At 64.0% G+C, this 48,980-nt stretch carries 34 protein-coding genes; 13 read left to right on the top strand and 21 right to left on the bottom strand.

The window, feature by feature from the left end:
* Both rho and trxA read right to left on the bottom strand, forming a co-directional pair.
* The coding region (rho, locus tag V7D81_RS13370; RefSeq protein ID WP_324317035.1) for a transcription termination factor Rho at nt 1-757 on the bottom strand (757 nt) is incomplete at its 3' end.
* A gap of 203 nt (nt 758-960) precedes the next feature.
* Nucleotides 961-1,290, bottom strand: a complete 330-nt coding sequence (gene trxA, locus V7D81_RS13365; RefSeq protein WP_324317034.1) for a thioredoxin TrxA — start codon at nt 1,288-1,290, stop codon at nt 961-963.
* A 400-nt stretch (nt 1,291-1,690) separates the two neighbouring features.
* Between trxA and V7D81_RS13360 the strand changes: the two genes are divergently transcribed.
* The gene (locus V7D81_RS13360; protein ID WP_324317033.1) at nt 1,691-3,145 is read left to right on the top strand and encodes a DEAD/DEAH box helicase; all 1,455 of its coding nucleotides are present in this window, start codon (nt 1,691-1,693) and stop codon (nt 3,143-3,145) included.
* Nucleotides 3,146-3,150: 5 nt separating this feature from the next.
* Here V7D81_RS13360 and yrfG read toward each other — a convergent pair whose 3' ends face one another.
* Nucleotides 3,151-3,822 carry a GMP/IMP nucleotidase gene (gene yrfG / locus V7D81_RS13355; RefSeq protein WP_442958351.1) on the bottom strand — a complete coding sequence of 224 codons (672 nt, stop codon included), beginning with the start codon at nt 3,820-3,822 and terminating at the stop codon, nt 3,151-3,153.
* A 98-nt stretch (nt 3,823-3,920) separates the two neighbouring features.
* Here yrfG and V7D81_RS13350 point away from each other — a divergent pair, with 98 nt between their 5' ends.
* From V7D81_RS13350 to arfB, 4 genes are read left to right on the top strand one after another with little or no spacing between them, the layout of a single operon-like run.
* Entirely contained in the window at nt 3,921-4,397 is a 477-nt protein-coding gene (locus V7D81_RS13350) for a DUF3301 domain-containing protein (RefSeq protein ID WP_324317031.1), read from the top strand.
* Nucleotides 4,398-4,445: 48 nt separating this feature from the next.
* Nucleotides 4,446-4,670 (top strand): DUF465 domain-containing protein, encoded by a 225-nt coding sequence (locus V7D81_RS13345; RefSeq protein WP_324317030.1) that lies wholly within the window; start codon nt 4,446-4,448, stop codon nt 4,668-4,670.
* Between the two features lie 14 nt (nt 4,671-4,684).
* The gene (locus tag V7D81_RS13340) at nt 4,685-5,998 is read left to right on the top strand and encodes a mechanosensitive ion channel family protein (RefSeq protein ID WP_324317029.1); all 1,314 of its coding nucleotides are present in this window, start codon (nt 4,685-4,687) and stop codon (nt 5,996-5,998) included.
* Nucleotides 5,995-6,414: an alternative ribosome rescue aminoacyl-tRNA hydrolase ArfB gene (gene arfB / locus V7D81_RS13335; RefSeq protein ID WP_324317028.1), complete on the top strand. Its 420-nt coding sequence runs from the start codon at nt 5,995-5,997 to the stop codon at nt 6,412-6,414. Before V7D81_RS13340 ends, arfB begins: the two co-directional genes overlap by 4 nt.
* Before the next feature lie 56 nt (nt 6,415-6,470).
* On the opposite strand, the gene V7D81_RS13330 is transcribed toward arfB, so the two are convergent.
* The 11 genes from V7D81_RS13330 to V7D81_RS13280 form a co-directional block, all read right to left on the bottom strand.
* Nucleotides 6,471-7,646, bottom strand: a complete 1,176-nt coding sequence (locus V7D81_RS13330) for a phospholipase A (RefSeq protein ID WP_324317027.1) — start codon at nt 7,644-7,646, stop codon at nt 6,471-6,473.
* Nucleotides 7,647-7,704: 58 nt separating this feature from the next.
* Nucleotides 7,705-10,161, bottom strand: a complete 2,457-nt coding sequence (gene plsB, locus V7D81_RS13325; protein WP_324317026.1) for a glycerol-3-phosphate 1-O-acyltransferase PlsB — start codon at nt 10,159-10,161, stop codon at nt 7,705-7,707.
* Between the two features lie 21 nt (nt 10,162-10,182).
* Nucleotides 10,183-10,440, bottom strand: coding sequence for a hypothetical protein (locus V7D81_RS13320; protein WP_324317025.1), 258 nt, complete (start codon nt 10,438-10,440; stop codon nt 10,183-10,185).
* Between the two features lie 11 nt (nt 10,441-10,451).
* Complete coding sequence (locus tag V7D81_RS13315) at nt 10,452-10,982, bottom strand: alpha/beta hydrolase (RefSeq protein WP_324317024.1); 531 nt, start codon at nt 10,980-10,982, stop codon at nt 10,452-10,454.
* A complete protein-coding gene (gene ttcA, locus V7D81_RS13310; RefSeq protein WP_324317023.1) occupies nt 10,975-11,799 on the bottom strand; it encodes a tRNA 2-thiocytidine(32) synthetase TtcA in 825 nt (274 codons plus the stop codon). Before ttcA ends, V7D81_RS13315 begins: the two co-directional genes overlap by 8 nt.
* Before the next feature lie 112 nt (nt 11,800-11,911).
* Nucleotides 11,912-13,408 carry a carboxypeptidase M32 gene (locus V7D81_RS13305; protein ID WP_324317022.1) on the bottom strand — a complete coding sequence of 499 codons (1,497 nt, stop codon included), beginning with the start codon at nt 13,406-13,408 and terminating at the stop codon, nt 11,912-11,914.
* A gap of 332 nt (nt 13,409-13,740) precedes the next feature.
* Nucleotides 13,741-16,878 (bottom strand): efflux RND transporter permease subunit, encoded by a 3,138-nt coding sequence (locus V7D81_RS13300; RefSeq protein WP_324317021.1) that lies wholly within the window; start codon nt 16,876-16,878, stop codon nt 13,741-13,743.
* Complete coding sequence (locus tag V7D81_RS13295; RefSeq protein ID WP_324317020.1) at nt 16,875-17,984, bottom strand: efflux RND transporter periplasmic adaptor subunit; 1,110 nt, start codon at nt 17,982-17,984, stop codon at nt 16,875-16,877. The genes V7D81_RS13300 and V7D81_RS13295 overlap by 4 nt, the downstream gene beginning before the upstream one ends.
* A 343-nt stretch (nt 17,985-18,327) precedes the next feature.
* The gene (gene cysK / locus V7D81_RS13290; protein WP_324317019.1) at nt 18,328-19,269 is read right to left on the bottom strand and encodes a cysteine synthase A; all 942 of its coding nucleotides are present in this window, start codon (nt 19,267-19,269) and stop codon (nt 18,328-18,330) included.
* 189 nt (nt 19,270-19,458) lie between these two features.
* Complete coding sequence (gene phaC, locus V7D81_RS13285) at nt 19,459-20,541, bottom strand: class III poly(R)-hydroxyalkanoic acid synthase subunit PhaC (protein ID WP_324317018.1); 1,083 nt, start codon at nt 20,539-20,541, stop codon at nt 19,459-19,461.
* Entirely contained in the window at nt 20,538-21,356 is an 819-nt protein-coding gene (locus V7D81_RS13280; RefSeq protein WP_442958350.1) for a poly(R)-hydroxyalkanoic acid synthase subunit PhaE, read from the bottom strand. Before V7D81_RS13280 ends, phaC begins: the two co-directional genes overlap by 4 nt.
* A gap of 230 nt (nt 21,357-21,586) precedes the next feature.
* On the opposite strand from V7D81_RS13280, the gene phaR reads away from it, so the two are divergent.
* Together phaR and V7D81_RS13270 are read left to right on the top strand one after the other, a co-directional pair.
* Nucleotides 21,587-22,108: a polyhydroxyalkanoate synthesis repressor PhaR gene (gene phaR / locus V7D81_RS13275; RefSeq protein ID WP_324317016.1), complete on the top strand. Its 522-nt coding sequence runs from the start codon at nt 21,587-21,589 to the stop codon at nt 22,106-22,108.
* Nucleotides 22,109-22,175: 67 nt separating this feature from the next.
* Nucleotides 22,176-23,627, top strand: coding sequence for a glycogen synthase (locus V7D81_RS13270; RefSeq protein ID WP_324317015.1), 1,452 nt, complete (start codon nt 22,176-22,178; stop codon nt 23,625-23,627).
* 22 nt (nt 23,628-23,649) lie between these two features.
* Here V7D81_RS13270 and V7D81_RS13265 read toward each other — a convergent pair whose 3' ends face one another.
* Entirely contained in the window at nt 23,650-24,114 is a 465-nt protein-coding gene (locus V7D81_RS13265) for an LEA type 2 family protein (protein ID WP_324317014.1), read from the bottom strand.
* A gap of 279 nt (nt 24,115-24,393) precedes the next feature.
* Here V7D81_RS13265 and V7D81_RS13260 point away from each other — a divergent pair, with 279 nt between their 5' ends.
* Nucleotides 24,394-27,309, top strand: coding sequence for a TonB-dependent receptor plug domain-containing protein (locus V7D81_RS13260; RefSeq protein WP_324317013.1), 2,916 nt, complete (start codon nt 24,394-24,396; stop codon nt 27,307-27,309).
* A 39-nt stretch (nt 27,310-27,348) separates the two neighbouring features.
* Here the strand turns inward: V7D81_RS13260 and glgC are convergent, their stop codons facing one another.
* Nucleotides 27,349-28,662, bottom strand: coding sequence for a glucose-1-phosphate adenylyltransferase (gene glgC / locus V7D81_RS13255; protein WP_324317012.1), 1,314 nt, complete (start codon nt 28,660-28,662; stop codon nt 27,349-27,351).
* 177 nt (nt 28,663-28,839) lie between these two features.
* Between glgC and V7D81_RS13250 the strand changes: the two genes are divergently transcribed.
* The 3 genes from V7D81_RS13250 (at nt 28,840) to V7D81_RS13240 (ending at nt 31,353) form a co-directional block, all read left to right on the top strand.
* A complete protein-coding gene (locus V7D81_RS13250; RefSeq protein ID WP_324317011.1) occupies nt 28,840-29,559 on the top strand; it encodes a hypothetical protein in 720 nt (239 codons plus the stop codon).
* The gene (locus V7D81_RS13245; RefSeq protein WP_324317010.1) at nt 29,556-30,053 is read left to right on the top strand and encodes a DUF192 domain-containing protein; all 498 of its coding nucleotides are present in this window, start codon (nt 29,556-29,558) and stop codon (nt 30,051-30,053) included. Before V7D81_RS13250 ends, V7D81_RS13245 begins: the two co-directional genes overlap by 4 nt.
* Nucleotides 30,054-30,264: 211 nt before the next feature.
* A complete protein-coding gene (locus V7D81_RS13240; RefSeq protein ID WP_324317009.1) occupies nt 30,265-31,353 on the top strand; it encodes an OmpA family protein in 1,089 nt (362 codons plus the stop codon).
* 70 nt (nt 31,354-31,423) lie between these two features.
* Here the strand turns inward: V7D81_RS13240 and V7D81_RS13235 are convergent, their stop codons facing one another.
* Together V7D81_RS13235 and V7D81_RS13230 are read right to left on the bottom strand one after the other, a co-directional pair.
* Nucleotides 31,424-34,180 carry a TonB-dependent receptor plug domain-containing protein gene (locus V7D81_RS13235; protein WP_324317008.1) on the bottom strand — a complete coding sequence of 919 codons (2,757 nt, stop codon included), beginning with the start codon at nt 34,178-34,180 and terminating at the stop codon, nt 31,424-31,426.
* Nucleotides 34,181-34,710: 530 nt separating this feature from the next.
* Nucleotides 34,711-37,455 carry a TonB-dependent receptor domain-containing protein gene (locus V7D81_RS13230; protein ID WP_324317007.1) on the bottom strand — a complete coding sequence of 915 codons (2,745 nt, stop codon included), beginning with the start codon at nt 37,453-37,455 and terminating at the stop codon, nt 34,711-34,713.
* A gap of 442 nt (nt 37,456-37,897) precedes the next feature.
* On the opposite strand from V7D81_RS13230, the gene V7D81_RS13225 reads away from it, so the two are divergent.
* A complete protein-coding gene (locus V7D81_RS13225; RefSeq protein ID WP_324317006.1) occupies nt 37,898-38,779 on the top strand; it encodes an aspartyl protease family protein in 882 nt (293 codons plus the stop codon).
* A 122-nt stretch (nt 38,780-38,901) separates the two neighbouring features.
* Nucleotides 38,902-39,810 (top strand): NmrA/HSCARG family protein, encoded by a 909-nt coding sequence (locus V7D81_RS13220; RefSeq protein ID WP_324317005.1) that lies wholly within the window; start codon nt 38,902-38,904, stop codon nt 39,808-39,810.
* Nucleotides 39,811-39,913: 103 nt separating this feature from the next.
* On the opposite strand, the gene uvrA is transcribed toward V7D81_RS13220, so the two are convergent.
* From uvrA to V7D81_RS13205, 3 genes are all read right to left on the bottom strand, one after another.
* On the bottom strand, nt 39,914-45,685 hold the full coding sequence (gene uvrA / locus V7D81_RS13215; protein WP_324317004.1) for an excinuclease ABC subunit UvrA: 5,772 nt from the start codon (nt 45,683-45,685) through the stop codon (nt 39,914-39,916).
* 384 nt (nt 45,686-46,069) lie between these two features.
* Complete coding sequence (locus tag V7D81_RS13210; RefSeq protein WP_324317003.1) at nt 46,070-47,995, bottom strand: M48 family metallopeptidase; 1,926 nt, start codon at nt 47,993-47,995, stop codon at nt 46,070-46,072.
* 196 nt (nt 47,996-48,191) lie between these two features.
* The gene (locus V7D81_RS13205; protein WP_324317002.1) at nt 48,192-48,776 is read right to left on the bottom strand and encodes a LemA family protein; all 585 of its coding nucleotides are present in this window, start codon (nt 48,774-48,776) and stop codon (nt 48,192-48,194) included.
* Nucleotides 48,777-48,980 lie beyond the last annotated feature (204 nt).

The raw sequence follows: 48,980 nt of genomic DNA, 5'->3' as shown, positions 1-48,980 counted from the left end.
GGCGCTTGGCCTTCTCGATCACCATTTCCGCGACCTGCACGTGGCGCGTCGCCGGTTCATCGAAGGTCGACGACACGACTTCGCCGCGCACCGTGCGCGTCATTTCCGTCACTTCTTCCGGACGCTCGTCGATCAGCAGAACGATCAGATAGACATCGGGATGGTTCGAGGTGATCGAACTCGCGATGTTCTGCAGCAGCATCGTCTTGCCGGCCTTCGGCGGCGAAATGATCAGGCCGCGCTGGCCTTTGCCGATCGGGGCGACGAGATCGATGATGCGGGCCGTCAGGTCTTCGCTGGAACCGTTGCCGCGCTCCAGCTTGAAGCGCTTGGTCGGATGCAGCGGCGTCAGGTTCTCGAACAGGACCTTGTGCTTGGCGCCTTCGGGCGAATCGAAATTGATTTCGCCGACCTTCAGCAGCGCGAAGTAGCGCTCGCCATCCTTCGGCGGACGGATCAGGCCGGAGATCGAGTCGCCGGTGCGCAGATTGAAGCGGCGGATCTGGCTCGGGCTGACGTAAATGTCGTCCGGACCGGCGAGATAGGAGCTGTCGGCGGAACGCAGGAAGCCGAAGCCGTCCTGCAGGATTTCCAGCACGCCGTCGCCGTAGATGTCTTCGCCGCTGCGCGCATGCGCCTTGAGAATGGAGAAGATGATGTCCTGCTTGCGCGAACGGGCAAGATTCTCCAGCCCCATCTTCTGCGCGACTTCGACGAGTTCCGACACCGGCTTCAGCTTCAGCTGGGTCAGGTTCATCGACTGGCGCGAGGCCGCCAGTTCCGATGGCGAAATGATGCCTACGTCATCGGCGTCGAAATCATCGATCGGCAGATCGTCATGCTGCTGACGATGATTGCCGCGATTGCCGTCGTTGTTGCCGCCGCGGTTCTGACGACCGCCGCCCTTGTTGCCGCCACCACCGCCCTGACGGTTGCGGGCCTGATTGCCGAGATAGCCTCTCACAGTTTGCTTTCCAGGAATGCGGCCAGATCGGCTTTGCGCAGGGCTCCGACTTTCTGCCCCTCGACCTGACCGTTTTTGAAGAGAATGAGTGTCGGAATACCGCGGACGTTGAAGCGCTGTGGAGTCCGCGGGTTGTCGTCGATGTTGATCTTCGCGATCGTGACCTTGGATTTGTACTCGTCGGCGATCTCATCGAGCATCGGCGCAATCATCTTGCAGGGGCCGCACCATTCGGCCCAGAAATCCAGCAGCACGGGCTGGCCGGACTTGAGTACATCGTCTTCGAAGCTCGCGTCGGTGATGTGCTTGATCGTGTCGCTGCTCACCAGGAGGTCTCCTCAAATCGTTCGATCGATGGAAGATTCGTATGGGACTAAAGGAACGGAAAAAATCGTAAGTCGGCGGGATGGACCGTATTTAGTGACTTGCGCGTGCTCGGTCGGGCACAATGCTGGCGGTTAGGGTTCCGTGGACTGTTACGTAGCTGCGCGGTGCTCGTGCTCGAAAGCCAAGGTGTTGAGCGAGCCAACCCCGACGGGGGTCTTGTTCAACGAAGGAGTCGCTTGGTGCCGGTATTCCGGTCGGGGCGGGCGCGGATGAGTCCGCTGCGTTGGGCTTATTAGAACCGGGCCCATTTCAATTTGCAAGCCTCCGCTTGCCGCAATTCATGGCCGTAGCAACCGAGATTTTTCTTTCATTCACACACCCGGGACTACATCGAAATCAATGGCTGATTCACATCTCACCGAACTGTCCTTCTCCAGCCTGCATCTTCCCGAGACGCTGCAGAAAGGCCTCGCGGATGCGTCGTTCGAACGCTGTACGCCGATCCAGGCCCAGACATTGCCCCAGGCCCTCGCGGGCATGGATGTCGCCGGTCAGGCACAGACCGGCACGGGCAAGACCGCCGCGTTCCTGGTGGCGCTGTATGCGCGATTGATCCGCGAACCCATTCCGGCATCGCGCAGCCTGAATGCGCCACGCGCGCTGGTGGTCGCTCCGACCCGCGAACTCGCCGTGCAGATTCATGGCGATGCCGAAACACTGGGCTCGCATACGGGCCTGCGCCTGGGACTCGCCTTCGGCGGCGTCGATTACGAAAAGCAGAAGCATCACCTGGAACAGGGCGTCGACATTCTCATCGGCACGCCCGGCCGCATCATCGATTTCTTCAAACAGCGGGTGATCGACCTGCGCTGCGTGCAGGTGCTGGTGCTGGACGAAGCCGATCGCATGTTCGATCTCGGTTTCATCGCCGACATCCGCTACATCCTGCGCCGCCTCCCTGCCCCGGATCAGCGCCTGAACATGCTGTTCTCCGCGACGTTGTCGCAGCGCGTGCTCGAACTCGCCTATGAGCACATGAACGATCCGACGCTCGTACGCATCGAGCCGGACAAGATGACCGTGGATCGCATCCGTCAGGTGATCTACTACCCGTCGAACGACGAGAAGCCGCGGCTGCTGGTCGGGCTGCTCAAACACATGGATCCGCGGCGCAGCATGGTGTTCGTCAATACCCGTCGCGCCGCGGAAGACATCGAGGGACTGTTGCAAAGCAACGGCATCAATGCCGAAGCGATCTCCGGCGACGTGCCGCAACGCAAACGCCTGCGCATGCTGCGCGACTTCCACGAAGGCACGCTCGCCGTGCTCATCGGCACCGACGTCGCCTCGCGCGGCCTGCACATTCCCGATGTCAGCCACGTTTTCAACTACGACCTGCCGCAGGATCCCGAAGACTATGTGCACCGCATCGGCCGCACGGCACGCGCCGGCACCGATGGCGATGCCATCAGCTTCGGCTGCGAGGACTACGTGATCTCGCTGCCGGACATCGAGGCCTACATCGATCGCAAGATTCCGGTGGCTGCGGTGCCGCTGGAACTGTTGCCCGAGATTTCGATTCCCGCGCGCCGGCCGCGTCATTCCGGCCCGCACCGCGGCGGCGGCCGCCACGGTTCGAATGGCGGTCGATCGCACGGATCACGGCCGCCGCCGCGCCGTTCGCAGCCACGACCAGCGCAGGGCTCTTCCGATCAGCCGGCGACTGCCGCGCCGCAGGAAACAGGCCCGGCGGGTGATGCGCAAGGGAATGGCGCGAAACGCCGACGGCGTCGCCGACGCGGCAATCGCCCGGCCGGCGGTCAGCCCGACACGCCGACACCGACCAGCGAATGACGGACTCAGTCGAGTAAGTCGGCAACCCGCGGCACGGCCGGAAATTCAGTGACCTCGCGCCGGCCGCCGCCTGAGTCCGGATGAGTGATCGCATACACCTGGGCAATGCCATGCGCCCGCGCGGCGCGCAGCACGGCAAGACTGTCATCGACGAACAGGCTGCGCGACGGATCGAATCCCACTTCCGCCTGCGCCCGGCGCCAGAACTCGGCGGATTCCTTGGGCGCGCCGTAGTCGTGCGAACTGACGACGACATCGAAGTAGCGCGTCAGGCCGCTCTGTACATCCTTCACGCGCAAAGCGTCGCGATGGGCATTGGTCAATAGCGCCGTGCGCAATCGGCGACGACGCATCTCCGCCAGGAATCCTTCGGCGCCTGGCAGATACTCCACCCGCTCGCGGACCTCGTGCTTGAGCGCCGCGATGTCGAGGCCGAGATCGCGGCTCCAGAAATCCGTGCAGTACCAGTCGAGCGTGCCCTGCCGTGCGGCGAATCGCGGCGTCAGTGCCTGGCGCGCCGCCTCCAGCGTCAGCGCATGACGCTGCGCAAAACGTTCGGGCACGAGCTGCAGCCAGAAATAATTGTCAAATTGCAGATCCAGCAACGTGCCGTCCATGTCGAGCAGCACCGTATCGATCTGCGACCATCGCGGTCGTTGCGCAGGCTGAACGGGCAAAGAGGTCGGTACCGTGCTCATGGAAGCCGTATCATAGCGACGGCCTCTTCGTCCGGCGCTGCGGCGCCTTCTCCTTACGGAATCATCCCGAGCCTGCAATGTTTCTCAGCTGGACTGCGCTGGTTTTCGTCATTGCCGCCGCGGCGATCGCGTGGTTCTGGCAAGACAGCCTCGCTGCACGCGAACGCGCGAATGCGGCCGCCATCGACGCCTGCGAACGGCTGGGGCTGCAGTTCCTCGACGGCACCGTCGCATTCGCCCGCATCGGCTGGACCCGCAGCGACCGCGGCTGGCTCACCCTGCGCCGCACCTACGTATTCGACTACACGGCAACGAGCATCGAACGCCTGCAGGGATTCGTCGTCCTCAGCGGACAGCGGGTCGACACGGTCGGCTATGCGCCGGGCGAGTCCGCCCGTCGGGCAGTACTGCAAAGCGCAGCACCGCCGCCGGCCGCGGAGCCGAAGGAACTGCCCGGCAATGTGCTGCAGCTGGATCAGTGGCGCGCACAGCGCCGCCCGACTGCCCCGCCGAGTCGTGAGGATCGGGAAGATCGTGGCGACCAGCGCCATTGAGCTGCGCTGGTGGCTGTAATCTGCCGGGTTATATAAAGTACCGCCGCGATGAGCGAATCGGAAAACAACGTTGAAACCGAGACTTTCCGGCGTCTCGAACGACTGCGCGATCTGCGGATCGAGCATCGCGATCTCGACGATGTGATCAATCGCCTGCAGATGGATCTGTACGTGAACGAAGTGCAGCTGCGCCGCCTCAAGAAGCGCAAGCTCCTGCTGAAAGACCAGATCGCGCGGCTCGAAAGCCAGCTCATCCCCGATCTCAACGCCTGAATCCCTGAAGGCAAATGCAGGAACTGCTGCGCAACATCGGTGAGAGCCTCGAAGCCCTCCTGACTCCCAACTCGCTCCTGCAACTCGGCGCCATCGCCATCGCCGCATTGCTGGCATGGTGGTTCGGGCGGCAGGTCGTCAGCACCGACCGGGCCCGCGCCGCACTGACCCAGAGCGGTTTCCGCGCACGCGTCACCGAGATGTTCCTGATTGCCAGCCCGCATCTGGCAGCGCTGGTTCTCGTTGCTGCCTTCGGCGGCGTACTGCATGCATTGAAAGTCCGCAGCCACATCGTCGATCTCGCGATCACGCTGGCGGGCCTCTTGCTGCTGATCCGCGTCGCGGTGTACCTGGTGCGGCTGTCGCTGGGCAATCGCACCAAGGGCTGGGGCAACACGATCACGCTGGTGGTGTGGCTCGTACTCGCCCTGCATGTGCTCGGCTGGTTCGAGCCGCTGGTGCAGGCGCTCGACAGCGTCGGCATCAAGACCGACAAGTCGCGCATCACGCTCTGGTCGGTGATGAAGCTGCTGTTCACGGTCGGCATCTTCATCCTGGTCGCGGTGTGGATCGCGCGCTGGTTCGAACAGCGGCTGATGGCGATGCAGGGTCTCGCGCTCAGCATGCGCATCGGCATTGCAAAATTTTCGCAGGCGTTCCTGATCGGCCTGTCGATCCTGCTGGGCCTCAATGCAGCGGGACTGGATCTCACGACGCTGAACGTGCTCACCGGCGCGATCGGCGTCGGCCTCGGCTTCGGCCTGCAGGCCATCGTCGCCAACTTCATCAGCGGCTTCGTGCTGTTGATGGATCGTTCGATCAAGCCCGGCGACGTCATCAGCTTCACCGGCACGACGGGCACGAGCACCGAAGGCTTCGGCTGGGTGCAGGAACTGCGCGGCCGCTACGTCGTGGTCCGCGATCGCGACGGCGTCGAGACGCTGGTGCCGAATCAGCACCTGATCATCAATCCGGTCATCAACTGGAGCTACACCGATCCGCGCGTGCGCCTGAAGCTGCCGGTGCGCGTCAGCTACAAGGACGATCCCGAACTGGCGCTGTCGGTGCTGCTGCAGGCGGCGGACGGGCATTCGCGCATCCTGCGCGATCCGGGGCCGGTGGCGCGCATGATGGGGTTCAACGACTACGGCTTCGATCTCGAACTGCGCTTCTGGATTTCCGATCCGCAGGAAGGCGTGAACAATGTGCGCTCCGATGTGAACCGCGCGATCTGGCGCCTGTTCCGCTCGCATGGCATCACCATCCCCGTCGCGCAGCGCCAGGTCCTTCTGGAAATGCGCAAGCCGGAAGACCTGGATCCGATGTGAGCCCGGCTCCCTCGCTGCAACCGCCCGACGCGGCACTGGACATACGTTTCATCCGCGCTGGCGGACCGGGCGGCCAGAACGTCAACAAGGTCGCCAGCGCCGTGCAGCTGCGTTGCGATCTCAAGGCCTGGCCGCAATTGCCCGATCGCATCCGCGCACGACTGCGAACACTTGCCGGACGACGTCTGACGGACGAAGACGTCATCGTCATTTCCGCACAGCGTTTTCGTACTCAGGAACACAATCGTCGCGACGCCTTCGAGCGTCTCGACGAGTTGATCGCACGGGCGTCGATCGAGCCGAAGGTGCGACGGGCGACGAAGCCGACGCGCGCCTCGAAGGAACGACGGCTGGAAGGAAAGCAGCAGCGCAGCCAGGTGAAGAGCGCGCGCGGCAAAGTCAGGCAGTTCGATTGAGAAGAAGCGATGAGCTATGAGCTGCGAGCAGTGAGCCGGAAGGGCTCTGCTCTGGCTCACAGCGCAATCGCAATCCCCAGCCGCAGCTGCGAATCCAGCTTGTCGCGATAGTTCAGCAGGCTTTCGCCGTAGCCGCCGAAGTACTGCAGCATGAGCCATCCCTGCAGATCGCCGCGGCTCAGCTTCGACAGCGGATACGACAGGTTCAGTTCCGCGCTGCCGTAGTCGCTGCGGGTACCACGGCGCAGCGTGGCCCAGAAATCCAGGCCGCCGCGACTGCCGATGCCGATCAGCCAGTCGACGTAGCCGCGATAGTCCTTGAGGTCGGGATTCTCGTCTTCCGCGATGTAGTTGTGGATCAGCGGCGCGACGTACGCACGCAGGCCGTCGGGATCGCCGAAGCTCAGCGTGGGACGCGCATAGAACATGTTGTAGCTGCGCGAGTCGTCGCCCTCCTTGCCGTTCGACTCGTGACCGAATCCCGTCTCGACGCCGAAGCGCAGTTGGCCGTCCATGGCGCGCGCGAGATCGTAGTTCGCATAGAACAGGCGCGGCCGGTAGCTCGAATCGGTGAAGGGCTTCGACAGTTCGCCGAGATCCCACAGCGACGTCGTCGAGAACGACAGATACAGATCGTCGAGCCAGGGCAGGCGGCTCGCCAGCGGCCCATCGCCATCGAACAGCTGGTAGCGGAAGCTGATCTGGAACTTCGCATTCACCCCGCCATCGCCGCCGACGATGAAGAACACCGGTTCGTAGGTCGATACCGCAAGGGGCGGCGGCTTGTCGATCAGCCGGCTTGCCGTGGGCGTCGGTCGCTTCGAGTCTGCGACAGGCGCGGCGGCAGTTTGCGCGGCAGGCGCAGACTGGACCTGCAACAGCACGGGATTCGCCTCGATGCCGGTCGAGGTCAGCGTGACGAGACCTTCCGCCCCGGCAGGCAGCGATCCCTGCAATCGGACTTTCTGGAATCCGCGGGGAGCAATCGTCAGCGGTCCGGCGCGATCGGGGGTGAATTCGAGCGTCGTCACGGCGGCCGGCGTTTCGAGCCGGACGTGCAGGAGATCGGGCAGCGCCATCGTCAGCGTCGAGTCATCGTCGTTGGTGATGGTCATCACCAGTTCGAACGGCATGCCGGCCGTGGCGGTCGGGCTGCCGGCCGAGAGAACGGTTTCGGCGTGCGCTGCGGACGCAATCAGGGCCAGCAGGGCGAAAGTGAGGAAGGGACGCATGAAGTCGGCTCCGTGCTTCACGTCGACAGAAAATGGACCCCGCTGACGCGGGGACGACTCACGCGTGAGTCACCTGCAGAATACTGTTGCGGATCTGTTCGTGCAGCACCAGCTGCGCATCCAGGGCAACCACGTCGAGCACTTCGCTGAAGGTCAGCCGCCCTTCGCCATTCACGTCGATGACCTTGCGCGAACGCAGCAGGTCGATGAAGTTCTTGAACAGCACCTTGTCGAAGAACTCGGGCGAGTTCAGTTCATGCAGCAGCGACATGCGCTGCGCCATGAGCTGGCACTGCGACTCCAGCGCCTCCTGCGTGATGCGGCCGCTGCCGGACTTCAGCAGGATGGCGATGGCGAGGTAGTAGCGCTCGATGATCTGCACGGTGATCTGCGCCAGCACGGACAGCTGCACGGCTTCCGACGATCCGGTCGGCGGACGACGCCACTGAGTATTGTCTTCAAGCGCCTCGATCAGGCCGTGATTGGCGAGATCGTCCAGTACTTCGAGCACCGCAGCGTCGACTTCGGCCTCGGTCCAGCGCAGCGAGAGTTCGTCGCACACGTAAGGATAGATACGGCGCATCAGGCGCTGGATGTCCACGCTGCTCATGGTGCGGTTGTTCAGGAAGCAGCAGGCGATCAGCGACGGTAGCGCGATCAGGTGCAGCACGTTGTTGCGGAAGTAGGTCATGAGCACCGACGTCTCTTCCGTCATCTTCAGCACGTCGCCGAGCGGATGCTTGAGACGCTGCAGCACTTCCATGCGTTCGCCGTGCCGGATCATCGACGCGCCATCCATGTCCGTCACCCAGACGTGCGCCGAATACGGCGCCTGCCGCAACAGCGACGCATACATTTCAACCTGCCGCGCCAGGTCCGCTTCGAGCATCGACTGCTTCGGTGTCGCCAGCAGCGCCAGCGCGAGCAGATTGATCGGCGTCGCACAGGCCGCGCTGTTGATGTTCATCATGATGCTCGTCGCGAGATCGTCGACGGCCGCAGGCAGCCATGCAGGCCGATCGGTCTTTTCCGCCTGTCCCGCGACACGATCGGGCGCATGCTTCTGCAGGATGTCGTTGAGATGCACCGGCTCGCCGAAACTCACGTGGACCTTGCCGAAGCGCTTCCGCAAGGCCGGCAGGGTGCGCAGCATGCCGACCACCGATTCCTTCTGCTTCGGCTGCCCGGACAGTTCGCCGATGTAGGTCTTGCCCTCGACCAGCCGCTCGTAACCGAAATACACCGGCAGGAACACGATCGGCCGTTTCGGTTCGCGCAGATAACTGCGCAGGGTCATCGATAGCATGCCGGTCTTGGGCGGCAGCAGCCGGCCGGTGCGGCTGCGTCCGCCTTCGACGAAGTATTCGATGGAATGTCCGCGCGCCATCATGAGACCGAGGTATTTCATGAACACCATCGTGTAGAGCGTGTTGCCCTTGAAGCTGCGGCGCATGAAGAACGCGCCGCCGCGTCGCAGGAAGCGTCCCACCACCGGCATGTTGAGATTGATGCCCGCCGCGATGTGCGGCACCGCGTAGCCCTTGTAGTAGATGACGTAGGACAGCAGCAGGTAGTCGATGTGGCTGCGATGACACGGCACGTAGACGACTTCGTTGCCGTCGGCGATCTGCTGCAGCTGATTGAAGTTGTGCAGCTCGACGCCGTCGTAGAGACGGGTCCAGAACCAGGTCAGTCCGCGCGCCATGATGGCGACGAAGACGTGGGAATAGTTGGCCGCGATCTCCCCGGCGTAGTCGGTGGCCAGCTTCAGCGCCTCGCGCCGCGAAATCTTTTTCGAGCGCATTTCGTCGCTCATGGCGCGACGCACGGCGCCCGCTTTCAGCACCTGCGTGAGAATCGTGCGCTGATGCGAAAGATCAGGACCGATCGCTGCTGCGCGCTGGCGACTCAGCGCCGTGCGCAGGATGCGCGCGGCGCGGCGCACGGCACGCTGCGGTTCGACGCCGGCTTCGAGCAGCCCGCGCAGCGACACCGGCTCGCCGAACTGCACGAACAGATTCCGTCCGTTCACCACCACCGACAGCATGCGGCGAAAGCGACCGACGCGTCCCCAGGTTTCCGACAGCAGCAGGCGGAACCAGGAAGCCTCTTTGTCAGGCGCGCGGCCCCACAGGATGTTGACCGGCACCAGATCGACATCGAGCGACGCGTCGGCCGCGACGGCGGCGACGAGTTCGCGCAGCGTCTCGGGAATGCGCCGATCGATGCGGTTGCCCCAGAAACCGGCCGGACGTTCGAGAAAGAAGGCGGATTGCGACGGCAGCGGCGGCTTCAGCGACTGCATCGGATCGGGCAGGCCCTGCGCCTGCGCGACCTTTTCCAGCACCACCATGTCGGCGACGCTGCGCCGTTCGAGCGCATAGCAGAGCGGACGCGGATGATTCGCGTAGCGCTTGCGCAGATCCTCGGGCAACACATGCGGTCGCGCCCAGATGGAAATCGGCGTGCGCAGCAGCGCCAGGAAGAAGCGGTCCCAGCCAGACTGATCGGCCATCGGCGTCGCGGACGTGCGGAGTTACTGCCCTTCGGCAGCGTTGATCTGCTGGTCCGTCTGCTGCTTCTGCGCGTCGACCGTGTCCTGCACGCCGCGGGCCTTGTCCATGGTGCCGACCATGTCGCCGAACGCCGTGTCCTCCACCTTCGGCGGTTCCGGCGGCTCAGAACTGCTGCCGCAGCCCGCGAAGGAGCACGCGCAGAAGGCGATGAGAGCAAGCCGGTGCAGGTGAGTCATGACGCTGCCTTGCATGTCGTTGGTGCGGCGATAGTAGCGCATCGCCGGCCCGGCTAGCCGGACGCGAGCCGGCGCAGGAACAGATCGAACAGCTCGCAGACTTCGCCGAGATTCGCGGTGAGCCGGTGATCGGAATCGATCAGATGCAGCGTCGCGCGATATTGCTGCGCGAAGCGGATGCTGTTCTGTGCGGGAACGACGTCGTCGTTCCAGCCGTGCACGATGTCGATGGGACAGCGCCCCGGCACCGGTGTGTATTGCTCGAATCCGGGCATGAAGAACGCCGGCGCCATCAGGAACAGGCCGCGCGTCGGCACCTGCGAGGACACGGACGCCGCCACGTGACCGCCGAGACTGGAGCCGACGAGAATCAGCGGCCGCGCCCGTTCCTTCGCAAACTTCAGCAATTTTTCGACTCGTGCGGGCGCCTCCATGCCGCGATAGTCGAGCGACTCGACGTGCAGGCCGCGCGCTTCGGCCACCTTGGCCAGCGCCACGACTTTCGTCCCCCAGGGTTCGCCGTCGAGACCGTGCGAGAAGACGACGGTCTGCTTCGCTTCCTCATTCATCGAGACATTACTCATCCAGAATGCCTGCATCTCCGCGCTCGGAAGTCCCGGGCAGGCTGAAATCGTGGAGGCGTGGATCGGCGAGATGCGACGGCACGACGTTGCGCAGGCTGGAGAAGATCGACTCGGTGCGCCCCGGATAGCGCGCCTCCCATTCGTGCAGCATTTTCCTGATCTCGACCCGCTGCATGTTTTCCTGCGAGCCGCACAGCGAGCACGGAATCAGCGGGAACTGGCGCGCCTTCGCATAGCGTTCGATATCGGACTCCGCCACGTAGGCGAGCGGCCGGATGACGATGTGCCGGCCGTCTTCCGAACGCAGCTTCGGCGGCATGGTCTTGAGCTTGCCGCCGAAGAACATGTTCAGGAACAGCGTCTGCACGATGTCGTCGCGATGATGTCCGAGCGCGATCTTCGTGATGCCGTTCTCGGCGGCATAGCGATACAGCGCGCCGCGACGCAGGCGCGAACACAGCCCGCACATGGTCTTGCCTTCGGGAATGACGCGCTTGACGACGGAATACGTGTCCTGCTCGATGATGTGGAATGGCACGCCGAGCGCGGTGAGGTAGTCGGGCAGCACATGCGCCGGGAATCCCGGCTGTTTCTGATCGAGATTCACCGCCACCAGCTCGAACCGCACCGGCGCGCTGCGCTTCAACGACAGCAGGATGTCGAGCAGCGTGTACGAATCCTTGCCGCCGGACAGGCAGACCATCACCCGATCGCCGTCCTCGATCATCGCGAAATCTTCGATCGCGCGACCGACCTCGCCCCGCAGGCGGGCCTGCAGGCGGCGGAAGTTGTTGGAGGGTTCGGGGAGGGCGGACATGGTTTCAGGCTACAGGCGACGGGCTACAGGTCTTGGAGTTTCAGGGACAAGCACATCCGTTTGCAAAGCCCGCATCGCTCTGGCTGTAGCCTGTTACCTGTCGCCTGATATCTCACTCCTCCAGATACTTCCCCTCCGCATACCGCACCCACGCCGCCGCCGACAGCGGTTTGCCCGTGGCTCTCTGAATCAGCTCCGGCATGCTCACGCTGGCGCCGAGCCCGTGCACGTTCTGCTTGAGCCAGTCGAACAGGCCGGTGAACTGGCCCGCGGCAATTTCCTGGTCGAGTTCGGGACGCTCGGATCGCAGGCTCTCGTAGAGCTGGGCCGCAATCACGGCGCCGATGGCATAGGAAGGAAAGTAGCCGAAGGAACCGACGGCCCAGTGCACGTCCTGCAGGCAGCCTTCGGCATCGTTCGAGGGCCGCACGCCGAGACGATCTTCCATGCGGCTGTTCCAGGCGTCGGGCACGTCCTTCACGCGCAGTTCGCCCTTCAGGATCTCGGTTTCCAGTTCGTAGCGCAGCAGGATGTGGACCGGGTAGGTCACTTCGTCGGCATCGACCCGGATCAGGCTGCGTCGCACGCGGGTCAGCAGGCGATACAGGTTTTCGACTTCCCATTCGGGGCCGGAAACGCCGAACGACTTTTCCAGCAGCGGCTTCAGGTACTGCAGGAAGGGGCGGTTGCGGCAGATGAGCATTTCCAGCAGCAGCGACTGGCTTTCCTGCATCGCCATGCCGCGATCACGCCCCACCGGCTGGCCGCGCCACGCCTCCGGCAGACCCACGTCGTACATGGCGTGCCCGGTCTCGTGCAGCACACCCATCAGGCCCGTCAGCGGGTCGGTGGCGCTGAAGCGGGTCGTGATGCGGATGTCGCCCGGCACACCGCCGGTGAAGGGATGCTCGCTTTCGTCGAGGCGACCGCGATCGAACGGGAATCCCAGGGCCTTCATCAGTTCCGTGGCCAGGGCGCGCTGTTTCGAGGCGCCGAAGCGGCCAGTGATGTCCAGCGCCGGTCGACGTTCCTGGTGTTCGATGACTTCGTGAATGAGGCCAGGCAGGCGCCGCCCCAGCGCGGTGAAGATCGTGTCGATTTCTTCGCTGCGCAGCCCGGGACTGAATTCATCGGCGAGCGCATCGTAGGGATCCAGGTTCAGTGCCTTGCCGAGCAACGCGGCCTTGTCGCGCAGCAGGCCCACGACTTCCTCCAGATGCGGCGCGAAGATCGAGAAATCGCTTTTCTGCTTGGCTTCGAGCCATTTCACCTCGGCCCGGGAGGTCGCCTTGGCCAGGCGCGACACCAGCGTGCGCGGCGTGGCGATGGAGTGATCGCGTTCGCGGCGCATCTCCTGCAGGTTGGCGATCTGCCAGTCCTCCAGCATCTGGGCATTGGCATCGGCCCGCTCGATCAGGCGCGACACGCGCGGCGACACCAGCAGCGCATGGCTTTCGGTTTCGAGCGCCGCGAGCTGTTCGCCCCGCAGGTCCGAACTGCCGCGCGGCATCATGACGGCGGAATCCCAGCGCAGGATGCCGGCGGCACTGCGGAAGGCATGCAGGCGACGGAATTCCTGCTCGAGCTGCTGGTAGGGAGTCAGGGCCATGGGTCGGTCACTCGCAACGGGCCGCTGCCGCATCGACGAACGGAAGGTCCGGACGCATTCGGGCAATCGGCGGGAACGCGGCGATTCTAGCAAGCCGCATCGGCCTGGCCTGCTGCGGGATTTCTCCCGTATTCATTCAGTTATTTCTAATGATGGCGACCGTGCGCGGGCAATTTGCCTACCGCACATTTCAGAGAATTAATGTAACGAGGTGCGGAACCAGTCGCAGGCGAGTCAGTCTCAAGTGACGTCCTCCTGCGAGCGCCTTCGGGCGCTTTGGACACCCCCTGAGGCCGGCGACGTTGTCACCGGCCTTTTTTTATTCGGGCGTCTCAGGAGCCGGTGGGCGCCGGCTTGTCCTTGGACGGAGATGGCAACGCCTTGCCCCGCAGATGCTCGATCAGGCGGCTGACGTGTTCCGGCGACTGCGTACGCCGCGCGATCAGGGCGTAGACCGTCGGCACCACATACAACGTCAGCAGCAGCGAGAAGGCGACCCCGTAAACCACGACCGCGCCGATCGCCTGGCGACTTTCCGCCCCGGCACCGGTCGCGATCATCAGCGGCACCGCCCCGAACAGCGTACACAGGCTGGTCATCAGCACCGGCCGCAGACGGATGGCGGACGCCTCGATGATGGACTCGACGAACTCCATGCCCCGGTCCCGCAGCTGATTGGCGAACTCCACGATCAGGATGCCGTTCTTCGCCGCAAGGCCGATCAGCATGATGCAGCCGATCTGGCTGAACACGTTGATCGTGCCGTTCTGCACCCACAGGCCGATCAGCGCGCCGGTGATCGCCAGCGGCACGGTCACCATGATGATCAGGGGATGGCGGAAGCTCTCGAACTGCGCCGCCAGCACCAGGAACACGATGGTCAGCGACAGCAGGAACGTCACGTACAGCGCCGAACCGGACCGCTGGAACTCGCGCGACTCGCCGTCCCAGTTGACCTGTGCCTCCGGCGGCAGATCCTCGCGGACGATCTTTTCCATGTACTCCACGGCCTCGCCCAGCGAATAGCCCGGCGAGAGACTCGCCGAGATCGTCACCGCGCGCAGGCGGTCGAAGCGCTTGTAGTCGATCGGCCCGGCGGTCTCGGTCAGCTTCACCAGGTTCGACAACGGGATCATGGCGCCCGTGGTGAGCGAACGGACGTAGATGTTCTCCAGATCGCCCGGCGTGGCGCGATCGCTCTCGCGCGCCTGCAGGATGACGCGATATTCCTCGCCGCGCTCCAGGTAGGTCGTGACGATGCGCGAGCCCATCATGGTTTCGAGCGAACGGCCGACGGTTTCCAGCGAAACGCCCAGGTCGGCGGCGCGATTGCGATCGATGGCGACGTCGAGCTGCGGCTTGCGTTCGTAGTAGTCCGAGTCCAGGTTCACCAGGCCAGGATTCTCGGCGGCGCGCGCCAGGACGATGTCGCGCCATTTCGCCAGTTCTTCGTAGTTGGAGCCGCCCAGCACCAGTCGCACCGGCGAGCCGCCGCGCACGCCGAGACCGCCGGGCTGGGTAACGATCACGCGCGCGCCGGGAAAATCCGACACCTTGGCGCGCAGGCGCTGCACGATCTGTGTCGCGGACTCCGTACGCTCTTCCCACGGCGTCAGCGGCAGCACGACACGGCCGAGGTTCACGTCGCCGCCGCCGCCCCAGTTGCCGGAGCGCGTCAGGATGCGACGCGCATTGCCGCGGGTCACTTCATCCGCAACAACGGCCTCGACCTGCTTCAGATAGCGATCCAGATACGCGAGGCTCGATCCTTCCGGCGCCGTGATGATGATCTGGAGATTGGCGCGATCTTCCGTCGGCGCGTATTCCGTCGGCAGCACCTTGTAGAGCAGCACGCCGAGCACGATCGCACCCGCCGCCATGCCGAGACCGACCGCCGGCCGGCCGATCGTGGCGCGCAGCGACTGCTCGTATTTCGACGACAGCCAGTGGAAGAAGCGCTCGACCACCAGCGTAGTGCGGCTGCGCACCGCGCCCCGGGCGAAGAACTTCGAGGTCATCATCGGCACCAGCGTCAGCGAAATCAGCGCCGAGAAGGCAATCGCCGCCGCGATGGTGATGCCGAACTCGCCGAACAGGCGGCCGAGATTGCCGGGCAGATACGAGATCGGCAGGAACACGGCGATCAGCACCAGCGTGGTGGCGACGACGGCGAAGCCGATTTCGCGACTGCCGTCGACGGCGGCGAGCAAGGCGGGCTCGCCTTCCTCGATGCGTCGCATGATGTTTTCCAGCACGACGATCGCATCGTCGACGACCAGGCCGATGGCGAGCACCGCGCCGAGCAAGGTCAGCACGTTGATCGAGAAGCCCGCCATCACCATGACGATGGCCGCCGCGATGATCGACACCGGAATCGTGATGGCCGGAATCAGCGTCGCGCGCCAGGTGCCGAGGAATGCATAGATCACGACCAGCACGAGAATCAGCGCGACCACCAGCGCATGGATCACTTCGTTGATCGACGCATGCACGAACAGCGAATTGTCGACGTTGATCTCCATGCGGATGTCTTCGGGCAGCGTCGCGCGGATGCGGGCCATTTCCTCCTGCACGCCGCGCGTGACGTCGAGCACGTTCGCCGTCGAGGTCGGCACGATGGCGAAGCTGATGCCGGTGACGCCGTCGGAGCGCGAGATCGAGCGCAGGTCCTCGGCGTCGCGCTTCACTTCCGCGACCTCGCCCAGCCGCACGAACGAACCGTCGACGCCGCGCCCGATCACGAGCTGGCGGAAGTCTTCCTCGGTGTTGAAGCCGGTATCGGTGCGCAGCGAAAACTCGCGATTGACCGATTCGATGCGACCCGCCGGCAGCTGCAGGTTTTCGCGACGCAGCGCCGTTTCGACGTCCTGAACCGTCAGCGCGCGCCCCGCGAGCGCCTGGCGATTCAGCCAGATGCGCATCGCATAGCGCCGTTCGCCATTGATGCGTGCCATGGCCACGCCGTCGACGATCGAGAAGCGGTCGAGCAGGTAGCGATCGGCGTAGTCGTTGAGTTCGAGCACCGAACGCTTGTCGCTCGACAGGTCGATGTGCATGACCGGATCGGAGTTGGCGTCGACCTTGGTGATCTCGGGCGGATCGGCCTCGTCCGGCAGATTGCCCTGCACGCGCGAGACGCGATCACGCACGTCGTTGGCCGCGGATTCGATGTCGCGGCCCAGCCCGAACTCGATGGTGATGCGCGAGCGCTCTTCCGAACTCGACGACGTGATCTTCTCCACGCCTTCGAGTCCCGCGACCTGCGATTCGATGATCTGGGTGATCTTGGATTCGACGACTTCGGCGGTGGCGCCGCGATAGCTCGTCGCGACGCTGACGATCGGCGCGCTGATGTCGGGGTACTCGCGCACCGACAGGCGATTCGCCGCCATCAGGCCGATGATCGTGAGCAGCAGGCTCACGACCATCGCGAAGACGGGTCGGCGGACCGACAGTTCCGACAGGATCATGCGCGTTCCCGGCGCAGCACCGGCTCCAGCGCCGCGCCCTGCACGGCGGCGTCGGCGACCGGATTCACCGGAATGCCATCACGGACTTTCTGCGTGCCTTCGACGATCACGACGTCGCCGTCGCCGAGTCCGTCGATGATCTCCACCTCGCCCGGGCGACGGCGGCCCGTCTGCACCTGCGTGCGCACCGCCTTGCCGTCGCGCACGGCGAAGACGTACTTCTCGTTGCCTTCCGGAACCAGCGCCTGCTCGGGGATCAGCAGCGCCGGCGCCGCGGCGCGCATGAGACTCACCGTCATGAGCATGCCGGGCTTCAGCCGGCCATCGCGATTGTCGATGCGCGCCCGCACCAGCACGGCACGACTCACCGGATCGAGCCGGTTGTCGATGCCCGACACCGTGCCCTTGAACGTCACTCCCGCATACGCGGTCGTGCGGCTGTTGATCTGCAGCCCTTCCCTGATCTGCGCCAGGAACAGTTCGGGGACGGAGAAGTCGAGCTTGATGACGCTGGAATCGTCGAGGGTGGTGATGATCGTGCCGGGACTGACGAAACTGCCGACGCTGACGTTGCGCAGGCCGACGCGACCGGCGAAGGGCGCACGGATGATGGTGTCGTTGAGCTGCGAACGCGCGCCGGCAACACGCGCCTCGTTCATGCTCAGCGTTGCCTGCAACTGATCGAGCTGCGCTTCGGACAGCGCCCTGGTGGCGAACAGTTCGCGGCTGCGGTTGAACTGGCTGCGGCTGTCGCGCAGCGCGGCCTCCGCTTCGGCGAGACTGGCGCGCACCTGTTCGCTGTCGAATTCGACCAGGATGTCGCCCGCCTTGACGAACTGGCCTTCGCGGAAGGCGATCGCCGTGACGCGGTTGGACACCTTGGCAGTGACATCGACCGCTTCGTTGGCGCGTGCGGTGCCGATGGCTTCGATGTCCTGCGCGAATGGCACGTAGTTCACCGTTGCCGCAATGACGTTGACGGGCTTGCCGGCACCGGGTGCCTGACGTGCTGCGCTCGGTGCCTGCGGCCCGCCATTCGACTTCGCATACCAACCGATTCCCGCCACCGCGACGAGCAACGCCGCTCCAACCACTATGTTGCGCACACCTGGACCCATGTAACTGCAGACCGAATAGACCGTCGCTTCAGCTGGCCAAGACAAAGACTTGCGGATCCGCCGGACAGCAGGAGCCGTGGACTATGACCGACCGTCAGGAAACTTCAGTGGAGAAAGTTCAGTGAATCGGAACTCCGACCGGATGGCGTTCGATCAGTTCGACAACTGCCGAAAAGCCATTCCGCCGAAGTTGTAAAGAATCGTAAATTCAATGATATCGGCGCGATGGAGGACTGCGGATCAGGCAAACGCTCAATCCGTCGGGCGCACGACTCACTCTTGCTGTGGGGCCGGCTTCAGCCGGCCTTCTGAAGAAAGAGCCGAGATACGACTACGGCTCCGCATCCGAAGCATCCGGAATCCCTTCGAACAGCGGCGTGCTGAGATACCGCTCGCCGGTATCCGGCAGCATCGCGAGGATCACCGAATCATTCGGTGCGCGCTGCGCGACCTTGAGCGCGGCAGCAAACGTGGCGCCGGAAGAGATACCGCAGAAGATGCCTTCCTTCGCCGCCAGATTGCGCGACGCCTGGATGGCCTCGTCATCGGCCACCTGCAGGATCTCATCGGCGATCTCGCGATTGAGCACCTTCGGCACGAAGTCCGGCGTCCAGCCCTGGATCTTGTGGGGCTTGAACTCCGCGCCGGTGAGCAGCGAGGCGCTCGCCGGTTCGGCCACGATCACCTTCGTCGACGGCCGCGCCTTCTTGATCATTTCGCCGGCGCCGGTGAGCGTGCCGCCCGTGCCCCAGCCCGTAACCCAGAAATCCAGACGGCGACCGGCGAAGTCGCTGAGGATTTCGGGGCCGGTGGTGTTGCGGTGGTATTCCGGATTCGCCTGGTTTTCGAACTGGCTGGCGAGGAACCAGCCATGTTTCCCGGCCAGCTCCGCGGCCTTGCGGACCATGCCGGAACCGCGCTCCGCCGCCGGCGTCAGGATCACCTTCGCGCCCAGCATCCGCATGATCTTGCGGCGCTCGACCGAGAACGATTCCGCCATCACGGCCACGAACGGATAACCCTTCGCGGCGCACACCATCGCCAGCGCGATCCCGGTGTTGCCCGAGGTCGCCTCGACCACCGTCTGCCCCGGCTTCAGCACCCCGCGCCGTTCGGCATCTTCGATGATCGCGATCGCGAGGCGATCCTTCACCGACGACAGCGGGTTGAAGAACTCGCACTTCACGTACAGCGTGATGTTGGCCGGCGCCAGCCGGTTGATGCGAACGATGGGCGTGCGACCGATCGTGCCGAGAATGCTGTCGTAGATCATGGTGGTGACAAACCGGTGACGAAGCCGAGCCTCGGGGGGAGCCGGGAATTTACTCGCCGCAGCGCGTCAGGAACAGTGCCAGACGATATGGCGTCATAACTGACGGAAGAGATTCTTCCTGTGGGTCAGGCTTCAGCCTGACTTCTTCAGAAGGCCGGCTAAAGCCGGCCCCACAGGAAGAAGAGTCTCCTATCGAGCGTCGCGCTCGCGCAGCCACGACGCGATGCGTTCCGGCACCTCGCGCTGCGCGGCGCCGCTCACGTAGATGCCGATATGTCCGCCGGGGAACTGGTAGCTGCTGTAATCACGCGAGCCGACCAGTTTTTCGATCGGTTCGCTGGCCGACGGCGGCACCAGGTGATCGAACTGCGCATAGATATTGAGCAGCGGGGTCTGCATCGACTTGAGGTCAACCGCGCGGCCGCCGAGTTCCAGCGTGCCGTGCATGAGGCGGTTCTCCTTCACGAACCACTGCATGAACTCGCGGAACATGGCGCCGGGCTGATCGGGGCTGTCGAAGATCCACTTCTCCATGCGCAGGAAGTTCTCCAGCGCCTTCGGATCGTCGATCTGATCGAGCAGGTCGACGTACTTCTGGCTGGTGAGGCGGAACGGCTGCAGGCTGAGGAACAGCGCATTGAGCAGCTCGCCGGGCACGTTGCCCGTCGTGGCGACGAGCGCGTCGAGATCGACATGCTTCGTCCACTTGGCCAGCAGGTTTTCCGGCGTATGGAAATCCGCGGGGGTCACCATGGTCACCAGGTTGCGCAGCGAGTCGCCGTGCAATGCCGCGTAGCACAGGCTGATCGTGCCGCCCTGGCAGACACCGAGCAGGTTGACGCGATCGAAGCCGCTCGACTCGCGCACGAAATCGACGCAGCGCGCCAGGTAGCCGGAGACGTAGTCGTCGAACGTCAGGAAGCGATCGGCGCCATCCGGATAACCCCAGTCGATGAGATACACATCGACGCCCCGCTGCAGCAGGCCGCGGATCAATGAGCGGTCGGGCTGCAGGTCCATCATGTACGGGCGATTCACCAGCGCGTAGCAGATGACGAGCGGCACGCGCACGCGCGACTGCGCCGGCACGTCCTCGACGGCGCGGTAGCGATACAGCACCAGCTTGTCCTCGGCGTACACGGCGTCCTTCGCCGCGCTGCCGATCGCGACATCGCCCACCTGCGCCAGCACGGCGAGTCCATGCGTGAGGCGCTGCACGAAGTCGTCGGTGTCGCGCTTCACCTGGTCCTGGTCGAACTTGAGATCGATCATTGAGAAGGGCCTCTGTCGCGGCGCTTGCGCGGCTTCTTCGCGGCGGCAGCGGACTTGTCGCGCGCTTTCAGTTCGGCGACCTGCTGCTTGAGCACACGCAATTGCAGATGCACGGAGTTCAGTTCGGAACGGGTCGGCAGATCGAACTGGCGCAGGCCGTATTCGATGACGCGCTGGTGATGCGAACGCAGCCGCATGCTGGCGTTGCCGAGTTCGGCCTGCAGCTTTCCATACGCATCGCTGTGCGCGACTTTCGCGAACACCTGCTCGGCGCATTCCACCCACAGGTCGTACAGATCGCGATAGCCCGTGATCGGCTGATCGCTGGCCTGACGCTGGCGCACGCGTTCTTCGAGCAGGTTCAGCGCATCGCCCTGCACGCCGAGCAGCACGCCGCGCAGTTCCTGTTCGAGCCGCTGGCATTCGGCCTGGGTCGCAGCGAGTTCGCGCCAGGCTTCAGTGTGTTCGCGGGCGATGCCGATCGGCGGCAACCGGCCCAGCATGTCGGACAGGGCGCGCGACGCGCTTTGCTGGCTGACGTCGAGCGTGGTCCAGGCATTGCGCCAGACATCGAGCAGTTCTCCGCCCACCTTGAAGGAACCGAGCGGCAACGCCTCGCCCTCCTGGCGTTGCGCCAGACCCTGCAATCCGCCGAGCCAGGCGCGACCGATGTCGAGCCAGCGCGCGCCGAGATTGCGCACCTCTTCACTGCCGACGGTGCTGCGACCGGCCTGCTGGCGCAGCAGCTCGCGCTGCTGTTCGATCCAGGCAGCCGTCCACTGCGCGTCCTTCGATCCTGCATCCTCGTCCGCCATCGCTGAACTCGCTTCGCCGTTGTCTCGCAACCTGTCGCAAAAACTGTGTACAAACCGGCATTTGTGGCGCGACTGTGGCTCAGTCCCCACAACGCGCCGGGCTTGTTGCAGCGCCAAATTGCCGTCGCTACAGTAGCCCGCCTTCGCGATCGAACGCCGGTCGCGACATTGTCACAGAAATCCAGCGTGCGCCGGCAGGCTGATCCAAGCGAGAACTCGAGAAATCCCGCATGAGCGAACCACGCCTGATCAAGAAGTACGCGAACCGGCGCCTCTATGATGCGTCGCAAAGCCGGCACATCACGCTCGATGACATCCGCACCATGGTGGTCAGCGGCGAGCAGGTCAAAGTCATCGAGGACAAAACCCACGAAGACATCACCCGCCTGATCCTGCTGCAGGTGATCGCCGACCAGGAACAGTTCGGCCGTCCGATCCTGTCGACGACGCTGCTGGAATCGTTGATCCGCTTCTACGGCAATTCGCTGCAGGGATTCCTGAGCGCCTATCTGGAAAAGAGCGTCGAGACCTTCATGCGCCAGCAGGAAGTCGTGCAGACCCAGCTCAGCCGCATGATGACCAATGCGCCGATGGCGGCGATGTCGGAACTGACGCGCCAGAATCTGGAAATGTGGACGCGCATGCAGGAATCGATGCTGGCGGCGTTCTCGCCGCCGCGCGATGCCAGGAACAACGGCACCGACCCTGCCCCCGACGAAAAAAGCGGCACCGGCGACGACCGTCAGCGCTGACCGCCGCGCGGACGTGAGGCTGGCTCACGACGTTCGCGTACCTTCCTCCACAGATCTTCCCGTCGGCATGTCCCTACGCATCTGCTTCATCGCCTCCGAAGTCGCACCGCTCGCGAAAACCGGCGGCCTCGCCGACGTCGCCGGCGCGCTGCCGCGCTATCTGCACGAACACGGACACGACGTCCGCGTCTTCATGCCGCTGTATTCGAGCATCAGTCTCGGCTCGCTGAGCCCGCAGCCGGTGGCGAACGTCCAGGACGTCGAACTGCGGCTCGGCGCGCACCGCTATTCGTTCTCGCTGCTGGCCGCGACGCTGCCCGGCACGCAGACGCCGGTGATGCTGGTGCACTGTCCGGCGGCATTCGATCGTCCGACGATCTACACCCAGGGACCCGACGAACACCTGCGCTTCCTGGTCCTGCAGCGTGCGGCGCTGGAATCGTGCCAGCGCCTCGCCTTCGCGCCGCACGTCGTTCATTGCAACGACTGGCACACCGGCCTCGTGCCACTGATGCTCAAGAGCCTGTATGCGTGGGATCGCCTGTTCGAGCACTCGCGCACCGTCATGTCGATCCACAACATCGGCTACCAGGGCGTATTCGGCGTCGGTACCGCGCATGACATCGGCGGCGAGATCCGCCACCTGCTGGCGCCGGAAGACCTGGCGCGCGGCCAGATCAACTGGCTGCGCGAAGGCCTGCGGCACGCGCATCGCGTCAGCACCGTGAGTCCGACGTACGCGCGCGAGATTCTGTCGCCGATCGGCAGTCATGGTCTGGATTCGACGCTGCGTGCGCGCGGCGACGAGGTGGTCGGCATCCTCAACGGCGTCGACTACGACGAATGGAATCCCGCGACCGACCGCTATCTGAAGCATCGCTACACGCCGCAGGATCTCTCCGGCAAGGCCGCCACCAAGCGCGCGCTGCTCGACTGGCTGAACCTGGCCGTGCCGGAAACCACGCCTTTGCTCGGCATCGTCTCGCGCATGACGCCGCAGAAGGGCTTCGACCTGCTGTTCGATCCGCTGCCGGAGATCCTCGGCGGCCGCGACTGCGCGCTGGTCGCGCTCGGCAGCGGCGACTACGGCTACGAACAGTTCTTCGTCGACCTGCAGCGCCGCTTTCCCGATCGCGTCGTATTTCATCGCGGCTACAGCGAAGAACTCGCGCATCTCATCGAGGCGGCGAGCGACATCTTCCTCATGCCGTCGATGTACGAACCCTGCGGCCTCAACCAGATGTACAGCCTGAAGTACGGCACCGTCCCCGTCGTGCGCAAGACCGGCGGTCTCGCCGATTCCGTGCAGGCGTGGGATCCCGCGACGCGCCAGGGCACGGGCATCGTCTTCGACGATTTCGACGTGCCGGCCATGCGCTGGGCGCTGCACACGGCGCTCGATCTGTTCAAGGATCAGGATGCCTGGCGCCAGATGATCCGCAACGGCATGGCGCAGGACTTTTCCTGGGAAGTGCAGGGACGCGAGTACGAACGGCTGTACGCGGGCCTGCTGCCCTGACGACCGGATCGCGGCGCCGGACTTACAGCTTCGTCGCCAGATCCACGGTGCCGCTTTCCTGGAAGGGAATGGTGCGGATCATGCCGGAGGCGAGCATGACCTTGCCTTCGAAGACGTACTCCACCTGCTTCTTGCCGCCGAGACGCGTGAGCAGCCGACCGACGCTGCTGACGAAGTTGGTCCGCACCGTCATGTCGAATTCGGTTTCGCCGTTGGCGGGCACGGTGAAAGCGCGGCTGCTGGTGCCTTCGGCGAAGGAATCGCCCTGCAGGAACAGTTTGTATTCGATGCCCTTGATCGGCAGGTCGCGATCGTTCGGGTTCTGCACGTTGAGGTGCACGAGGAAGTTCTGGCTGAAGACGTCGCCCGAGGTCATCGACGCATTGATGATGGTCAGACGCGGGGTCTCGAGTTTGGGCGCCATGGCGCTGCAGGCCGTGATACCGGCCAGCAACAACAGGATGGACAGGCTGCGCAGCTTCTTCATGGCCGGATGCTTTCCCTTGAGGACGGTGCGCGCATTGTATGGCGAGGCTCCGCCCGGCTGGCGAGAGTTTCCATGCCGGAAATCGTGCCCTCCGTCGCGATGTGGCAACATCTGCGCCACTCCCCGGTTCTCGCAGATTCACCTGTCCGGTTGATCCGGGAATCGGGAGTGCACGCCGTGGACGCCACGGCCGGTCTCATGGATTGAGTCGCTCCCGGTCGAGCCACACAGCTTGCCGGGCATACACGTCAAGAAACATCAATCGCAGGAGACTTGCAGATGGTGGGCAATCGATTTCTTCGCAGCTGTATCAGAAATCTGTGTCTGTACGGCACGCTGGCGGTCGCGCTGCCGGCACCTGCAGCGGAAGAAGAGGCGAACGAAGTCACCACGGTGATCGTCACGGGTTCGCGCATCAGGGCGAACGATTTCGATGCGCCGACGCCCACGGTGTCCCTCACCGCCGAAACGCTGCAGCTGTCCGGGACGACGAACGTGACCGAGTTCCTGCGGACCCAGCCGGCACTGGTCGGTTCGAGGGATACCGACCAGACCACCGGCGACTTCATCGGCAGCAACGGCCTCAACCTGCTCGACCTGCGCAATCTGGGCACCGAACGCACGCTGGTGCTGGTGGATGGACGCCGCCACGTCGCGCAGCGGCCGGACAGCGCTTCCGTCGACATCAACACGATTCCCTCGGACCTGATCGAACGCATCGACATCGTGACGGGCGGCGTCTCGGCGGTGTACGGCGCCGACGCCGTCTCCGGCGTCGTCAACTTCGTGATGAAGAAGGACTTCGAGGGCCTGATCGGGCGCTTCCAGTACGGCGGCGCCGACGATGGCACGCCGACCGACTGGCATGCCTCCCTCACCGGCGGTTTCAATATTGCGGACGGACGCGGCAACCTCTCCGGCTCCGTGGAACACACCCGCGAAGGCCGGCTGCGCGCCTCGGACCGCAGTTATCTGCGCGGACTCGGCTACGTCACCATGGCGCGCAATCCGGATGACCTGGACGATGACCCGAACGTGCCGGACAACATCCCGATGAACGACATCCGGTATTTCGACAGCGCGCGCGCCGGCGCGATCGACGTCGATTTCGACGGCATGCCGGACCTGCTTCCCGACGGTTCGCCGTTCGATCCCGGCATCTACGTGCCTGCCATTTTCCAGCAGGGCGGTTCGGGCACCCTGCTGGCCGACTACATCGGCGACCTGCGCAGCAGGAACGAGACCACCATCGGCAGCCTGTTCCTGAACTATGAAATCGCCCCCGCGGCGAATTTCTTCGCCGAAGCCAAGTATGTGCGCGGCACTGCCGTCGGCTACGACCAGCCCACGTTCGACTTCTACCTCTACATTCCGGAAGACAATCCCTACATCGATCCCGCGGTGTCCGCGGTATCGCCGGACTTCCTGCTCAGCCGCGACAACTTCGACCTGGGCGTGCGCGGCGAAGACATCACGCGCGACACCGTGCGCGCGGTCGCCGGCCTGAACGGCGACTTCGCCGCCGACTATCGCTACGAAGTGTCCTACGTGTACGGCCGGACCGACATCGATACGATCGCGATCAACAACCGTTACAACGACCGCTTCCTGGCCGCCCTCGATGCCGTCATCGATCCGGCGACCGGCAATCCGACCTGTCGCTCCAACCTGGATCCGGCGGCGCTGCCGTTCCAGCCGTTCCAGAGTTTCGATTTCTCCGGCGATCTCTCCTTCACGCCGGGCCCGGGCAGCGGTTGCCGGCCGCTGAACCTCCTCGGCGAGGGCGTGGCGGATCCGGCGGCGATCGACTGGGTGATGCTGAACAGCCTGACGACGTCCAGACTCACCCAGAACGTCTTCAGCGCCTACGTCTCCGGTCCCGTGCCGGGCGTCTCATTGCCGGCCGGCCCGATCGACGCCGTGGCCGGCGTCGAATGGCGCCGCGAAACCAGCGAATCGACGCCGCCGCTCGAAGACCAGCGGGGGCTCACCTTCGGCAACGTGCTGTTGCCGAGCGATGGCGACTTCGATGTGAAGGAAGGCTTCGTCGAACTGCGCGCGCCTCTTCTCCAGGACGTGCCCTTCGCCGAACTGCTGCAGCTCTCGGGCGCCGTGCGCGCCTCCGACTATTCCACCGTCGGCAGCACGACCACATGGAACGGCGGCCTGCTGTGGGCGCCGGTGCGCGACGTTTCGTTCCGGGGCACGATCTCCGAATCGGTCCGCGCGCCGAACATCGGCGAGCTGTTCAGCCCGCAGAGCCAGACGTTCAGCCCCATCGATGATCCCTGCGATCCCAACTTCCTGAACAACGGCACGTCGTATCGCGCAGCGAACTGCGCCCAGACCCTGACCGCGCTCGGCATCGATCCGGCCGCCTACAGCGATCCGAACTCCGCGTCGATCGCCGGCCTGCTGCAGGGCAATGCCGGACTCAGCGAAGAAACATCGCGCAGCTACACCTTCGGCGTGGTGCTGCGTCCGCGTTTCGCGCCGGGTCTGGCGCTGTCCGTGGACTACTACGACATCAACATCGAGCAGGCGATCAGCACGGCCAGCGCCCAGTCGCTCGCCGACAGCTGCGTCGATCAGCCGACCCTCGACAACGTGTTCTGCGATGCCTTGACGCGCGATCCGACCGACGGCGGCATCGACTCGTTCCTGGTCCAGCCGGAAAACGTGGCGGCGTTCCGCACGCGCGGCATCGACTACAACCTGAGCTATCTGCTGGATCCATCGCGGTTCGGCGTGGACAGGGACATCGGCACGTTCCAGCTGAGCCTGATCGGCAATCGCCTCGATCGCCTGACGACCATTCCCACCCCGGGCGCCGAGCAGGTGAACGAACGCACCACGGCCTATGCGCCGAAGTGGCAGAACGCGTTCGATCTGACGTGGATGTACGCGAACGTCAAGGTCAACTACGGGTTCACCTATTTCAGCAAGACCTCGCGCTACACCCTGCTGACGGTGGAGGGCGATCCGGACAATGCCTCACCGGACAACCTCTACTACGACGCGCTCGAGCAGCACGATCTGTCGGTGTCGGTCGGCTTCAAGGACAACTACGAGCTGTATGCGGGCGGCCGCAATCTCACGGACGAAAAGCCCGACTACTCCATCAACTATCCGATCAGCGCCGTGGGCCGGTATTTCTACGGCGGCTTCCGGATGTCCTTCGGCGCATCCCGCTGAAAATCGGGAACGGCGCGCTGACCACCCGTCAGCGCGCCGTCATTTCGTCAGTCGCGACAGCATGTCGCGCGTCACCAGCGCCACGCCCTTCTCGCTCATGTAGAACCGTCGCGCGTCGTCTTCCGGATTCACGCCGATCTGCGTACCCGCAGGAACCACGCCCCCGGTATCGATGATGGCCCGCTTGATGACGCAGTTCGGGCCGACCCGCACGTCGGGGAACAGCACCGACCGCTCGATGTAGCTGCGCTCGTCGATGCGCACGTTCGAGAACATCAGCGACTGATTGACGTGCGCGCCCGACACGATGCAGCCGCCCGACACCATCGAATTCACGGCCATGCCGACGCGGCCGGCATCGTCGAGCACGAACTTCGCGGGCGGGTACTGACGCTGGTAGGTCCAGATGGGCCAGTGCTCGTCGTAGATGTTGAGTTCGGGATTGACGTGCACCAGTTCCATGTTGGCGTCGTAGAACGCATCGACGGTGCCGACGTCGCGCCAGTACTGCTGCACTCGCGTGTTCACGTCCTTGAACGGATAGGCGAACACCTTCAGGTTCTGCAGGGCGCCGGGAATGATGTTGCGGCCGAAGTCGTGCGCGGTGCCCGCCTTCTGCGCGTCCTCTTCCAGCAGGCGGTACAGCAGACTCGCCTTGAACACGTAGATGCCCATCGAGCCGAGCGAATAATCCTCGCGGCCCGGAATGCCTTCCGGATCGCGCGGCTTCTCGGCGAAGCGCGTGATGCGCATGTTTTCGTCGACGGTCATGACGCCGAAGCTGCTCGCCTGGTCGCGCGGCACTTCGACGACGCCGACGGTGATGTCGGCCTTCTTTTCCACGTGGGCGGCGAGCATCGGACCGTAGTCCATCTTGTAGATGTGGTCGCCCGCCAGCACCAGGATGTGTTTCGGGTGATGCAGCTTGATGATCTGCAGGTTCTGGTACAGCGCATCGGCCGTGCCGCGATACCACATGTCGCCGAGCTGCTGCTGCGCCGGAATGATCTCGACGAATTCGCCGAACTCGCCGCGCAGGTAGCTCCAGCCGCGCTGGATGTGCTGGATCAGCGAATGCGCTTTGTACTGCGTCAGCACCGAGATGCGGCGGATGCCGGAGTTGACGCAGTTGGAGAGCACGAAATCGACGATGCGGAATTTGCCGCCGAACGGCGTGGCCGGCTTGCAGCGGAAATCCGTGAGGTGTTTCAGGCGCTCGCCGCGCCCGCCCGCCATGATGACGGCGAGCGTGTTGCGCGTGAGGCGGCTGACATAGCGCCGGGCGGCGGCTTTCTGACTTTTCGTCTCGCGTTGACGGCCTGGAACACGCGCTGGCGGAGCGGTATCGGGCATGACGGGGCTTCTCTCACCATCCAACAGGGCAACGCCGCCCATGTTATCCGCCCGCGCACTGTTTCGTCGCTTGCCTCGCCAGCGGCCGTTCGGCATTGTGCCGGCCGGATCGGTTCCCTCCGCGACCCGCGGGGCGTCGCGCCGATCGTTTCGTTGCCCGACGCCGGTGTAGCCTGAATGCTGAATACCTTCCGTGAGCCCGTTGCCGAGATCGGCCGCATCACCCCACTCGGACATCCCGTCGTCTCCTCGGCCCGCGGGCGCATCGTCGACCGCCGGCATTGTTGGAGCGCGCCCCTATGCGCGCTCGCCTTGCTGGTCATGTGCAAGGTCCATGCACAAAGCACCCCGCCTGCGTCATCCGACGCAGGAAAGCCGACAGCCGTCGCCGACTGCCTGCCCGATGGATCCGGATATCTGCGCGCGCGCCTGAAAGGATCGATCGAACGGGAGCTGGATTGGGGCAATGCCGGCACCGGCTGCACTGGCGCTGTGCGGCCCACCGACGGCGGCATCCGCGTGCGCTTCACCCGCGCGCTGGATGAAACCACGCAGCTGGTGCTGGTTTTCGGCATCGCCAATCTGCATGAAGGCGCATCGGCCTCAGCATTGCCGGTCAATGTGACAGTCATTCGCGAGGGCAGCGGCGAGTTCTACAGCACGCAGGGCGACGGCAGGTGCACGCTCGACCGCATCACCCAGACGCCGCTCGTCGGCATCCCCAACCGCTCGCGCATCTACCGGATCGAGGCGCGCGGTTTCTGCACCGGCCCGGCCCGCGCACTCAACGGCAATGGCTCGATCCTCCTCTCGCGATTCGATTTCGCCGGCCGCGTCGATTTCGACGAAGCCGATGACACGGCCGACCCCGGTCACGACCAGGAACGCACGCCATGAGCGCTTTGCCGCAGGTAAGAATTTTCCTCACTGCACTCGCGCTGCTCTGCTTCGGTTGCGCCAGCGCCGATCCCGCCGGCAGCGACGCCCAGACCCTCGACCGGGACTTCGCGCGCTCGACCCTGCAGATCGCCGGCGCGGACGCGAAGCTGCACGCCTTCCGCGTCTGGGTGGCGGACAACGACACCCGTCGCGCGCGCGGCCTGATGTACGTGAAACAGATGGACGCGGACGCCGGCATGCTCTTCATCTATCCGCGCGCACAGCAGATCTCGATGTGGATGAAGAACACGGTGCTGCCGCTCGACATGCTGTTCGTCGCCGCCGATGGACGCGTGATCAAGGTCGCCGCGAACGCCACGCCGCAATCGCTGGAGACGATCGAGTCGGAGGGTCTCGCCCTCGGCGTCGTCGAACTTAATGCCGGAATCGCTGCGAAGCTCAACATCCGCGCCGGCTCGCAGATCATCCATCCCGCCTTCCTCAAACGCTGAACATCGAAGCGCACCCCGCCCTGTAGCGATCGAGCAACGGAACTGCTCGTGTAGTTTGCGTATTCACCCCTGTCCCTTTCACGGATAGCAATTCCACGCATAGCGGCTAACTTGCCGCTGTAGCAGACAGGCAACGATGCGCTTGCGCCAAAGTGCATCGATTCATCTTTTCTCAAGGAGCTGGGCGATGCGAACACGCATGAGACATGCAATGTTGATTACGGCGATGGGGCTGGCGTACGGCACGGTTCACGCCGCGGACGAAACAGGCAAGTGGTACATCAATCCGATGTACGGCTACACCTGGCTGGACAAGGCCCGCAACGTCGACGACGACGACAGCTGGGGTCTTGGCATCGGCAAGCACCTGAGCCAGCACTGGAGCCTCGAGCTCAACGGCTTCTTCGGCGCCGACGACTACAACAACGGCACCACCGGTCTCAGCCTCGAACAGAACGCCTATTCGCTCGATGCGTTGCTGGTCTTCGCACGCGAACGCGCGGTCTCTCCCTACATCACGTTCGGCGCGGGCTACATCGACAACGTGTTCAGCGGCGTCGACAACAATCTCGAAGGACCTCTCGCGCAGGCCGGTCTCGGCCTGATGATCGACGTCGGCGAAAACGCGGCGAAGACGTTCGTGTTCCAGCTCCGCCCCGAAGTGAAGGTCCGCTACGACTGGGCCGACTCGCCCAATCACGACGACTTCCACGACTACATCGCGAATCTCGGCTTTGCATTCAACTTCGGTCCGGCGCCGTATGTGCCGCCGCCTCCGGCGCCGCCCGCACCGCCGCCGCCGCCCCCACCGCCTCCGCCGCCGGCTGATTCGGATGGCGACGGCGTACTCGATCCGCAGGATCAATGTCCCGGAACGCCGCGCGGTGTCGTGGTCGATTCGGTTGGCTGCCCGCGCAAAGGCTCCGTGACGCTGCACGGCGTGAACTTCGAGAACGACTCGGCAACGCTGATGGCGACGTCGCGGCCGATCCTCGATGAAGTCGCTGCGGACCTGAAAGCGCATCCGCGACTCAAGGTCGAACTGGAGGGCCACACCGACAGCGTGGGCTCGGCCCAGTACAACCTCGGCCTGTCGCAGCGTCGCGCGGATTCAGTACGCGACTACCTCATCGCTCAGGGAGTGAGCGCCTCGCAACTCACGGCCAAGGGCTACGGCGAAAGCAAGCCGATCGCCACGAACGACACCCCGGGAGGTCGCGCCGGCAACCGCCGCGTCGTGATGTCGGTGACGGACAATCCCGGAGACGTCGAGGTCAAGGGCGAGGAGAAGTTCTTCTGATCGACTGACTGCTGTTCGGCCAACTTGGAATACGGCGGATGCATGGGCATCCGCCGTTTTTTTTGCTGACTCAGAATCCGAAAGAGACCTTGCCGAACAGGACCCGGTCGCGCGGATCGTAGTATCGCGCGTCGTAGCCGATCTGGAAGTTGGCATCGGTCAGCGACAACGGCGGATCCTGGCCGAACAGGTTCAGAGCACCCCCCGTGATGTCGATCGAGTCCGTCACGGCCCAGGTTGTCTGCCAGTCCACCGTGAGGTAGTCATCGACACCCAGGCGGACGTCGGCCGTCAGGCCATTGAAGTTGCCGGCATCATCGATACCGTCGACCGTCGTCAGCTTGTCGCGATAACCGCTCTTGTAGTTGAAGGTCAGCGTGTTCGAGAAGTTGCCGATGTCCAGGCCGGTGATCAGGCGGCCGGTCCAGCGGAACGCCACTTCATCCAGCTCGAACGAGTAGTCGGCAATGTTCTCGTAGTACGCCCCGCCGTCTTCGAGCTGCGCCTTGCTCTTCATCATGTACGTCGCCGCCAGCTGGGCGCGGAACGTGCCGATGCCCGTCTCCCAGTTGCCGAGCGCATTGATGTCGATGCCGCTGTAGTACTCCTTGCCGGTATTGAGGTTGGTCTGGTTGTAGGCGACATAGGTCGTACCGGTACCGATGTCGAAGAATGTCGTCCATGCATCCGGATACTGGCCCGGATTGGCGAAAGCCTCGCCCTCGTCGATCTGACCAAAGGCGTCTTCGATTCCGATCCACCAGAAGTCGGCGCCGATCGAGAACGAGCGCATCGGCTCATAAACGAAACCCAGGCTCGCCTGGCGAGATTCCTCGGGCTTGAGGTCGGCATTGCCGCCGGCGAACACGTCGTACTGCGTCTGCGGTGGTTTGCACACTGCGTCCAGGCCACTGGCGATCGCCGCGAGTTCGGCGGAGCAGTCGTAGTTGCTCGCCGTCACGCCGTAGGACTGCAGAGAAGCCCGCAACTGCGGAACGGTCGGCGCATGAAAGCCGGTTCCGTAGGAGCCACGGATCAGGAAGCTCTGGTTCGGGGACACCTTGAAGCTCGCCTTGTAGTTGGTCGTGTCGCCGACGTCGTCGTAGTCGTCATAGCGAACGGCAGCCGTGAGCTCCAGCCAGTCCACCGGAGACACCGAGACTTCAGTGAAGGCACCGAACACCGTGCGATCGGCGTTGTACGGAACTTTCGCCGCCGCATCGCCGAAACGCTGATCGCCCGTGCCTGGACCGCCTGCGGCCGGTGTACCTGCCACCGGATCGTCCAGGTTGGCTTGTGCGAATTCGCTCGGCCTGGAACGGAACTTCTCCTTGTAGTAGCTGAGGCCGGCAGCGAACTGCACGGGATTGCCGTTGGGCAACGCGAACAGCTCTCTCGATGCGCGCGCCTCCGCGGTCTGCAGACGCGACACGCCGCCATCCCAGTAGCCCTTGTAGTTGATGGCATCCAGTGCCGCCTGGCCTTCGGGTGTCTGTCCGCCCGGGCCGGTGAACGGATCGATGAGTCCGCTGGCCAACGCGTTGTTGAAGGCAATCGCGCCGGGATAGCCTTCGATGTCGCCTTTCACGTCGCTCTGCGACTGCGTGAGGGCGAAGTTGTAATCCCAGCCGGCGAGCTGGCCTTCGATGCCGGCAGCGGCCTGATAGAAATCGATCGTGTCTTCGCTGATGCGCTGGCCGAGATCCGCGCCGCGATAGAACACGACCGAATCGTCCGTGAACATCGGCGTGCCGTCGTCTTCGGTGAGCGAAGCGAGATACTGATTGAACACGGGCGAGCCGGCGGTGACCAGCAGATTTCCAGGTACGGACGCGATCTTCGAAATCGATTCCGTCCTGGAATAGAGCGCATCGACGAACACATTGTGCGAGTCGCCCACCTTGAGATTGAACGAGCCGTTTGCCGTCTTGCGCTCGCGCTCCGGATAGAGCTGGATGTGGGGGACATAGTCGAAATAGCACGCACGATCGACGGGCGCCGAGCCTTCGGGGCATGTTCCGTTGGCCAGCAGGGCAGGACTGACCAGTTCTCCCGCATCCGTGGTTGCGTTGCCGGGAATATTGCTCGGCGAGCCGTTGAAGTACGTCCAGCGTTGGCCGCCATAGTTGAAGTTGACGATGGCCGAATCCGCGAAATCGCGGTCGACGGCCTTGAGCTCATCGCGCTTGTCCGCGGCAACCGTCACGAAGATGTTGTAGCCGTCCGACTCGTAATCGCCGAACCCGGCCGAGATGCTGGCTCCGCTTTCGCGTGCGCCATCGCTCGGTGCGTAGTAGTTCGCAGAGATGTCGCGATCCAGTGTGTTCTTCTTGGTGATGAAGTTGACGACGCCGGCCACGGCATCCGACCCGTACAGCGCCGAGGCACCATCCGTCAGTATCTCGACTCGTTCGATGGCGGCGATCGGGATCGCATTGAGATCCATCGCCGCAGCAAAACCGGTGAGCGTCTGGCCACCGAATTGAGCGAGGCGTCGGCCATTCAGCAGTACCAGCGTGCGGTTCTCGCCGACGTTGTGCAGCGATACGCCGGCGAAGCCGAAATTCGACGCGCCGATGGTCGAAGCTTCCGGCGTTGCTCCCTGCATCGAGGGCAACCGCTGAATCAGATCCACGACATTGGCGGCACCCGTCTTCTTGATGGCCTGCTCATCGAAGACCTGGACCGGCAATGAGGTCTCGCCCTGTACGCGACGTATCGCCGAACCAGTGACATAGACGGTCTCGATGGATTCGGATTCCGGAGTCTGCGCATGAAGCGGTTGCGCGAAGGCGGCTGCAGCGCTCGAAAACAAAACGCAGCGCACGGCGCGCGTCACTGAGTTGCTCGCCAACATCTGAAATACCCTCCTGCGAAATGGGGCGTGGATCGGAGGGCGGAACGACGCTGGATCAGGCTCCGCCACTCGCAGCAGTCGTTGCGGAATTCTTCGCAAAATGATTCCGGCAACGTCCTGATGTGGCGCGGAACGTACACCGTTGCAGCGGCGCGAAATGTGCCGGTGTTGAAAAGCAGCAAAAGAAAACGATCTGGGGGACGCTATTGCGTCAACGGTGCAATACGGGTCTTTGCTCGTCGCGACATGACAACGGATGAGGCGATCAGACGCTGCTTGCATACTGAACAGCCGCTGGAAGGCGGCTCGACGCAAGAAGGATCCTCGGGAGCACGCCGCGCGACTTGCCGGAGGACGCGCACTGTATTCAAGCAATCATTCAGATTCGGCGCCGCGGGCCATCGGAAGTGCGGATGGTGTCGCGGGTTCGGCGATGGGCACACAAAAAAGGCCGGCCCTTGCGGACCGGCCTCAGTGTCATTGCTGACTCTTCGCTTCGATCAGAACTTGTAGCTCAGCTCCATGTAGTAGAAGCGGCCAATCGGATCGTAGTCCGCGATATCGCGGCTCTGATTGCCTTCCGACTCGATGAACACCGGCTCCTCGTCGAACAGGTTGTTCACGCCGACGGACAGGCCCACGTCGGAGCCCAATGCCGAGAAGTCATAGCCCACACGAAAATCCCACGTCATGTAGCTATCGATCGGAGCGTACGGCTCGCCGAACGTCGCATCCTTCAGTGTCGGGATGTAGGAGGCGTTCAGACCTGCCGTCCAGGTGTCGTTGGTCCAGCCGAACTGCGCAAAGACGCGGTAGTCCGGGAACAGGCCATAGCTGTCGTGGTACACGCCCTTGAGGTCGATCACCGGTTCCGCAGCGGCCGGCTTCAGGTCGTAGCTAAACAGGAACGTGGAAATGATCTGGGCCGAGAACGTGCCCGCCGAGTTGGTGTCCCAGGCATACGCCACCTTCAGGTCGAGACCGTCCTGATCGATACCGGAGAGGTTGGTCAGAGGATTGGTCAACCAGACGGTGTCGCCGACCGCAGAGGAGATTTCGCCAGGCGCAGAAATGGGCGTGCCCGTACCGAAATACAGTTCGCCTGCCGCCGACACGCCACGACGGATCTGATCCGCATACAGCGAAGCAGGTCCAAGCGCCTCGACCGACTGCAGGATGATGGCGTCATCCAGATCGTCGACAATGTCTTCTTCCGAAATCGACCAGTAGTCGACAGTCACCTGCAGGCCATCGAGTGCGCCTTCAGGCCGCCAGTCGAGGCCGACCGACCAGTTCTTCGAAGTCGACGGATCGAGTTCCGTGTTGGAACCGCTCTGACCGCGATACTGAGTGGGTGTATCGACATCCTGCTGGCCGTCGCCATTGGCGTCCCGTGGCGTGCCATCTGGGTTGTAGCGCAGCAGCTGCTGGTTCGCAGTGAAGCCCTGGCCGGCAGGGCCGAACAACTCGAACAGCGTCGGTGCAGTAAACGACTCCGAGTACGTCGCGCGAACCGCGAAGGATTCGCCCAGCGGCTGCCACCGCACCGTGACCTTCGGCACGAACTCGCTCGAGGTCGTCGAGAACGTTTCATACCGGCCGGCGAGCGACAGGTCGAGGGCGTAGAAGCCAGGCAGGTTGAAGTCCGGCGAAAAGACCGGGATCAGTGCTTCGGCATAGTAGCCCTCGCGATCCTGCGATGCATCGAACGGAGCGGTCGGCGTGGCCTGGAGCCACAGACCCTCGCGCGAATTGCGATCGTTCGTAAACGACAGCGATTCCTTCATCGTCTGGGCGCCGACGGCCAGCTTCACTGCACCGGCAGGCAGCGAGAACAGGTCGCCGTAGACCTTGGCGTCGTACGTCGTCAGTCTCGACACGTAGTTCTCGAACGCCTCGCCCTGGAAGCTCTCCAGCACGCCAGGGGCCTGCTCGCGGGCAAACGGGTTGTAGCTGTTGTCGGCGACGGCCTCGAAATACGCGTTCGCGTCGATGAGACCCGGATTACGGTGGTCGCTCTCTGCCCGGTTGTAGTCGGCTGCGACTTCGTACTTCCACGAACCGGCGATGTCGCCGCGCAATCCGACTACACCGCGCCAGCCCAGCGTTTCCGTCTCGTACTGCCGCGGGAAGGCCTGGAAACGATTCGTGACGACGACGTCCTGGTTGAACGGGTTGTTGGGATTGTCCGCTTCGACCAACCCGCTGACGGGCTGCGCATTCAGCTGCGACCACGACTTCGTGTTCGAAACCAGCGCATCACCGAACACTTCGACGTAGTTGTTGACCGTGTGGCTGAAAGCCGCCATGGCGCTCGTGCGCTCGGACCCGATGATCATGGTGGGCTTGCTTGCGAGATCGAAATAGCCGGCGTTGGTCGCGAGCGGACCCGAATAGCCGGCAGCATCGTGCGAGGTGATCGGCAGGTTCAACGAACCATCCGGCGCATTCAGGCTCGGATCGAGGTAGTAGAAGACCTCGTCGGCATCGCTTTCCGGATCGTAGATCGAACCGGCAAAGCTGTTGGTTCGATAGATGCCACGGCCCCAGTCTCTGTCCGCCTGAAGCAGAGGATCGCTCTTCTTCCATTCGGCTGAGAACGTGATGCTCGTATCTTCGGAGTTGGTACCCGCGGTGAAATACGCGCTGCGTTCCTTGTAGTCGCCGTCCTTGTCGAAGCCGTAGCGGCCGCCTACCTGAACACCCTCGAAGTTGTCCTTCAGGATCATGTTCACCACGCCACCCACGGCATCGGCGCCGTAAGTCGCCGACGCGCCGTCTGCGAGGATTTCGACGCGGTCGACCGCGGACACCGGGATCATGCTCACGTCAGTGAAGTTGAACCCGCCCGATGCAGCGACCGGAGAGACCGCCGCACGGCGACCATTGATCAGCACCAGTGTGGAACGGTTGCGCAGCGAGATCATCGAGCCGCCATTCGTGGCTCCCGAATTGACGTTGCCATTGTCCGAACCCATGTTCAGACCACCGTAAAAGAACGGCACCGATTTCGTAAGAACGTCGAGCATGTCACCCGACACGCCGGTAGCAGCGATATCGTTCGAGGTCATGACCGTGACGGGCACGCCCGGGGCCTCGAGGTTCATCGGAATGAGCGAACCGGTGACGACGACTTCCTGAATGATTTCCTGATCGGCTGCGTTGGCCGGCATGGCAACAGCTGCTGCCGCACCAGTGAGTAGTGCGTACCGCACCGCCCGCTTGATTACCTTGCTCGTTGACATCAGAGACTCCTCCTGCGAGAGGGATATGCGTTTGTGTAGTGGACTGCCTCGGCAGTCCGCGATTCGTGCGTGGAGTTGTACGGAGGGTTGCTTCGATAGCAACACTCGCGCCCTTCTGCTCCATGCGTGGCGCCGAGCATACAACCGAAAGATTGGCGATTGGTAGTCAATTGCCTTTCTCTACAGCCGCAAAAATCAGAATTTTCAACGCTACTACGGGTTATCCCTGATCCTGTCTCGTTGTATACCGTGTCGTGGTAACAACAACACAAAAGAGTCGTCGCACCGGGCAAAGCAATACGTGCGCTTCTCTGCTGCGAACGCTCTGATGCGAGGCCGAACGCTTCGACGCACATCGCGGGCGGACTGGCTGTTCGTGATTGCTGCCGGCGCGATCCGCTCCGACAATGCACCGCATATGCTGTGCAGATACTCTCTGATCGTGGCATTGCTTCTGAGCCGCATCGCTGCGTCCCCTGCTGACGAAGTGGCCGATCCGGAGGACGCTCTCACGCAGGACACTCTGTTCGCCGCGCCGACCGAGTTCGATCGCGTCGGCCGTATCGTGGCGCCCGTAGTGATCAATGGTCGCGGTCCGTTCAACCTGCTCGTGGACACCGGCGCCAACAGCACGACTTTCTCGACCAGACTGGCTGACGAACTCGGCATCGACTATCGCAACGGTCGCAACATCATCGTGAACGGCGTGACCGGACGCGCGATGGTGCCGATGGCGCTGGTCGAGCATCTGCAGGCCGGTGCCTTGATCCTTCGAGATCAGGAGGTACCCATCGTCGATCCGCGCGTCATGGCAGACGCCGATGGAATCCTCGGCATCGCGGCACTGACCGACAAACAGCTCGTGGTGGATTTCCGTCGAAACCGTGTCTCGCTCGGCAATTCGCGACGGCTGCCCGGTTATCTGATGATCATCAAGGCGAGGCGCCTTCCTGCCGGGCTTCTGGTCGCACCGGCGCTGGTCGGCAGCGTTCGCACCCTCGCCATCATCGACACCGGCGCACAACGGACTCTGGGAAACCGTGCTCTGCAGGCAGCGTTGAGGGGATTGCGCCGGGCATCCGTTACCGTTCCGGTCCAGGGTGTCACTCCGGACATTGCGGAGGGCACGCAGACGCGGATCGAGAACATCGCGCTAGGGCAAGTTCTCGTGAACAACAGCCGCGTGACGTTCGGAGATTTCCATGTCTTCGACATCTGGGACCTGAACGACAAACCAGCGCTGATCCTCGGCATGGACGTGATCGGCCGGGTCGATGTATTCGTCATCGATTTTCGCCGGCAGGAAATCGGCTTCCGCAGTTGAGCCGCCATCGCAACGCAGCATCGGCCTCTTCGCAATATCCTGATACCTAAGCGCTGACGCACATACGATGCTCGGCACTGCCGGATCCTGCCGGCTTGTCGTGACCGCTCCGGGCATTCTTCGTGGCCAACACTCTCAGAGTCCTCGTTACCGGCGCCACCGGCGCGCAAGGCGGTTCCGTCGCCAGGCATCTGCTATCGACGGGTCGTTACAAGGTGCGGTGTCTGACGCGCAATCCCGATTCGAGCAGTGCCATGGCGCTGCGACAGGCCGGCGCCGAAGTCGTGCGCGGCGATCTGAACGAGCCGGTGTCACTGCGACCCGTGGTGCGCGACTGCGATGCCGCCTTCGGCGTCACCAACTACTGGGAACACGGCGAACGCGAGTTCACGCAGGGCTGCAACCTCGTGGATGCGATCCGTCACAGCAATGTGCAGCACACGATCCTGAGCACGTTGCCGCACACGCGGCTGCTCTCCGGCGGACGCCTCGAAGTGCCGCACTTCGACAGCAAGGCGCGCATGGAGGAATACGCGCGGGAAAAGGAGCTGCCCGCGACGTACCTGCACGTCGCGTTCTACTACGAGAACTTCCTCAGCTACTTCCCGCCGCGGCGCCAGCAGGACGGCACGTACGTCTTCGGTTTCCCGCAGGGCACGACGCCGCTGGCGGCGGTCGCGGCGGCCGACATCGGCGGCATCGTCGTGGCGATCCTCGGCGAGTCGTTCTGGTATCGCGACAAACTCGTCGGCGCCGTCGGCGACGACCAGCGCGCCGACGAATACGCGCAGATCATGGCGCAGACGCTGAACCGCAAGGTGGAGTACCGCTATATCGATCACGATACCTTCGCCGCGATGCCGTTCCCGGGCGCCGCCAAACTGGCGAACATGTTCGAGTTCAACCGGCTCTACATTCCGAATCGCAAGACCGACCTGGCCAAGTCGCGCGAACTCTTTCCCGAAATCCGCAGCTTCGATCGCTGGCTGCGCGGCAATACGGCGGCAATGCAGCGCGCGCTGGATTCGTGATCCGGCGTGGATCGGCTTCTTTCTGTAGGTCAGGCTTGTAGGTCAGGCTTTAGCCTGACTCCTTAGAGCCGGCTGAAGCCGGCCCCACAGGAGGAAGAGCGGATCACGCCACTTCCTTCTTCCACCGCTCCCCGAGGAATTCCCTGAGAATCCGTGCCGTGTGCGACTTGCTGCGGATGCGGATCACCTCCTCAGGCGATCCTTCGGCGACGATCTGTCCGCCGCCGTCGCCGCCTTCGGGTCCCATGTCGATGAGCCAGTCCGCTTCGGCCATGACATCGAGATTGTGTTCGATCACGACCACGGAGTTGCCCGCATCGACCAGTCGATGCAGCACGCGAATGAGTTTTTCGACGTCGGCCATGTGCAGACCCACGGTCGGCTCGTCGAGCAGGAACAAGGTTCCGGAGCGAGCAGCCCCCACCCTGCTCTCCCCCGCACGCGGGGGAGGGGAAGAGGCAGCAACCTTCGCCAGCTCCGTCACGAGCTTGATGCGTTGCGCTTCGCCGCCCGACAGCGTCGGGCTTTGCTGGCCCAGCGTGAGATAGCCGAGGCCGACGTCCTGCAGCAGGCGCAGTGCGTGATGGATGCGCGAATGCGCGGCGAAGAATTCGACCGCTTCGTCGACGCTCATCATGAGCACGTCGCCGATGCTCCGGCCCTTGTACTGGATGGCGAGCGTCTCGTGATTGAAGCGCCGGCCGCCGCAGCTGTCGCAGGTCACGCGCACGTCCGGCAGGAAGCTCATCTCGATGCGCTGCACACCCTGCCCTTCGCACGCCTCGCACCGCCCGCCCGACGTATTGAAGGAGAAACGTGTCGGTTCGTAGCCGCGCATGCGCGCTTCCGTGGTTTCGGCGAACAGCCTGCGGATCGCGTCCCAGAAACCGACGTAAGTTGCCGGACACGAACGCGGCGTCTTGCCGATCGGCGTCTGATCGACTTCGAGAATGCGTTCGATGGACTCCCAGCCTGCGATCTCTCTGCACCCCTGCCACTGCGGCGATTTGCGCCGGTCAGCCAGCGCAGCGCGCAGGTTGTCGTGCAGCACATCGCGCGCGAGCGTCGACTTGCCCGATCCCGACACACCGGTGACGACGACCAGCCGCCCCAGCGGCACGCGCACATTCTGTTTGTGCAGGTTGTGCAGCGAGGTCTGCTTGACGAGCAGCGAGGGCGTGCGGCCGTTCACGCCACGTCGCGGCGCGAGCGGATGCAGCAGCGGTTGCGACAGCAGCCGGCCGGTCACGGAGTGCGGCGAGCGTTCGAGTTCGGCTGCGGTGCCTGCTGCCACCACGCGTCCGCCGCGCGACCCGGCGCCGGGGCCGAGATCGACTACATAGTCGGCACGGCGGATCGTGTCTTCGTCGTGCTCGACGACCAGCAGCGAATTGCCCTTGTCCGCCAGCTTGTCGAGCGTGTCGAGCAGGATGTCGTTGTCGCGCGGATGTAGGCCGATGGTCGGTTCGTCGAGGATGTAGCACACGCCCTGCAGGTTCGAACCGAGCTGCGCCGCCAGGCGAATGCGCTGCGCCTCGCCGCCCGACAGCGTCGGCGCGGAACGTGAGAGCTGCAGATAGCCGAGTCCGACATCTTCCAGGAACGTGAGTCGCGAGCTGATCTCGGCGAGCACGTCGCGTGCGATCTCCTGTTCGCGCCCCTGCAACTTCAGCTGCTTGAACTGTCGGCGCAGATCAGCGACCGACAGGTCCGTCGCTGCGGTGATCGACTGGCCGCGAAACAGTACGTGACGCGCGACCGGATTCAGGCGTTGGCCGTTGCAGTCGCCGCAGACGTGTGACTCGCCTTCGTACCACTCGTTCCACACGGTTTCTTCGCCGCTCTGCTCCGCATCGAAGCCTTCCATCGCGATGCCGGTGCCGTAGCAGCCTTCGCACCAGCCGAGCTTGGAGTTGAAGGAGAACAGGCGCGGATCGAGTTCGGCAAAGCTGGTGCCGCACGACGGGCAGGCGCGCGTCGTCGAGAACAATTGCACGCGACTCGATGCGAGCACACCGACGACGCCCTTGCCATGTTCGAGCGCCACGCCCAGCGCCTCGCGCAGTTCCTTTTCCGTTTTCGCTGTCGCGGCAAGCGTCGCAACCGGCAGTTCGATGGAGTGCTCCTTGAAACGATCGAGCTTCGGCCACTTGCGCGTCGGCAGCAGTTCACCATCGACGCGCAGATGCTCGAAGCCCTTCTTTGCCGCCCACGCCGCCAGATCCTTGTAGATGCCCTTGCGCGCAATGACGAGCGGCGCCAGCACTGTGACCGTCGATCCCCTGTAGTCCTTGAGGATCTTCGCCGCGATCGCATCGAAACTCTGCGGTTCGATCGCCACCTCGCACGTCGGACAGAACTGCGTGCCGAGCTTCACGTAGAGCAGGCGCAGGAAGTGATAGACCTCGGTCAGGGTCGCGACCGTGCTCTTGCGTCCGCCGCGACTGGTGCGCTGTTCGATCGCGACCGTCGGCGGAATGCCGAAGATGGCATCGACGTCGGGACGCGACGCCGGCTGCACGAACTGGCGCGCATAGGCATTGAGCGATTCCAGGTAGCGGCGCTGTCCTTCGCCGAACACGATGTCGAAGGCCAGCGTCGACTTGCCCGACCCCGACACGCCCGTGACGACCGTGAAGCGGTTGCGCGGCAGCGTGACGTCGATGTTCTTGAGATTGTGTTCGCGCGCGCCGTGAACGCGGATGGCGGCGGAAGACGGCGACTGGCGACTGGCTGCTGGCGACTGGCCAGAATGGGAATAGAACGCGGCAGGCTCGGCGACGGCATCTTTCTGGCCAGTCGCCAGTAGCCAGTCGCCAGCCGCCTTCTCATACTCCCGCAGCGCCTTGCCGGTATGCGAGGTCGCATGCTGCTTCACGTCGGACGGCGCACCGACCACGACGACCTCGCCGCCCGCATCGCCGCCCTCGGGCCCCAGATCGATCAGCCAGTCGGAAGCGCCGATCACATCGAGGTTGTGTTCGATCACCAGTACGGTGTGTCCTGCCGCGATCAGCTGACGGAACGAACGCAGCAGCTTGGCGATGTCGTCGAAGTGCAGTCCGGTAGTCGGTTCGTCGAACAGGAACAGTGTGCCGCGGGGTGGGTCGCTGGCCGCTGGCGACTGGCGGCTGGCCGGAGAGCTGCGACCCTTCCGGCCAGCAGCCAGCCGCCAGTCGCCAGTCGCCTTCTCCGCCAGATGGCCTGCGAGTTTCAGCCGCTGCGCTTCGCCGCCCGACAGCGTCGGCACGGGCTGCCCGAGCTTCAGATAGTCGAGTCCGACGTCGGCCAGCGGCTGCAGCGTCGCCAGCACCTCGGGCTGATCGGCGAAGAATTCGACTGCTTCGTGCACCGTCATGTCGAGCACGTCGGCGATGCTCGGTGCGTTCTGTCCGCCGGCCCGCGCCAGTTTCACTTCGAGAATTTCGGCGCGGTAGCGGCGACCGCTGCAATCGGGGCAGCGCAGGTACACGTCGGAAAGGAATTGCATCTCGACGTGCTCGAAGCCGTTGCCGCCGCAGGTCGGGCAACGGCCGTTGCCCGAATTGAAGCTGAACGTACCGATCGTGTACTTGCGTTCCTTCGCCATCGGCGCAGCGGCGAACAGCTTGCGGATGGCATCGAAGGCGCCGACGTAGCTCGCAGGATTCGAGCGTGTCGTGCGACCGATCGGCGCCTGGTCGACCATGACCACTGCGCCGATGTGCTCTGCACCTTCGATGGCATCGACGCTGCCGGGCGCTTCGGTCGGTTTGCCGAAGTGCTTGCGCAGCGCGGGGTAGAGAATGTCCTGGATGAGTGTCGATTTGCCGGAGCCGGAGACGCCGGTGACGGCGACGAGACACTGCAGCGGGATCTCGACGTCGATGTGCTTGAGGTTGTGCTGGCGCGCGCCGCGGATGCGCAGCATTGAAGTGGAGCCGCGCTGCGCGCGCACCCCCACCCTGCCCTCCCCCGCAAGCGGAGGAGGGGAAGAAACAAGCGCATCGGCAATTCTTTTCCCTCCCCCGCTTGCGGGGGAGGGTAGGGTGGGGGCCTGCCTTTGACTCACTTCCCGCCGCCCCAGCAGATAGTCCGCCGTCAACGACTGCTGCGCCGAGCGCAGCTGCCCCGGCTTCCCATAGAACACGATCTCGCCGCCGCGCTCGCCCGGACCCGGGCCGACATCGAGCAACCGGTCCGCGGCCTGCATCACCTGCGGATCATGCTCGACCACGACGAGCGAATTGCCCGCCTCCTTCAGGCGCTGCATCACGCCGATGACGCGACCCATGTCGCGCGGATGCAGACCGATCGACGGCTCATCGAGCACGAACAGCGTGTTCACGAGCGAAGTGCCCAGCGCGGTCGTCAGATTGATGCGCTGGACTTCGCCGCCCGAGAGCGTGCGCGACTGACGGTCGAGCGTGAGATAGCCGAGGCCGACGTCCATGAGATAGCCGAGACGTCCGCGCACTTCGCGCAGCACCAGATCGGCGGCTTCATCGAGCGGCGCGGGCAACTGCAGCGAATCGAAGAAGGCCTTGCAGCGGTCGATCGGCAGCAGCATCAATTCATGAATGTTGAAGCCGTGGAAATGGGGACTGTCCCCATTTCCCATTTCCCGTCCGCCGAGGCGCCACAGCAATGCGTCGGGCTTGAGTCGCGCGCCATGGCACGTCTCGCAGGGCGTGTACGCGCGGTACTTCGACAGCAGCACGCGGATGTGCATCTTGTACGCCTTGGTTTCCAGCCACTGGAAAAAGCGGCGCACGCCGTACCAGACCTGCTTCGACCAGTTGCCTTCGCCCTCCAGCACCCAGTCGCGCTGTTCCTGTGTCAGCGATTTCCATGGCCTGTCGGTAGGGATGCTCCGCTTGCGCGCGAAACGCATCAGATCGTCCTGGCACTCGCGGTACGACTCCGTCTGCCATGGACGGATCGCGCCGCCTGCCAGTGTCTTGTTCTCGTCGGGAACGATGAGTCCGAAATCGATGCCGATGATGCGGCCGAAACCGCGACAGCTCTCGCAGGCGCCGAGCGGCGAGTTGAACGAGAACAGGCTCGGCACCGGTTCCTGGTAGTGGATGTCGCAGTCGGCGCAGTGCAGGTCGGCGGAGAAGCGCCAGGGGCGTGCTTCTTCAGGCACATGCACATTCACCCTTCCCTGCCCGACTCTCAGCGCCGCCTCCAGCGCCTCGCTCAAGCGCGCCGAATCCTCCGGATCGAAGCGCAGCCGGTCCTGGATCATTTCGAGCGTCACGCTGCTGCGCGTCATTGCCTGCTTCTTGCGTCCCTTCTTTTTCGCCGATGCCTCCACCGGCACTTCGCTTTCATGCCGCGCATGGACACGCGTGTAGCCCTGCTTCTCCAGCAGGCCGACGACTTCGGCTTCGGTGAAGTTGTGCGGTACTACCACCGGGAACGTCACGATGAAGCGCGCGTCCTGCAGGCCCTGCGCCGCCACGCGCGACGCGATCTCCTGCCGGATCGTTTCCGCCGAATCGCGCTTCACGTGCTTGCCGCAGCCGCGGCAGTACAACTGCGCGGCGCGCGCATAGAGCAGCTTCAGGTGATCGTTCAGCTCCGTCATCGTGCCGACCGTCGAACGCGAGGTGCGCACGGGATTGGTCTGATCGATGGCGATGGCCGGCGGGATGCCTTCGATCCGGTCGACCTGCGGCTTGTCCATGCGATCGAGGAACTGCCGCGCATACGGCGAGAACGTCTCGACGTAGCGCCGCTGGCCTTCCGCATACAGCGTGTCGAAGACCAGCGAGGACTTGCCCGACCCCGACACGCCGGTGACGACGATCAGCTCGTTCGTCGGCAGATCGACATCGAGATTCTTGAGATTGTTCTGGCGGGCGCCGCGAATGACGATGGAATGGGACATTGCCTGCGGACCTGACGTCGCTGGTGAGAAAAACAAGATCGGGGGATTGCCGACGTGCAGCCGGCTCGCGCGTCGATTGTAAGCCCGCTGTCAAGCGGCAGCCGGCTCGCAGCGCTATTCAATCGCGAAACACTGTCAGCGGATGGCAGGGTCTGTCAGGTTCTTCCTGGGGAGCGGCTTTCGGAATGGTCAGGCTGAAGCCTGACCCACAGGAAGAATTGCTTCCTCATCCTGTGGGGCTGGCTTCAACCGGCCTTCGGAAATTGTCAGGCTGAAGCCTGACCTACAGGAAGAATGCTTCCGGCTCCTGTGGGGCCGGCTTCAGCCGGCCTTCGGAAATTGTCAGGCTGTGACCGAAGGGAATCCCGCGGGAAAGCCTGACCCTTACCCATTCGCCACGAGCGGCGGCAACGGGCAATGCAGTGCGGCGCAGACGGTGCGCAGCAGTTCGGCCTCGGTCACGGCCAGACGCGCATCGTGACTGACGGTCCGCACCAGCCCTTCGATGAGCTGTTCCTTGCCGGCCGGGACGAGCTGGTCCAGACGACTCAGCGCCTGATCGAGCTGCAGTGGCCAGTTCGGCGCGACCGCGTAGGCCGGTCGCTCCCGCGGCAGCAGCTGATGAATCCCCGCCTCGTAGGCGCGGCGCGCCTCGATCTCGCTCTGATGTCCATGATGGGCAAGCACCGAGAACAGCACCTGCAGCTCATCGGTCACCGCGTTGAGCGCCAGACGCCCCGCCCGGCCGCGCGGATCCAGATCATCGCGCAGATGCACCTGCGCCAGTTTGCGCAGCACGTAGGTCTGCAGGGACATCGCGCCCTCCCGCTGCAGCATGCCGTTGAGACAGGCCATCAGCCGCATGCGCTCATCGCGCGTGAGCTGTCGCAGCGCCGGGAACGCATGCATCAGCACCGGCATGCGCTGCTGCGGCTGCAGCGCATCGACCTCGCCCTGCAGCGCCACCATCGCATCGGTCACCTCCGTGCCGAGCTGGCGCGCGATGAACGTGCGCTGGCGTTCGCGTACCGGCGGCTGCGCATCCAGCGCGAGCGCCAGGAACAATGCGCGCGCCGTCGCCGGATGCCGCCCGGCGACGGAGAGCGCCTCGGGCAGCGATTGCCGGATTTCCTGCGCCATTTCCATGTGCAGCGTGCCCGGATTGCCGACCAGATTCGCGACGGCGCCGGCCGCGGCCGGAATCGCGATCATCGATTCCAGCTTCTGTGCCGCCGAGATCGCCTCTTCCGCCGCCGATTCTTCGACGGCCTGCCGCTGAGCAGCGAGTCTGGCGCGCATCTCGGAGAACTCGTGCGGACTGAAGCGTGGATCGATGGCCTTGAGCCGCTCCTCGAGCGCCGGATGGGTCGCGAAGAATCGCGATACGCCCGGTGCGAACAGCATGTGCGCGACTTCCTCGGCCTCGGGATTGCCGATGCGCGAGCCGGCCTCGCCGGCGCCGATCTTCACCAGCGCGCCGCGCAGCCCCAGCGGATCGCGCGTGAACTGCACGGCCGACGCATCGGCCAGCGATTCGCGACTGCGCGAAACGGCCGCCTGGATCAGGCGCCCGAAGAACAGGCCGATGTAGCCGACCACCAGCACCACCGCAGCCGCGAGAAGAATGAAGGCCACGCCGCCGCCCTTCTTGCTGCCGCGGCCGCGCGGCGCGAACCGCAGCACCGTGCGCGCGATCAGCGCAATCACCAGCAGCCCGAAGATCAGGCCCATCAGGCGCACGTTCAGCCGCATGTCGCCGTTGAGGATGTGGCTGAACTCGTGCGCGATCACGCCCTGCAGTTCGGCGCGATTCAGGGTCGTGAGCGTGCCGTGCGTCACGGCAATCGCCGCATTGGCGGGATTGTGTCCCGCGGCGAAGGCGTTGATACCGGACTCCTGTTCCAGCAGATACACCTCGGGCATCGGTACGCCGGCGGCGATCGACATCTCCTCGACGACGTTGAGCAATCGCCGCTGCAACGGATCGGTCGTGTCGGGCGATACGCGCACTCCGCCCAGCGAGCGTGCGACGACACCGCCGCCGCCATTCAAGGTCACGGTCTTGTACAGACTCGACAGCCCGATGACGCCGACCACACTGAGCGTCGTCACGATCACGATGCCGGGATGCGCATGCAGCCACTGCGCATTGGGAAACGTCAGTCCCGCCGAACCTGGCTGCACCGACGCCAGCACCGTGAACAGCACGAAATCCACGGCAGCGACGACGATCACGATCGCAAGCACGAACAGCGCGACCAGCCGTCGCGACATGCGCCGTGCTTCGGTCTGACGTTGAAAGAAGTTCATGGGAGAAGAGGGTTCACACGGAGTTCACGGAGAACACGGAGGTCGGAATAAGAATTTTCCACGGGGGAGGAATGGGAACACGGGGAGCACGGGGACAAGAAAAAGATCTTTTCTGTTCCGAGCCCCGTGTTCCCCGTGTTCCCCGTGGAAAATTCTCTTCTTCCGACCTCCGTGCTCTCCGTGTGAAACATTCCGCTCAGCCGAAGCTGACCTTCGGCACCGCGCGCTTCTCGGCCGATTCGATTTCCAGCAGCTGTGCCGGCCAGAACGCGAACATGCCCGCGATGATGGTGTTGGGGAACACTTCGCGCGTGTTGTTGTAGCCCATCACTGCATCGTTGAACGCCTGGCGCGCGAACGCGACCTTGTTCTCGGTGCTGGTGAGCTCTTCGGAGAGCTGCATCATGTTCTGGTTCGCCTTGAGGTCCGGATAGGCCTCCGCCAGCGCGAACAGGCGGCCCAGCGCGCCGCTCAGCGCGTTCTCGGCGCCGGCCAGCTGCTGTACGGCGGCGGGATTGCCGGGATTCGCGGCAGCGCTCTTCAGGCCGCTCATCGCGGCATTGCGCGCGGTGATCACGGCTTCGAGCGTTTCGCGCTCGTGCTTCATGTAGCCCTTGGCGGTTTCGACCAGGTTCGGAATCAGGTCGTAGCGGCGCGTCAGCTGCACGTCGATCTGCGCGAATGCGTTCTTGTAGCCGTTGCGGGCCGTCACCAGCCGGTTGTAGATCGAGACGAAGAACAGCAGCACGCCCACGACGACGATCAGGATGACCCAACCCATGCGCAGAACCTCCCGTGAATTCCAGTGACGATGAATCTCAGCCTGCCAGCGCCGCAAGGATACCGGAGTCGCGTCGGGTCCCAAGGGCCTGCCGGTCAAAGACGCCGGACGTACCGGCCAACGGCTGTTGCGAACCGGTCGCCGGCTCCTCTTCCTGTGGGGCCGGCTTCAGCCGGCCTTCTGAAGAAGTCAGGCTGAAGCCTG

This window comes from Povalibacter sp. (assembly GCF_036735925.1).
GTDB lineage: Bacteria > Pseudomonadota > Gammaproteobacteria > Steroidobacterales > Steroidobacteraceae > Steroidobacter.
Note: the sequence above shows the minus strand (reverse complement) of the source record. Positions and strands in the feature narration are given on the sequence as shown.

Coding starts and splice junctions, on each gene's coding strand:
- V7D81_RS13210 (WP_324317003.1), bottom strand. CDS start 47,995: ATGAACTTCTTTCAACGTCAGACCGAAGCACGGCGCATGTCGCGACGG.
- V7D81_RS13230 (WP_324317007.1), bottom strand. CDS start 37,455: ATGTCAACGAGCAAGGTAATCAAGCGGGCGGTGCGGTACGCACTACTC.
- V7D81_RS13265 (WP_324317014.1), bottom strand. CDS start 24,114: ATGAAGAAGCTGCGCAGCCTGTCCATCCTGTTGTTGCTGGCCGGTATC.
- V7D81_RS13300 (WP_324317021.1), bottom strand. CDS start 16,878: ATGATCCTGTCGGAACTGTCGGTCCGCCGACCCGTCTTCGCGATGGTC.
- glgC (WP_324317012.1), bottom strand. CDS start 28,662: ATGCCCGATACCGCTCCGCCAGCGCGTGTTCCAGGCCGTCAACGCGAG.
- V7D81_RS13350 (WP_324317031.1), top strand. CDS start 3,921: ATGTTTCTCAGCTGGACTGCGCTGGTTTTCGTCATTGCCGCCGCGGCG.
- uvrA (WP_324317004.1), bottom strand. CDS start 45,685: ATGTCCCATTCCATCGTCATTCGCGGCGCCCGCCAGAACAATCTCAAG.
- plsB (WP_324317026.1), bottom strand. CDS start 10,161: ATGGCCGATCAGTCTGGCTGGGACCGCTTCTTCCTGGCGCTGCTGCGC.
- V7D81_RS13315 (WP_324317024.1), bottom strand. CDS start 10,982: ATGAGTAATGTCTCGATGAATGAGGAAGCGAAGCAGACCGTCGTCTTC.
- ttcA (WP_324317023.1), bottom strand. CDS start 11,799: ATGTCCGCCCTCCCCGAACCCTCCAACAACTTCCGCCGCCTGCAGGCC.
- V7D81_RS13345 (WP_324317030.1), top strand. CDS start 4,446: ATGAGCGAATCGGAAAACAACGTTGAAACCGAGACTTTCCGGCGTCTC.
- V7D81_RS13280 (WP_442958350.1), bottom strand. CDS start 21,356: ATGGCGGACGAGGATGCAGGATCGAAGGACGCGCAGTGGACGGCTGCC.
- V7D81_RS13205 (WP_324317002.1), bottom strand. CDS start 48,776: ATGGGTTGGGTCATCCTGATCGTCGTCGTGGGCGTGCTGCTGTTCTTC.
- V7D81_RS13270 (WP_324317015.1), top strand. CDS start 22,176: ATGTCCCTACGCATCTGCTTCATCGCCTCCGAAGTCGCACCGCTCGCG.
- V7D81_RS13250 (WP_324317011.1), top strand. CDS start 28,840: ATGCTGAATACCTTCCGTGAGCCCGTTGCCGAGATCGGCCGCATCACC.
- phaR (WP_324317016.1), top strand. CDS start 21,587: ATGAGCGAACCACGCCTGATCAAGAAGTACGCGAACCGGCGCCTCTAT.
- V7D81_RS13330 (WP_324317027.1), bottom strand. CDS start 7,646: ATGCGTCCCTTCCTCACTTTCGCCCTGCTGGCCCTGATTGCGTCCGCA.
- V7D81_RS13340 (WP_324317029.1), top strand. CDS start 4,685: ATGCAGGAACTGCTGCGCAACATCGGTGAGAGCCTCGAAGCCCTCCTG.
- V7D81_RS13245 (WP_324317010.1), top strand. CDS start 29,556: ATGAGCGCTTTGCCGCAGGTAAGAATTTTCCTCACTGCACTCGCGCTG.
- V7D81_RS13260 (WP_324317013.1), top strand. CDS start 24,394: ATGGTGGGCAATCGATTTCTTCGCAGCTGTATCAGAAATCTGTGTCTG.
- V7D81_RS13240 (WP_324317009.1), top strand. CDS start 30,265: ATGTTGATTACGGCGATGGGGCTGGCGTACGGCACGGTTCACGCCGCG.
- V7D81_RS13360 (WP_324317033.1), top strand. CDS start 1,691: ATGGCTGATTCACATCTCACCGAACTGTCCTTCTCCAGCCTGCATCTT.
- cysK (WP_324317019.1), bottom strand. CDS start 19,269: ATGATCTACGACAGCATTCTCGGCACGATCGGTCGCACGCCCATCGTT.
- V7D81_RS13320 (WP_324317025.1), bottom strand. CDS start 10,440: ATGCGCTACTATCGCCGCACCAACGACATGCAAGGCAGCGTCATGACT.
- phaC (WP_324317018.1), bottom strand. CDS start 20,541: ATGATCGATCTCAAGTTCGACCAGGACCAGGTGAAGCGCGACACCGAC.
- V7D81_RS13305 (WP_324317022.1), bottom strand. CDS start 13,408: ATGGCCCTGACTCCCTACCAGCAGCTCGAGCAGGAATTCCGTCGCCTG.